Source organism: Gemmiger formicilis, from assembly GCF_900167555.1.
Lineage (GTDB): Bacteria > Bacillota > Clostridia > Oscillospirales > Ruminococcaceae > Gemmiger > Gemmiger formicilis.
In genome coordinates, this window is sequence record NZ_FUYF01000004.1 from 1 (window position 1) to 57,671 (window position 57,671).

Below are 57,671 nucleotides of genomic sequence, written 5' to 3' on the forward strand. Positions count from 1 at the left end.
ACTCTTAATCAGTGGGTCCTGGGTTCGAGTCCCCGATGGTGCACCATCTGTCCCATAGACGAACTTTCGAGATCGTCTATGGGAATTTCTTTTACTCCGTTTTGCGTTTTAAGCAGGACGGAGATTTTTTTGTTTTTGCCGTCTGGCGTATCATATAAATATATTGAGTCAACATAGATATTAACAAGGCTTTGGCGGTATAGGATATTATCTTCGCTGCCATTGCGGATGCGTGTCAGGTAGTTAATTACATCTTCTATGGTGACGCTTTTGCCACTTTGCAGCTTTTCGTGTGCAATACTGGCTTCAATCTGCTGTTCCTCTGCTTGGCGCTTGGCAAGCTGCGCGGTGAGCACCTCGATAGCTTGTCCTTGCTCTATGGCATGAAGCAAGTTTTCCTGCGCTTTTTTCACTTCTTTTAATCTTTTTTGTAGTGCAGCAAGATTGGAAGATGAATTCGATTTTTTATCCTGCGCAACAATTTCTTTGGCAATGTCAGCAATGGTGGTATCGTTCATCGTACTGCGAATTACTTTAACAACAGCGTTTTCAATCAAATCTTTTCGCACGTTACTTTTGTGGCAAACATTCCCTTTCTTTCGGGCGTTGACACAAGAATAATATTGATAGGGAACACCTGTGTGAGAGTACCCGCTAATACCCGTCATAGGGGCACGGCACTCGCCGCAATATAACTTGGTTGTTAGGATATACTGTTCGTCTGTAGCCTTGGCGCGAGCCGGGGCCTTTTTGTTTTTCTGCATCATTATTTGTGCCTGTTCAAAAAGCTCATCGTCTATGATTGCGGGAACAATGCCGCGATAATCTTGACCGTGGTAGTGGGCAATGCCGATATATTTGCGGTTGGTTAAGATGCGCCGGATGCTGTTTTTGTTGTATTCGTTTCCCTTTTGTGTCTTAATACCCTGTTGGTTAAGATAACGGATGATATCGGCCATTGTAGCATTTGCAGCGTACATCGCGTAGATTCTGCGCACAATGGGGGCAGTATCCTCATTGATAACATATTTTTTGTCTACGATTTTATAACCGAGTGGAGTTTGACCGCCGAGCGTTGTACCGTTTTCGATACAGATTTTTTGACCGCGACGGATTTTTTGAGCTAATTCTCGGCTGTAATATTCTGCCATACCTTCTAGTACGGCTTCCATCAACACGCCGCTGGCATCGTCCGATATTGGCTCCATAGCGGAGATGACTTTCACACCGTTACGCTTTAAGCGCTCCTTGTATATTGCACTGTCATACCGATCACGAGCAAAACGGTCAAGCTGGTACACAAGAACGCCGGAAAAGGTTCGCTTAGCGCTGTCGGCAATCATCCGCTGGAACGACGGCCGTTGATCGGTGCGGCCGCTGATAGCACGGTCAATGTATTCGTTAATAATTTGCAGATTGTTTTGTTCGGCATAACGACGGCAAACTTCTAATTGCCCCTCAATGGATGTTTCTCGTTGGCCTTGATAGGAGTAGCGTGCATATATAACGACATTCATTTTTTGGGCAATCCTTTCGTTTGATTTTCCCAGAGCTCGTTTAATTTTTGGTCAAGGACAGCTGGCTTCCAAGTGGCTGTTTTGGCGGTTGCATAAATTGCTCTTGCGTTGCTATACCAGTTATCATAAGCAGTTGGCCAATCGTATTCATTGGCCATTTTATTGTTGCGTTTTCGGGCACGTGTCCATACTCTTAATAAGGTGTCTTTGTCGCCTAATAGAATGGTATCACGTAATTTTTTGAACTGCGTTGCGTGTTCGCTGCAGCAGCAGATGGCATCTTTTCTGCTTCTTGTTGTGAATTTTCCGCAAACCGGGCAAATCAAAAGATTGCTTTTGTCTGCATTTTTTAAGTACAGTACAAGGAGTAGATAGATAAAATCGTCAAAATAGTTTATTTCGTATTGAAAAGAAAGATCAATTGGTGAAAAGCTAAATGCGAACTGTCTTGTGCCAAAATCAGAAAGGTTAGTAATAAGCAGATTTTTGAATTTTGCAACACCTTGATTGCTTTTGGGGCTACCATGCAGATAAGGAATTTCTTCATATTTGACCGGAATCTCAAAGGCTCTATGAAGTTGTAATACCCAGTAGGTGTAAAAAATATCGTCTACAAAAGATAGAAAGTATTGGTAATCGTCTTCTGAGAGTTCTTTCAGTTCCGGGAAAAACTTTATAAAAGAAAGGCTGCCCAAAATTTTTTTAAAATTTTCTTGACAGGAAGAGTGACGCATTGTCAGGTCTGACTTGTAGCAAGATGCAAGATATCTGATTTTGTCACCTAAATCCGAAAAGGTGTCAAGTACATTGATAGAATCCGCAACGAGTAGTTCGCCAGTTACAGTACCCGGGAGGGATGCAGATACCGTATTGGCTACAGGATTTTTTTTCAGTACCTGCTTAATCGTAGCTGCAAGTATAGGCATCTGGTCTTGGTATGCCGTACAGATTTCCGTAAAAATCGCATCAATAGTGGTATCCAGTGGGTGCATATCGTCTGCAATTAAGGTAATGTGCAGGCCGTTAGATTGCAAAATCATATTTATATCACTCCCAGCATAGTTGGCACATAATCGCTCTATATACATTATATAATAGAGGCTTTTTATAATCAATAGGTGGACACAAAATAAAACATAAAAATAGCGCTAAAATGTGGGCGCTGCAATATTGCTCCTTTCTTGGTATAATATAAGTGTAGACAAAAAATAAATAACAAAAACAAGTCTACAAGAAGGGCGGCGAGCGAATGGATGATGCAGTGGTGTACTCGCATGAGCAAAACAGATTGTTTGCGGCATGCATCTACTCCAGCGTAATGGAAGCACTGCGGGCAGAGTCCACAGAGAGCGCCGCCGAAAACGAAACAGCGGCAAAAACCGCATAATGAAAAGGAGAACAACTATGAAACTGATTGGTTATCGCGAGGCTAATTTTCGCCCGGACAATGGCAAGGGTGAGGAAATCAAGGGTTACATGATTTATCTCGGCAATGAGATTGATCCTCGCCGTGGCGGCGGTATGGAAGCTGAACGCCAGTATCTGACGCAGAGCAAGATTGACCGCGAGGGCATCTCTCTGCCGGAGCTGTGCGGCAAGGATGTCAATGTCTATTACAACCGCTATGGTAAGATTGCCAGCATCCGTCCCATGGACGATTGAGGCAACACCACACCGATTGTGGTAGCACTCACAAATCAATCGCATAGGCTGGAAAAAGCCCTAACCAATGGGATTTTACCCCATCAGGAGGGCTTGTCCTGATGGGGTGTCAACAGGCTATATTGTGGTAGGTTTGTGGTAAGGCTATCGAGAGAGGGGATGTGAAATATAAATCTCCGCAAATGTGAAATTGTGCAGCAGATACAGTATCTGCCGGGCTATCCAGACAACTGGCGCCAAGAGATGGAACATAAGCTGGACAATCACCCCAACGTGGAAAAATGGGCGTACATTCCTCATGACAGTGATGTGGATGAGGATGGTAAGCCAGTTGCACCACATATCCATCTTGTGCTCGGACTCAATGAGTCATTGAACACCAGCACCATCGGCAATATTATTGGTGTGCCGCAGCAATATGTATCACCAATCAAGCAGAAAATCAAAGCAGGGCGCTCCTATCGTGCAGATATAGGCGGCGCTCTGCTATATCTGACGCACCGCAATGCTCCGGAAAAGCACCAGTACAGCGATGATCAAGTTGTCGCAAAAGCTGGCTACGACTGGATAGCAGAGCGGGCCAAAAGCGAAAAGGCACAAGAGGCCAATAAATCATTTCAGAAAGCGATTGAGGGTATCAAGGCAGGAAAAATTCGCCGCTACAATTTGACGGATTATGTGTCGATGGATAACTACATCGATAACAAAACTGAGTACGAAAGGGCTTTTGAGTATCGCGAAAACTCGTTGAAAAATAAGACCAACCGCAAGATAAGCGTCATCTACATTGAGGGTGATGCGGGCTCTGGCAAAACAACGCTTGCGAAAAAGCTATGCGAGGATAAAGGGTTAAGCTATTGCCTATCCGGCAGTAGCCGCGACCCGGTGCAGGACTATAACGGGCAGGATGCATTGATACTGGACGATTTTCGTCCCGGGATTATGCCACTGTCCGATGTACTCAAAATGCTGGACAACAACTCGGCGTCCTCTGTATCGGCAAGGTATCATGACCGTTGGCTGGAGGTATCGCTTATTATCATAACAAGCGTGCTTACCATCGACGATTTTTACGCTGCCGTTGCTGATAACAAAGAGCCAATAGCACAGCTTAAGCGACGCTGTAAAAAGTTGATACATCTGACTCGCCATACGATGGATATCTATGCATACCGTGCCGCAACACAGGAGTATGCACTGATTGGCTCCGGGCCTAATCCAGTGGCAGCAATGTATGCGGATGTGACCGATGACAGCGAGGACGATTTGAAGGATTTTTGCCGCTCATTGGGCATAGAGTACAAGCCGGAGGGACTACCCTCGGATTATGTAATCCAAGATGAGCAGAAATCTTTGTTTAAATGACGAAAGGGAAATTCTATGAAAGCAACACTGAATGGTATTGTATATGATACCGATACCGCAGAGCGGCTGGCAGATGTCACACACATACTTGACCTGTTTGCAGATGGCGCACGTCAGTATGTGCAATCTGTATACAAAAACTGCGATGGCAGATATTTCCTGCGGGTGGAAACATCGGACGATGACTATGTTGTGCCGCTGACGGGAGCAGAAGCGGATGCTTACTTGTATAAATACGGGAGAAAAAGAATATGAACGCAACTAAAAACGAACTGCAGCACAACACGATGCTGCATTATTACATTGGTACGACCGTCAATGGGGCAAAAGGCATTGCGCATACGGTCAAGGCCAATCCGCTGTGGATTGTTGCAATGCTTGTTATGGCTTGGCTGGCATACAGTGTGCAGGATATGCGGGCAACCGAGTCAATGGGCAGCATCGGCCATCTGATGACTGTGCTGCAAAGCGTTGAGATGCTTGCTGTGGCAGCAATCGCATTGGTCGTTGTATGCTACCGCATAGGCAGTGTGACCGGGGCAAAACAGATGTACCAAGATCTTTTACGCGGCGGCATTGTCAATTCGGCCGGTGAAGCGCCACTGCTTGTTGAGAGAAAACGCATTGACGGAGAGCAGGAAAATTGTCTGTTAACGTTCAAAATCAAGGGATTGCCGCTGGAACGATGGAAAGACCTATCGCCAACGATTGCGGCATCGCTTGGTGTCTATGTTGTAGAAATCAAAGAGGGCGCAGAGCCATACACCTACACGGTGCATACCGTTGCCAACGATGCATTACCTACGCGGATTGACTGGTCGCCCAGCATTATCCCGGATAGGTCGACCAAATTTGCGCTGGGCGAGGCCGTGACCGGCACAGTGTATGCGGATATCCAAAATGACCCCGGCATCCTGACGGCAAGTGCAACAGGCGGCGGTAAAACGATGGAAACCAAAGGCATTGCAGCACAGGCATTATATCGTGACTACATCCTGATTGTGGCCGACTATAAGTATGTGGAGTACGGCGGCATCTGGGGCAGCAAGGGCACATATATCGTGCACGACGACGAAAATCTGCTGTGGGTTATGCAGCGCCTGATCGAGCGCTTACATGATCGCCGCGATTGGCTGGCAGAACACGATTGCCGCAACATCGATGACTACAACGAGCGTTACCCGGATAATAAGCTGCGCCGGGTGATGCTGTTGATTGATGAGGCTGCGATTGCACTGGACACAAGGACGCAAAATAAGGCTAAAAAGGCAGCAAGGCAGGAAATTGTCGAAGCAATCAATGAGCTGGCCTGTACAGGACGTTTTGTCGGATTCTCTTTTCTTATCAGTTTGCAGCGCCCGTCTGCAGAGGTGCTTTCTGGCGAACTGCGCAACAATCTGACGATTCGGCTGGTTGGCAAATCTGACGCAAATCTATCTATGTTGGCGCTGGATAACGCTGATGCTGCAAAGCTGATTCCCAGTGATACGCCGGGACGCTTTTTGACGAGTAACGGCGAGATTTTGCAGGGGTATTACTTCGAGGACACCATGCTGCGCAATCTGCCCGATAAAAAATCTCCGGCGTGGGAATTTTTGATGAACGGTGAAAATTTGTATCATCAAATGACTATGCAGGAACTTGAAGAAAAGAACAAAACAAAAGGAGAAGACAAAAATGAGCAGTAAATCCAAAACTCTTTCGGCGGTGGGGTATGCATCTGCAGATATATTTCTGCAGGTCATCCGCGAGAATATGACCCCCAAAATGGTTGCAGAGGCGCAGGAACTGAGTAAGAATACGGATGGCTTGGCGCTTGTTTACACTATCTCTCGTGAGGACATTGATGGTGCCGGTGTATGGCGAGAGGAAAAGGTCTATCAGTACCGCAATAGTGATGGGGGCAAATGCATTCTTATGATCGGCAGCGGCGGAGAGCACACAGTGTGGCATATTGCTACAGCGGATGGCTACCAGCCGGGCTCTGGCTGTTTGCTCATGACTGTGCAAGAGAGCCTTTTTTACAAAACAACAGTTTTCAAACTGCGTACAGATGATCCGTTTATATGGGGGTGATAAAATGATAACGAATAACAAAGGCTCGCCCGTGCCGCCTTTGCGCGACTACCAGCAAGAAGCGCTTGCTCGTATGCAACACTATGAGGGGCGTGCTGCGCTTCTGGTGCTGGCAACAGGGCTGGGTAAGACACGGATTTTCACGGAGTTTCTCCGCTGGGAAGTCAACGAAAACGACCATCATTGCCTGATTCTTTCCCACCGGGAGGAACTGGTACACCAACCATTAACCTACTTACAAGACCTTACTTGCGGTGTCGAGCTTGCCGATAAGCGTGCAAACCATGAGCCGATTATTAGTGCCTCGGTGCAGTCGCTTGTAAGCCGCCTTGACAAATACAATCCGCGCGAGATTGATACAATCATCGTGGATGAAGCACACCATGCAGCAGCACCTACATATCGCCGGATACTGGATTATTTTCAAAACGCGCAGATTTTTGGCTTTTCTGCAACCCCGCATAGGGGAGATGGCGTTGGTCTTGGCTGCGTTTTTGAGGATATCATCTATGATAAGGATGTGCTGTGGGCAATAAAAAACAACTACCTTGCGCCGATTAAGTGCCGTCAGGTTAACCTGAAATACGACATGGGCAAGGTTAAAATCCGTGAGGACACCAACGACTACGACCAGACAGCAGTTGCCCGTGTAATGTCCGGTACGGCGGCAGGCGTTGTGGAAGCATACAACAAATACGCAAAAGGCCCGACGATTATTTTTGCGGCGAGTCTTGATGAAGTGCGCGACATAACGCATCTTATTAACAAACAAAGCAACAGCAAGATTGCAGCTGCGGTAACGGCTGCCACACCAGACCGGGACAGACTGCTTGAGGCATATACGCTTGGTCTTATCAAGGTGCTTGTTAACTACTCCATTTTTACTGAGGGCACAGATTTGCCCGCAACGGAAACAATTATCATAGCACGGCCAATTGCACCGACCAATGTAGGCTTATACGCACAGATTGTAGGGCGCGGGCTTCGGCCTTATCCGGGCAAACCGTGCTGCAATGTGATAGACTGCGTGGGAATCAGCGACTATCCAATCTGCACGGCAGCAACATTGATCGGGGATGAACCTAAAGAACCCCAACCGCAAAAAGCAAAGCAGGAACAAATGGCGGACAGTGAAGAACAGATTGAGGTATTGCCCGCTGAAAAAATCCCTGATACATGGATAAAAAAAGAACGCGAGGTGGATGTAATGGATGTTGGCATGGGAGCTGATATGCACGATGTTGCATGGATACCGCTTACAACTGGCGGCTATTTGCTGCCGATTCCGGGTGTGACCTACAAAATCAGCAAGCCATTGACAGATGGAACGGTTTTTCTGTACAAAAACAAGAAATCTGCCAAAAGCCCGATGCCTCTGCAGTTCATTTTTGACTGGGTGTATCAGGATCTCCGGCAGAAACACGCCAACGCAAAATATATCTGGTGCAAGTCAGAGCGCAAGCGCTGGGACAACCAGCCAATCACGCGCGAGCAGGTAACGCTTATCAAAAAACTTGCACCTGATTACAAAATCAACACCAAAAAGACAACACGCGGGGATGCTTCCGCTATCATTCAAAATCTGTTGTATATTCGGCAGGCAGGTGATAGCAATGCCTCGTAGACCACGCAGGATGTCGGCAAGCGGCATCTACCATGTGATGATTCGCGGCATCAATAAAATGCAGATATTCAATGATGACGCGGACAATATACAATTTCTTCATTTCCTTGAATTCACGCAAACCGATGAATTTCAAATCTTGGCGTATTGCCTGATGGGCAACCATGCACATCTGTTGATACGCACATCCAAAACCGGCATTGAGCCGCTGGAAGCCGGGATGAAAAGCCTGTGCATCCGTTATGCAGCATATTATAACCGCAAGTATGAGCGGATAGGTACACTGTTTCAGGATCGCTACAAGAGTCAACCGGTCACAACGGTAGGATATTTTTTGCGCGTACTGCGCTACATCCATAATAACCCGGTGGCCGCTGGCATTACCGATACAATGGCCGACTACCCTTGGAGCAGCTACCGCGACTACTTTGCAACACGCAGCACTTGCATCTGCAAGGTGCACACAGAATATGCCATGCAGATTAAAACACATGACGAACTCCTGCAGTGGCATACAAAAACAGAAATCAACACCCGCGGCATACTTGATGTTGACAATTCAAAAAGTAAAGTCAGTGACGCGGAGATTAACCATATCATCACGATACTTACCGGGATGCCCGCTGCGCAGCTGCAGCGGTTGCCGGAAGAAAAGCAAGCACAAGTGTTCCAACGCCTGATTGATGAGGAAAGCATTGGATTTAGTCAGCTTGCCCGCCTGACAGGGATAGAAAAGGGCAGAATCAAGAGGCTTATATTATAATGTAAAGGAGTACACACAACATGGACAATGTAACGGTTACAGCGGCAAGAAATTATGACCACTACCGTATTGGAGTAGTTTCCGTTTATGGTGATGACTGGTACTTTTGTCTGACCGAGGATAGACGGCTGCTGTTGAGCAAGACCGAGGCCGGGGAGTATGGCAATGCCGAGAGCATGGGGCTGTCCGCCGATGTTGAGGCCGGAATCTATGATGCGATTAAAATGGATATGGCCGAGGAGGATTATTTGAATCCTCGCTCTCGCTATTGATAAGTTAACATCAAAAAAAGAGCGGTAAGGTTAATCCCTGCCGCTCTCTTACTCTGTTTCTTCTGGTTCGTTTGTTCTGAAATCATCACAATCGAAGAAATCATATAAGGAAATCCCCAATCCATCGCATAGGCGTTTAATGGTAACGATACCGGGGTTCCGACTGGTACCGTGAACAATGTTTTTGACTGTTGTCGGTGGCACTCCTGCAGCACGCGCAAGGCTGTTGATGTTGTAGCCATGCTCAGCGCATAGTTGTTGGATGCGCTTTGCCGTAGCTTTTTGCGTGTACAAGTTCATCACCGTCCATATATAGTCTTATATTAGAGTACCATTATTGACACTCCAATGCAGACTATATATGGACTTTCGTCGGCGGCTGTGCTATACTCTGCTTATGAGGCATTATCGGGGACGGGGGAACCCTTGGCTTGCCCCGTCCACATAATGCGGAAAAATCAAAAGCCGTCGATCCTCAATAGATCGACGGCGAAAGGAGAAGAAGCCTTATGAAATTTTCAAAAATCCAATCACCCGGGACATTTACCCGTATCGCGTGCCTGATTATGGCAGTCGCGATGGCCGTCAGTCTGGTTGGCTGCGGCGTCGATATCACCTCAGTGGGGCTGCCCACCGACATTGTGCTGGAAAAGGGTGAGACCCAGCAGCTCAATATCGAGTATGGCACCGACGACAAGGCCGAGCAGGAAAAGATTGCCGAGGCAGCATCCAAACTGAATCTCACCTGGTCCTCCTCCGACGAAGAGGTTGCCACGGTTGATGAAACTGGTCTGGTCACTGCAGTCGGTGCCGGTGAGGCTGATATCACAGTATCTGTTGCAGATGCCAATATTTCTTCCACGACCCATATCAAGGTCGTGATTCTCCCCACCGGAGTAGAAGCCCCCGAAACTCTGAGTCTGGAACTCAACGGTGAGGCTACCAAGGCGCTGGGTGCTAAGATGACTCCCGAGGACGCCACCGATGTCAAGCTTGCTTACTTGAGCAGCGATGAGTCGGTAGCGACCGTGGATGAGTCCGGTAATGTCACCGCAGTAGGCGTTGGTGAATGCACCATCACCACTACCATCGTGGCAGACACCACTGCTACGGCAGAGGACGCCGGTGTGGACAGCGAGATGCTGGTCGTTCCCGAAAACGCTAAGGCCGAGACCAAGGTCACCGTCGGTAAGGCAATCGAGTCCATTACGCTGGATTCCAATGAAGGCGTTCTGACCGTTGGCAACACGCACACCATCAAAGCAACCGTGTTCCCGGAGGATGCTACGGACAAGGCCGTTACTTGGAAGAGCAGCGATGAGTCCATTGCTACTGTAGATGCGGAAGGCAATGTGACCGCCAAGGACACTGGGAATGCCACGATTACGGCAACCAGCGAGTCTGATGGGGATGTGAGTGCTGATTATGCGCTCACGGTAAATAAGGCTGCAGCTAAGCCTGCAACCAACTATAGCGGAACTACCAGTTCCGCAGGTGCAGCAACCACGCCGAGTTACACTGCACCGTCCGCTCCTTCCGCTTCCACGCCCACTTATGTGCCTGCACCGGCACCGGCTCCGGCTCCGGCACCGGCACCGGCTCCCGACCCTGCACCTGCTCCGGCTGAACCTTCTCAGCCGAGCGGTGGTAGCTCCGGTGGGGGAATGGGAGTCGGAAGTTACGGTGAGATTCCTCACGACCCGAACGGAACACAGGGTTCCGGTACTGACTGGACGCAGGGTGCGACTCGTTCGTAATTGAAAAGATTACGCACCGCAAGAAATTGCGGGAGAACTGACAATCCGATAGATAGGGATATCTACCATAAACTCCGACATGCGATATATGACGAAAGTCAAGTCGTGTGAAGCTCGGTGAAGTCGGCAGAAGGTTGACTCATGAAGCCAACTGATATGCCGGTGGTCCGTACCCATGGTGAGTATGACCGTTTCGGTCTGACGAACCTGCGAAATAAAGGGATACAGTCCATGCAGCGATGCATGTCGATGATGCAGCCAAGTAAGGACTTGCGTACGAAAGGCTGCCAAAAAGGTCATCGGTCCCATAGCAGGCACCTAAAGGTATATGTGACGGATAGGATTGTTGGAACGGGGAAATGTATCGAACATCAATAGATGTAAACTGACGAAGAACAATAAGCAGTTGAATCGGTGCAGAAAAGTAGAGGTCGAAGTTATGATGGCACTTGTAATGAGTGTCGGAGCAATGGCCTCAAGTCGGTGATAAGTCACCGAGGGAGCGCCGTGTGCGATGAAAGTCGCATGCACGGTGCGGAGTGGGGGAAAACAAAGAAAACCGCATAGCCGACAACGACCATGCGGTACGAATAACATCTGGCACAGAGAGATGTCAGACGATATTTATATTTTACCAGTTCTGGTGGCATTATCGGGGATGGGGTAACCCATGGCTTGCCCCGTCCACATAATGCCATGGTCAAGAATGAAAATACTAAATGTCGTTGCATCGCGCGTTATTCGTAGAATTGTTACCTATCACTATACAGTTCCAATGGTAGTTTGGATGGTGGTTGCGAAGGAAATTGCGACTAACCACTTGTGTGGTTAGTCGCAGCCTCGCTAGATAATGGGGACGGTTCTGTTTTGAACAGTTGACATCAAAAAGGCAAAGCAAGCAGAGAAAGGAATGATCGCTATAAAAAAGAAAACGATGCTGCATATCGGCTATGCAGCATGTATTCTCTTGATGACGATGGCATTGCTATGGCGTTCGTCAATCGGATATTGCTTTGCTTACGAATATGATTCACAAAACGGAACCACCGACAAAGACGGAAACATATATCTATCATTGGATATCAAAACAGACAACCCGTTTATCGTTCAGACGGATGAAGAAATTCTGTCAGATATTGAAAGCGGTTATACAGGCTATGTTTATTTTGGCTATCCAACCTGTCCATATTGCCGGAATACAGTGCCTGTGTTGATAGATGTTCTCAAAGAAAACGGAATCGAGAAAGTCCTTTATTGCAATCTCAAAAAATACAACTATCAATTCGGGTATTCGGCAGAATCCGACATCGTTGAAACGCAGCACGGAACAGCAGCCTATGACAGTCTGCTGCATGTTTTGTCGGAGTACACGGTTCCCAAAACAATCAAAGATGCGGGCGGTAACAGCTTGGATACAGGAGTAAAAACAATTTATGTTCCGGCTGTCATCAAGTTTGAGAATGGCGCTCCGGTATCTTGCTGGCAGTACAAGGACGCAGGACTGAAGCTGAATAACGGGCAGACCATCTACGACAAATGGACGGATGCGCAAGCAGAGCTTGTACACAAAAGCATGGTCGGAATTTTGATGTAAACAAATCAAAACAAACCACAGGCCGCTTGCGGCCCGAATTTTGGCACAAAAAACCGGGGGCATTTCGCTCCCGGTTTTCTTTATTGCTGTGCAACCATCAGTACATCACAATCCGCGCATTTGATATTGACCACCTTTGTAGCCCGCACACTGTTTTTGCAACAGGGGCACATATATTTTATGCTGTGGCTGTTGGGACTTGCTCCTGCAGGGCTGCCGGTTGAGCTTCCCGCGCCTTTGCCTTTGGTGGTGTAGCTCCATTCAATGCGGTTCATTCGTATATCTTCCCAGCCCTGTTCTAAAATAAATTCACACAGCGCTTCGGTAGGCTCTGTAATGCTCCAACCGATGCGCGAGTCGTAACTGATTTTCAGATCGCGGGCTTCGGCAGCATACTTGAACTTTTTATTGTGGTATTGCCCGCCTCGGCTGCAATCTTGTATGCCGTTTTGGATGTTCCAGAGATGGACGCACTCATGGAGGGTAGACGCCACCACGTTTTCTATTGGGCGTGCAAGCGTTCCTGCGCCGATGTTAAGCTCGTGGCGGGTTGTATCGCCTCTCTGCCATGCTTTGGCTACGGTGACGTGTCCGTAGGCTCTGGGCGTGCTTTGAATCGTGATGATGGGTTCTTCCAACTCGCCGTTGAAATACTTCGCGTTCAAAGCGCGGAAAATTTTCTCAAGGTATCCTGCGGTGCGGCTGGTTTTGATGGTTTCCTTCATGGTGTTTTCCTCGCTTTCGCATTATCAAAATAAAATTCTGTATCCCGACCGGGATAAGGAGTTGCGGGTTGTTCCGCGATCAGCGGAAAAAAGCAAGGAAAAGCCCCAGTCAAGAGGACTGTGGAATACCGCAAGCAAAGCGAGGATATGCCGCAAAAGTCTCTTTACTGGGACTTTGGATTGATTTTATAATTTATGCAGGAACAACAGAACCGTTGTTATAGTGTAGCAGTTATAATGACACGGTGCGCATATACCCATAAGTTCGTTTTTGGGTTATTTTGGTGCACCAAAAAAAGCCTTACGGAAACGTAAGGCTTTTTTCATAATGATTGCCGCTTTGTGTGAGTGCTTTCGTTTTGCCGCTGACTTCTGACCGAGTCAACGGCTCTTTTTGTTTTGTAGGAGAGTAGGAGAGAAATTCATCCATCCCGGAGATGCAACAACAGCCGCAAACGGCTCGGGAGGGTCATTCTTGTTGCCATGCACCGCGGCAATATGCTATACTAAAGAAAAAACAGAAGGGGAGGCACTGCGGATGACCCGCATTGCAATCGTAGAGGATGAGGCCGCCGTCCGGGAGCAGCTGGCGGGGTATGTGCAGCGCTACACGCGGCAGTATGGCACCCAGTTTGAGGTGACAATGTTCACCGACGGCGTCGAAATCCTTGAGGACTACCGCCCGGTCTACGACATAATTTTTCTTGACGTAGAGATGCAGCATCTGGACGGTATGGAGACTGCCCGCCGTATCCGCGAGCTGGATAGCGATGTGCTGCTGATTTTTATTACGAACATGGCGCAGTATGCCATCAAGGGGTACGCCGTCGGTGCGTTGGACTACGTGCTCAAGCCTGTGCCGTACTTTGCGTTCTCGCAGCAGCTGCAAAAGGCTGTGAACCAGCTGGCCAAGCGGACGCGGCATTATCTGGCTGTGCCGGTGGACGGCGGTATGCGCCGATTGGACGCTGCTACGATTTATTATATCGAGAGTGAGGGCCACCGCGTCCATTTTTACACCGAGGACGGCGACTTCTCCGCACCCGGCGCACTGAAGGCGCTGGAGGAAAAGCTGACGGGCCGTCTGTTTGCGCGGTGTAACAGCGGCTATCTTGTGAATCTCGCGCAGGTGTCGGGCGTGCAGCAGAACACGGTGCAGGTCGGCCCGCATGAGCTGCAGATCAGCCGCCCCAAGCGCAGGGCGTTTCTGGCTGCGCTGGCGGATTACATCGGGGGTGAGGGCGCATGATGACGCTGCCGGACATCCCGCGGCTGTACACGGCGCTGGCAGAGGTTCTTGCCGTGCTGGTCTACGCGCAGGCCGCGCCGCCCCGCGCTGCAAAGCCTGTGACCTATGCTGCCACGGCGGGGTGGGCCGCGGTGCTGGGCGTGTTTTTGCAGCTTACCGGCAGTGTGCCGCTGGCGTGGTGGCTGCCCTGCATGGTCGCGGCCATCGCGTGGCTGTACCTGTATCTGTGGGGCACGCGGGAGATGAATTTACTGGAAGCCGGTTACAGCTGCGCCCGCGCGTTCATTTTGGCGGAGCTGGCCGCCAGCGTGGAGTGGCAGCTCCACTGCGTACTCTGGCCGCAGCAGCGGGCGACAGCACCGCTTTCGGTACTGCTGCTGGCGGCGGTCTACACGGCAGTCTACGGCTTTTTGTATTGGCTTGAGCGCCGCCACGCTGCGCCCACGCGGCTTACCATTACCGCGGCGGCGACGCTGATGGCTGTCGTCATGGCGGTCACGGCGTTTGCGGTCAGCAATCTGAGCTTTATCTCCGACAACGGTGTCACGATGAGCGTGATGAGCATTTTCTACATCCGCACGCTGGTGGATATGGCGGGCGTGCTGATCCTGACGGTCCAGCATGAGCAGCTGCGCGAGGCCGCACTGCACAGCGAGCTGACGGCCATGGACAATGTCCTGCGCCGCCAGTATGAGCAGTATAGGCAGAGCAAGGAGAACATCCGCCTTATTAACCGCCGCTATCATGAGCTGAAAATGCAGATCGCGGCCATCCGTGCCGAGCGCGACCAGGCCAAGCAGGACGCCGCGCTGGCCGAGATGGAGAGCGGCATCCGTCAGTACGAGGCCGAGAACAAGACCGGCAACCCTGTGCTGGACACGCTGCTGACGGCGAAAACGCTCTACTGCCAGCAGCACGGCATCAATCTGACCTGTGTGGCGGACGGTACGCTGCTGCATTTTCTGACGACAGGGGAGATCTGCACGATTGTGGGCACGGTGCTGGACAACGCCACCGAGAGTGTGCTGACCGAGCCGGACCCCGAGAAGCGGCTGATCCGGGCCGCCATCTACGCGCAGAACGGCTTTGTGATGCTGCGGTTTGAAAACTACTGCGCTGACCCCGTGGAGCTTGGCCCCGACGGCCTGCCCGCCCGCAGCAGCCACGGCGGCTACGATTTAAAGAGCGTCCGCGCTGCCGCCGAGGCCCACGGCGGCACGCTGACCCTGCACTGGGAGAATGAGTGGTTCACGGTGCGGATTTTGCTGCCGCAGAAGTAGCAAGGATCGCGGCAGCGGAAACTACCCGCGGGCGGATATGGAATCCGCCCCTACAATGTAGGAATCGATGCTCGTCATCGACCCGGGAGCCTTGCGGCGGCTGCCATGCTCACCCCTGTAGCGGCGTCAACCTTCCCCCACAGGGGAAGGTCTTTTTGCTATGCCGCAATTTGCACAAAGAAGGCGCGGTTGTACTTGTACAAAATCACAACAAAATTTGCCCGGTCAAGCGGCAAACCTGCAAAGTATGCTTCAAAAACGGCAGCTTGTGCGAAAAATACACCTATCGTGCCGCAATCTGCTACAATAGAATCAACGCAAAACATGGGCCCGCTTTTGACAGGTGTATACTGTTTAAAGAGGAGAAAAACAAATGACAAAGCAACCCAAAGTCCGCAAGCCGCACCCCGTACTGCACGGGACCGGTCTGGTGCTGTCCGTGATCCTGTTGGTCGCTGTACTGGTCGGCACCTACGTTCTGTCCACGATGGCCACCATCATTGACAGCTTCATCGGCGCACCCAGCGGCCACTATTCCGACGCTGAAATTGCCGACACCAAGGTCAAGGCGGAAGCGCTGGCCGCTGATGTCGAGGCCGAGGGAACTGTCCTTGTCCGGAACAACGACAACACCCTGCCGCTGGCCGCTGACAACAAGAAGGTCAACGCCTTTGGCTGGGCCTCCACTGCCTGGCTGGGCGGCGGTTCCGGCTCCGGCGGCGTGTCCGGCGTCAACACCGATTTGCTGGCCGCGCTGACCGCCTACGGCGTTGCGTACAACACCGAGCTGACCGACATGTACAAGGATTTCCAGGATGGCCGCGAGTACACCCGCACCCTGAGCGCCTGGCCCGAGCAGTCCGGCCGCCTGTATGAGCCTGACATCAACAACCGGACCTACTATACACAGTCGATGCTGGACAACGCCAAGAGCTTCTCCGATACGGCTGTTGTCGTGATCGGGCGTCTGGCGGGCGAGAGCAACGACGCCACCAAGCAGCAGTACAAGCGCACCGAGAAGGGCGGCGACATCGTTGTTGACGACACCCGCACGATGCTGGAGCTGACCACCGAGGAAGAAAATCTGCTGAACTACGTCGGCGCAAATTACGCCCATGTGGTTGTGCTCATCAACTCCACTAATGTCATGGAGCTGGGCCAGATCGAGACGATCCCCGGCATTGATGCCTGCCTGATCGCCGGCCTGTCCGGCTCCGAGGGCGCGACTGCCGTGCCCGAAGTGCTGTGGGGTGACCGCGAACCCAGCGGGCGCACCGCCGATACCTGGGCTTATGACCTGACCACCGCCGCCAGCTATGCGAACGCCGGTTTGGAGGGCGTCGGCAAGTACAGCGACGCCGACGGCCTCTACCCGGCAGACGGCACGACGAGCGGTAACCTTGACACGCCCTACGCCTATGAGCAGGTTTCCTATGTCGATTACGCCGAGGGCATCTACATCGGCTACAAGTGGTACGAGACCGCCAACGCCGAGGGCTACTGGGACGCCGAGAGCAACGAGCACGGCACCGGCTACGACGCCGTTGTGCAGTATCCCTTCGGCTACGGCCTGAGCTACACCAGCTTTGATTGGAAAGTCACGGACGCCACCGCCAACGGCAGCGCCCTGACGAAGGACGGTAATGTGACCGTCAAAGTCGCCGTCACGAACACCGGTGACCGCGCGGGCAAGGACGTTGTCCAGCTCTACTATACCGCCCCGTACACGGCAGGGGAAATTGAAAAATCCAGCGTTGAGCTGGGCGCGTTCGCCAAGACGAAGGAACTGGCCCCCGGCGAGAGCGAGGAAGTCACCCTGACGGTTCCTGTCTCCGACATGGCCAGCTACGATGCCTACGACGCCAACCACAACGGCTTCACCGGCTATGAGCTGGATGCGGGTGACTACATCTTCACCGTGCGCCATGATGCCCACGATGTGGATGACGACGCCAACGCGACCATCACCTGCAGCCTGCCCGCAGGCGTGCAGTATGCCGAGGACACCGTCACCGGCAATGCCGTTTCCAACAAGTTTACCGGCAGCGACGCCATCGACGGCGTGAGCCTCGACGGCAGCGACTCCGCACAGAACATCACCTACCTGACCCGCGCCGACTTTGCGGGCACCTTCCCCAAGACGAACACCTCGACCCGTGCCATGACCGACAACGTCAAGGCGCTGAACCTCTACACCGCCGACGATGCCAACGGCTGGATCAACGACGCTGATGAGACTATTACCACCGGCGCTAAGAACGGCCTGAAGATCGAGGACAACGGCGAGACCACCGACCTCGGTTTCCGGCTCGGCTCTGACTTCAACGACCCCCAGTGGGATGCCCTGCTGGATCAGCTGACCGTTGACGAGATGGAAAACCTCTACATCAACGCCTACGGCGGCCTGGCCGAACTCAAGAGCGTCGGCAAGTCCAAGAGCAAGGACGCCGACGGCCCCGCTCAGATCGGCGGCTTCACCGGCATGGGAGCCGGCACGGGCTTCCCCAGCTCCAGCACGCTGGCCCAGACCTGGAACGCAGACCTTGCCCAGGAGGAGGGCCGCACCATCGGCACGCAGGCCCTGCAGAACGGCTACACCGGCTGGTATGCCCCCGCCACCAACATGCACCGCAGCCCCTTCAATGGCCGCAACTATGAGTATTATTCCGAGGACAGCCTGCTGTCCGGCGTCATCTGCGGCAACACTGTGACCGGCGCAAACCAGACGGGCGTCTACACCTATGTCAAGCACTTTATCTGCAACGACGGCGAGAGCGGTATCTACCGCGATTCCGTCTATACCTGGATGACGGAGCAGACCCTGCGCGAAACCTACCTGCGCCCGTTCCGGATGCTCGTCGAGGATTACGACGCAGTCGGTCTCATGAGCAGCTACAACCGTATCGGCGCTGTCTGGGCAGGCGGCAGTGAGGCGCTGCTGACCGGCATCCTGCGCGACGAGTGGGGCTTTGACGGCGCGGTCATCACCGACTACTGCGACCACCACAGCTACATGAACGGCGACCAGGCCCTGCGCGCAGGCGGCAGCCTGTGGATGGCGGGCTTCACCGGCGGCGCTATGACCTTTGAAACCGGCTCTAACAGCTACCTGCAGGCCCTGCGCCGCGCCACCAAGGAAGCACTGTACATGTACCTGCATGTCCGCGTGACCAACCGCGACTATGCTGACAGCATCGGCGACACCACCGCTGTGCGCCATGCGTTCACGACCTCTGTATTCGGCTGGCGTCATCTGGTTGCCCTGATCGACATCGTGGCCGTTGTCCTGTTCGCCCTCGCCGTGCGCGGCGTCGTCATCGACGTCAAGCTCCGCAAGGCAGCCAAGACCGAGAAAAAGGACTCCTGATTCACCAAAGGAATGTGTGACCTATGAAACATGTAAACATTATTACCAAATTGACCCTTGAACAAAAATGCGCGCTGCTCTCCGGCGAGACGGTCTTTACGACCCGCGGCTACAAAAATGCGGGCATCCCGTCCATTACCCTGTCGGACGGCCCCAACGGCGTGCGCAAGCAGGCGGGTGCGGCGGACCATCTGGGCCTGAACCCCAGCGTCCCCGCGACCTGCTTCCCGACGGCGGCTACCGTGGCCTGCAGCTGGAATCCCGCCCTGGGCGAACAGCTCGGCAGAGCCATGGGGGAGGAGGCCGCCGCGCAGGAGGTATCTGTCCTGCTGGGGCCGGGCCTCAACACCAAGCGCAGCCCGCTGTGCGGGCGCAACTTCGAGTATTTCTCGGAGGACCCGTACCTCTCCGGCAAGCTGGCCGCGGCCTACGTGCGCGGCATCCAGTCCAACGGCATCGCCGCCTGCCCCAAGCACTTCGCCGTCAACAGCCAGGAGCTGCGCCGCATGGCGTCGGACTCCGTCGTCGACGAGCGAACCCTGCGAGAGCTCTACCTGACCGGCTTTGAAATCGTCGTCAAAGAGGCACACCCCAAGACCATCATGTCCAGCTACAACCTCGTCAACGGCACCTACGCCAACGAGAACGCCCACCTTTTGCAGGACATCCTGCGCAAAGACTGGGGCTTTGACGGCGCTGTCGTGACCGACTGGGGCGGCAGCAATGACCACGCGCTGGGCGTAAAGAACGGTTCTACGCTGGAAATGCCCGCCCCCGGCGGAGACGCCGTGCGCGAGCTGTTGAAGGCCGTTGAGACCGGTAAAATTTCCGAATCTGATGTGGACGCCCGCCTGGACGAGCTGCTGACGCTGGTACTGGACACCCACGCCGCCGTGGAAAACCACAGCCGCAGCTTTGACGCCGACGCCCACCACGCGCTGGCCCGCCGCGCCGCTGCCGAGAGCGCCGTCCTGCTGAAAAACGACGGCGATCTGCTGCCGCTGGCCGCAGGCGCAAGCGTGGCCGTCATCGGTGACTTTGCCGAGACGCCGCGTTACCAGGGCGCAGGCTCCAGCGCCGTCAACTCCATCAAGGTCGATACCTTCCTTGACTGCCTGAAAGACAGCGGCCTGCACAGCGTCGGCTTTGCCGCGGGCTTTGACCGCCAGGGCAAGCCGGACGATGCCAAAAAAGCCGAGGCCGTCGCGCTGGCGAAAAAGGCCGACACCGTGCTGCTCTGCTTAGGGCTGGACGAGATCAAGGAGAGCGAGGGTCTGGACCGCGCCGATATGAAGCTGGCCGACAACCAGATCGAGCTTTTGCAGGCCGTGCAGCAGGCCAACCCCAACACTGTCGTCATCGTCAGCGCGGGCGCGTCGCTGGAAACGCCGTGGCTGGCCCACTGCAGGGCACTCGTCTACGGCGCCCTCGGCGGCCAGGCCGGCGCGGGCGCAATGGTCGATGTGCTGACCGGCAAAATCAACCCGTCCGGCAAGTTGGCCGAGACCTGGGCCAACGCCCACGCTGACACCCCCGCCAAGGACAACTTTGCAGGTGCGGGACGCACCGTGCAGTACCGCGAGGGGCTGTACGTCGGCTACCGCTACTACCAGACCGCGGGTGTGCCCGTGGCGTTCCCGTTCGGCTACGGCCTGAGCTACACGAGTTTTGCCTACAGCGAGCTGAAAGCCGACGCCCGCAGCGTGACCCTGACCGTGACAAACACGGGCAGCCGCGCCGGTGCCGAGATCGTACAGGTCTACGCGGCCAAGCCCGACGCCCAGATCTTCCGCCCCGCGCAGGAGCTGAAGGCCTTTACAAAGGTCTGGCTGGAGGCAGGGGAGAGCAAGACCGTCACCCTGCCGCTGGACGACAAGGCGTTCCGCTACTGGAACACAAAGACCGACAGCTGGGAGGTCGAGGGCGGCACGTATGAGCTTCGCGTAGGGGCGAGCTCTGCGGACATCCGCCTGACCGCCGCCGTCGAGGTGAACGGTACGAGCGCACCGAACCCATACGCGGGCAAGGCGCTGCCGCACTACACCAGCGGCAAGGTGCAGCGCGTGCCCGATGCCGAGTGGGAGATTCTGCTGGGCCGCCCCATCCCGGCGGATACCGTCAAAATTGACCGCAACATGACCCTGGGTGAGCTGAACCACAGCCGCAGCCCGCTGTGCTGGCTGGTCTGGGCTGTGCTCACGATGATGCTGAACGCCAGTTACAAGCGCGGCAAGCCGAACCTGAACGTGATGTTCCAGTACAACATGCCGCTGCGCGCGCTGGCCAAGATGACAAGCGGTGCCATCAGCATGGGCATGGTGGACGGCATCGTGCTGGAGGCAAAGGGTTTCTGGGTCATCGGTCTGCTGAAGGTCATCGTCGAGGCTGTTAAAAACATCATCCTCAACGCACAGCTGGAAAGCCGCCTGCGCAACAGCTGACAGGAAGGGCTGTCATGCAGCTTTGGAATACCTTTGCGGAAAAGCATCCTGCCGCAGCCAAGTGGGTGCGCGAGGGTGGCTTGTTCGTCGTCTTCCCGGAAGGGGAGGCTAAGAAGGCATAAGAATAGCCGAGCAGCGTAAAAACTGCTCGGCTTTGTTGTTTGTTGGTTGCGTGGCTTCCCCCGCGGGGGAAGGCTTAGGGCAACACCGCATAATTCCCGCCTTACGGCTTAAGCACCGCTCCGGCGGCTGCGGCACGGCATCTGCGTTGCCAAAATGCTCGATAATACACAAAGTATTATCTGCGCTTTTGGCTTAGCAGCTGCCGTACCTCGCTCGCCGTATCGGCACTTAGAATTATGCGGTATTGCCCTAGAAATTACAAATAATTCACCGCCAGGATCGCCGCGCCCAGCACGACCAGCACAACGCCTGTCGCGCGGTTCAGCGTGGCGGGCTCGGCCTTGTTTGCGAACTTGGCGGCAATGCGCGCCCAGAGCAGCGTGCTCAGCACACAGCAGATCAGGCAGAACAAATCCGGTACACCGCCAATCGCAAAATGGCTGACAGAACCGGTGAAGGCCGTGAACGCCATGATAAAAACACTCGTTCCGACGGCAGTTTTCAGCTCATAGCCCAGCACGGAGGTCAAAAGCAGCAGCATCATCATGCCGCCGCCCGCACCGATGAACCCGCAGATAAAGCCCACGCCCGCGCCGCAGAGCAGCGACTGCGCGAACCGCTTCTGTACGCTGACGGCGTTCATCGCGCTCTTGGTCGTCATGACGGGCCGCACGATGAACTTGACGCCCAGCAGCAGCGTCATGAACGTTGAGAAACCGCCCATCGTTGTACCGGGCACGAGGCTGGCCACATAGCTGCCAACCAGCGTGAAGCAGAGCACCGACGCCATCATGACCGCGCCGTTTTTAATGTCCAGGTTGCCGCTTTTGCCGTAGGTGTAGGCAGAGATCGCACTCGCCAGCACGTCGCTGGCCAGCGCAATGCCCACGGCCATGTAGGGGTCCATCCCCAAAAAAGTAATGAGCATCGGGCTGATGACCGCCGCGGCGCTCATACCCGCAAAGCCTGTGCCCAGTCCCGCGCCGATGCCCGCAATAAAGCAGACGATGAATGCTACCAGATAGGTCATATTCTTACTCCTTGTTCAGCTCCCGCAGGAGGTTTGCATCCATGCGGCGCAGATAGTCCTGAAGCGTCTGCTGCTCCTGCGCCGTAAAGCCCGCAAACAGCGGCTCCAAGCTGCAGCGCTGGATGTCCGCCAGTACCGCGACCATCGGCAGGGCATCGGGCGCAAAGCCCAGCAGCCGCTGGCGGCGGTTGTCCGGCGCAGGGGAGACCGTCAGCACGCCGCGTGCGCGCAGCCGCTCCACCGCCGCCGATACATTGGATTTTGCCAGACCGCGGTAGCGGCAGATGTCGCTGGCCGTGCGGCAGTCTGGATTGTTGTGCAGAAACAGCAGGATGTCAATTTCCAGCTGGTTCAGCCCGTACTGTACGGAAGCAACCTCAAACCGCGCTGCATGGTACTTTTTGTAGTGCTGTACGTAGCTCAATATGGGCAGCAACTGCATCACTCCTTTGCAAGGCTCAAATAGAACAGTTCTAATTATAACCATTTGCACAGCGAATGTCAATACTGCCTGTTAAAAAGCAAACATCAGAGAGGTACAGCCGCGCCGCGCCAGGCTATACCGGATACACAGAAAAAAGAGGATGCGGACGGATCCGCACCCTCTAAAACAAAAACAAACCCGAAACAATGCTTCACGAAGAAGATTGAACTCGGATTTGCACAATATGGTGGACCTGGAGGGATTCGAACCCTTGACCTCTCGGATGCGAACCGAACGCTCTCCCAACAGTCTCACTTTTGTGCACACCTTATGCAATGTGAGAAAAGAAAAATAAACGTATATTCGTCCATATAAAATGTCCTGCCAGCCCAATGGACTTTCCTGACTGTAAGTACGACCACCAAGTCGCTGATTTTCAGGATGAAGCTGTTTGGGGCGTAATATGGTTGGCGGACAAGTGAGCTACAGGCCCTTGAGATATAGCTCACATGGGGTTCAGATGTATCACATCCTAATCCACAATAAAACACGATGTACCGTAAAAGCGCGGCTTTCACTCGGAAGAATGGAAGCTGCGTTTTTGTTCTAATTAGAGAATTGTCGTTACGAATTGACAATCTTACAGATAAAGGATAGACTAAAAGATAGGGACACGTCATTTTAGTCAACCAGATAGTACAAATGTCAGGAGAGTTAGTCATGCAGATGAATCTTTCAAAAATTTCAAGAAAACTTCTTTGGCGCAAAAAGATTCATCTGACAGATGGTGGCACATGGGAGAGAGATCTATACGTATTGCTTAATAGCAAGAGTACTGGAAACTATAAGTACTGCTATGTGGATCAGTTTGTCCTTTTAGATAGAAAAACCAGTATAGCATGGAACTATTTCACTCACGTTCATTTTTCAAAAAAGTATAAAGCTGAAGAAGATTCAACGCCATACCAAGATTGCCGGTTGAAAACAACCATCAACAAGAATCGAGGATTAATACTGTTTGCTTCACATTACATAATGACAAAAGAAAATTTTTGGCATTGTGTTCATGCTACAATAAATTCCAATGTTTGGGACTATAAAGATGCTTATATAAAAGAAGGCCAAAAAGTTGATGACCCATTTGTTTCTTCTATAAAATATGTTGCAGAAAACGGACCCGCTGGATGTATTTATCGGAGTTCAATTCCTGTTGAAGAATCTCTGTATGGATCAAATTTTATGGGTAGCTACTATATTTTTGAAATATATGCACGAAAGAAGAACCTGAAAGAGATTTTAACAGATAGTGATATACAGAAAATTCAGAAGGAAATAGACAAACGAGGTCTTACCTATCAATTGGTGGACTTAAATGATCGCATTGGAAATATTGTCTGTAAATTTGAAAATGAAACTCTTAAAGTTAAACCGATTCGTTTGAGAAAAAATGGTATAACTCACCAGTTCGAGTTAGCTAAAGATGTTAAATGCAGAGTTAAATTGCACTTTCATGTCGAACAAGAGCACGATCAATTAGTGTATACCTATTATGACAAAAATATTGTCCTAAAACCGGGCGTTCCACGTATAGTTGCAGAAGCAGACGACAGCCAATGTAGAACGACAATAACTGCAACAGACAGTCGAACGAATCTAATCATGTTTAGATATACAACAGATCAATCTGTTTTTTCAAATTATCGTGCACAAATTTCATATCCTCTTGTATGTATTCCAGCCCATCGTGATTGGCGTAGAATTGTCCTTAATGGTGAAGACATTTTGATTCCACTAAATGACATGCAATGGTTTGGATCAATCGATGTTTATGATGAGATGATGGAAGCTGGTAGACGTCAGCAAAGATGGGAAGATGTTTTCTTTCAAGCCCAAAAGTATCTTAATGTATACTATAAAAATCAGCACAATGAGGCACTTGTGGATATACGAGAGATCATTAATGACCCCCGTCTGATTTGGAATTTACAAGAAATTTGTATCATTGATCCATACTTGTCATCAAAAGATATTCTTGACACAGTTGTTTTTTGCGAAAAAAGAGACATTCATATTCATTGTTTGACAGATTTACATACAATCGTCAAAAACAAAGAGGCATCTGGAGAAATTTTAGAAAATGAAGCCTCAGAAAGTAGCAAGTTTGAAAGTGCAAAAATCAAATTCAGACAATTATTAGAAGCTGCACTTCCAACGGATTGCGATATTGACTTATCATTTAGGACGGTATATAGTGATTATGGAAGCAGATTTCACGATAGATACTTGATTCTAAAATATAAGATTAACAAAACACGCGTTTGGTCGCTCGGAACATCAGTTAACTCAATCGGAAAAAGCCACCATATTATTCAAATTGTTGAAGCTCCTACATTGATCGAAAGTTTCTTTGATAAAGTGTGGCATAAAACTGATTTTCAAGTATGCAAGATATATGAGAGTACGGACTATAAATAAGTAAAACTATCATTAACCAAGAAATCGATAAGGGGACACTTTTATGAATGGAAAGCACAATACTTCCGCTCAACACAAGAGCAACCTTCGCAATGTGTACGGCACCTTTGCTATTGAGGGCATGACCATCAGCAAAGATACGCGCAGCAACCTTGACCGCATCGGCAACGGTCAGGCCAGCTATCAGCAAGTCGTGAATGAACTGCGCGCAAAGTATGCAAAGAAGGGCTGATTATGTTCTCGAAGTACGATGTCTATACCACGGTGCAATCCATGTACTGCTACCCCGATACGGATATTCTGATTAACAAGCTGGACATCCGTGACAAAGCAGAACTTAAACGGGCCGAAGAAGAATTTACGGCGGTAAAACAGATGGCTCTGTTGCAGGAGCCAATCAAGGGACGTTTTACCAAAACTCATCTGTTTCGGATTCACCGTTTCCTTTTTGAAGATGTGTACCCCTTTGCAGGACATATCCGCAAGGAACAAATCAGCAAGGGCGACACGATGTTCTACCCGCCAGACCTGATTGACCGAGAATTGGAGCGTGTGTTCAAAAACATTCACTCCAAGAAGCTGCTTGCCGAACAAGATGAAGAAAAGCAGATTCAGAATTTGTCGCAGACGATGGCAGAGCTGAACATCATCCATCCCTTCCGCGAGGGAAATGGCCGCAGCACCCGTGAGTTGATTCGCTGCATGGCATTAGAATATGGACTGCACATCAACTGGGGCAATACTGACCGGGAGACCTTGATCAACGCTGCAATCGCTGCCGTAGATGATGATATGGCATTCTGTGATGTCCTACGGCAGTGCATCGAAGCAGAAAAATAAATAGTGATGGTTTGATACACAAACTAGCCGCAAAGCGCAACTTCTACTCTGAATGAATAGGAGCTGCGCTTTTATTTTTGCCCACAACACATTTCAAAAAGGAGGATGCCTATGGATAAAGACTTTATGCTGACCTACTATGACAAAATGGTACGTCCAATATGGACGGAACTGATGAAAGCACCTCGCTATCAGCGAGCAGCTTGCGAACATGACAAACTCGAACGTGAGTTCCGGCGGCTGTTGGATGAAAAGCTGGGGCGGAAGTATCTTGAACTGGACGATGCACTGTTCCGGGTGATGGATGACATCGCAGAAGCTACGCTGAACGCTAGCTTCAATCAAGTGGAGCAGCTCAAGGCTGTGTCAACCTACGATGGTGCGGAAATTTTTGAAGAAATTTCCGAAAAAGGGGCATAAAAGCGATGTGCTTGCCCGCAGCATCATGCAAAATTCAAAGAAAGAAGCGTGAAACCGATGGATTTTCAAAAAGTACATGGATGACCCCGCCCGGTTCGCATCCGACTTCAGGGTTCGGAGCCCGGCACGGTCTGCCAAAGTTTTTTAGGCATAAAAAACGCCGCATCGTACAAAACGATGCGGCAAATTGGTGGACCTGGAGGGATTCGAACCCTTGACCTCTCGGATGCGAACCGAACGCTCTCCCAACTGAGCTACAGGCCCATGTCATTTCGACTTGATAAGTGTACCTCTTTTCTGCCAAAAAGTCAAGGGGGTAATGCAGATTTTGTTTGCAACGCCGGACATATCCTGTAACATACGAATTTATATTGTAACAGGTGCAATTCCGCCTGCATCTTGCGCTTCTCTTTATATAGTGCTATAATGGTACAAATCTTGCAGTGCCCGTATAAAAACGTATAGGCAATGTGGATTGAATCCAGCGCGTGGGTTGAATTATAGTATTCTCATTAAAGGTACAAGAATTCAACCTATGTGGGGAGGAAACCTTATGCAAGGCAAGCTGATTGCAAGCTACCAGCGGGAGCTTTCTGCGCTGGATGACCTGCAATGCGCCGGAACCGTGACCTATACGCTGACACAGGAGGCGGATGCGTTTGTCATCACTGTCCAGCGCGACGGGGCACGGGCGGCAGCGTGTATGCTGTGTGAGATAGAGGAGGAGCGCGCGGGGATGCTGACCCGTTTCCTGTACGAAAACGCCGTGGAGCCTGCGCAGATCTCCGCGATACTGCATGACCTCTGTGGATCGAAGGTGGGCTGACATGGCGGTGTTGCTGCATGACCGTCCGGAAGCAGCCGGACAAAAGCAGAGAGAGGCGCTCAGGCTGCCCCGAACCTCCGCCGTGGTGGCACTGTTTGCATTCAGCTCCCGCATGGATCGCGATTCCATGCGGCTGTTCGCCCGGACCCATGGGGACGAGGTTCGCGCCGCGGCCATTGCATCGACGGGGCAGGAGGTACTGGAGCTGCTGCACGGCGGCCTTCGCCCGCAGGTGCTTGTGCTCGACGCCCTGCTGACCAAGCCGTCCGTGACGCAGGTCTTGCAGGAGATCAGCACGATGCAGCTGGACCCGGAGCCGGCAGTCCTTGTGCTGGTGCCCGTGCCGGAGGAAACCGCCGCGCGCAAGGCGCTGGGCCTGTTTGCCCAGTACCGGATCATGCTGCGCCCCTACGGGATGAAGAATCTTTTCGATGAGATCTACCACATGGGCACAACGGACGACGAGCATCGGCTCTACCACCTGCGCCGCTGCTGTGAGGATGTGCTGGATGACTTCGGTGCGCGGTCCACACTGAACGGCTACCGCTATGCCGAGCGGATGCTGCTCTACGCGCTGTACGCGGAGCGCCCGCAGAAGATCGGCGATTTGCAGCAGTATGTCGCGTCGGAGGAGAACATCGAGATCGGCACTGTGACCTCGGCGCTGAACCGGATGTCGGCGGGTATGTCCAAGCGCGGTGCGGAGCCGTACCGCGGACTTTGCCTGCACTGCGGCCGCCCGGAAAACGGCGTGCTCTCCAACGGGCAGCTGTTTGAGGGGCTGCTCAAGGAGCTGCGCCGCCGACTGGAACCGACTGTATAAATTAGGAAAGAAGGCGTTTTCCATGGACAGAAGGAACGAGGATACAGCACTGCTGGCCTTGCGCGGGGGATTGCGCGGGCGGTTCCGGCGCTCGTTTGACAGCATGGAGAACGCCTTTGAGGTATTGCAGGACCGCTTGCGGCACGCGGTAAACCCGGCAGAGCGCGCCGAGCTGATGCCGCTGCTCGAGGAATTGCAGACCCAGCTGATCTGCCTGCGGCGGCTGGGGGACCAGGCGTCGGATGCCGCCACGGCGGCGCTGCTGCACGGCACCTGTGTGCCGCAGCCCATCGACCTGCTGGGGCAGCTGCGGGAATTTTGCAGTATTTTGCAGGAGGAGGCCGCGCAGTACGCGCTGCCCTTTACCGTGACGCTGCAGGCCGACGGGCTGGACGTGCTGCCCACGACGGGGGATGTCTCGCTGCTCAACGGTCTGCTGACGAACCTTGTCTCCAACACACTGGCCGCGGACCGTGCGGCGCACATTATGCTGCTCTGCACGCCGGGTCGGCTCTGCTACAGGGACAACGGCCCGGGTCTGCCGCCCGATGCCGCCGCCCTGCTGACCGAGGGGCAATGGAGCGAACGCCTGCTCCACGCGGGCGGGCTGGGCCTGCCGCTGGTTGCCGCTTACACAAGCGCCATGGGCTGGGCGCTGACCGTAGGGGAGGGGCCGGGTATGAGCTTGCAGTTCACGCTGCCCGCCGCGCCGCCGCTCGACGGCATGGTGCTGACCTCGCCCACCGAGCGTCTCGCTGACCGGCAGAACCGCCGCAGACTGATACGCCGGGAGCTGGCGGTTCTGGTAGCGGATACTTCGATGCAGTAAGTAAAAGCGCTGTTCTTGGAAGGGGGCAGCGCTTTTTTGCTGCATGGCTTCCCCCTCGGGGGAAGCTGTCAGCGGCCCCGCCCGCTGACTGATGAGGGGAAACCTTGCCTCTGTTGCCCGTAAACGGATCGCTGTGGCAAACCTGCCCCTCATCCGGCCCTGCGGGGCCACCTTCCCCACAGGGGAAGGCTTTAAGGAGACGGGCAGCCTCATTTTTTTTCCACACCGCTTTACTTTAAGCCCAAATTATTGTAAAATGTTATACAAAGAGAATGGTTTACTATGCCTGCACGGCACAGCGGACCGCCAAAATAACTACAGGTGGTGTTTTTTATGGCAATTCAGTATAAACGTATTCTTCTGAAGGTCAGCGGCGAGGCTCTGTCCGGCCCCAAGGGCACGGGCTTTGATGAGGAGACCATCGCCTCCATCTGCGCGGGCATCAAGGCTGCGCACGACCTCGGTGCCCAGATCGGCATCGTCGTGGGCGGCGGCAACTTCTGGCGCGGACGCTCCAGCGGCAAAATGGACCGCATGGACGCCGACAAGATCGGTATGCTGGCCACCGTTATGAACGCGCTGGCTGTCAAGGACGCGCTGCGCCAGCAGGGTGTGGATGCCGTCGTCATGACCAGCTCCTTCATGCCGCAGGTCGCCGAGTGCTTCACGAGCGACAAGGCCATTGCCGCGCTGGAAAGCGGTAAGATCGTCGTGTTCGGCGGCGGCACCGGCAACCCGATCTTCTCCACCGACACGGCCTCCGCCCTGCGCGCGCTGGAAATCGGCGCGGACGCTATGTTCAAGGCCACGATGGTCGACGGCGTCTATGACAAGGACCCCCACAAGTACGCCGACGCCGTGCGCTACGACACGCTGACCTTCACCCGCGTGCTGGATGAGCGCCTGGCCGTCATGGACTCTACCGCCGCGACCCTCTGCCGCGACAACGGTCTGCCCATCCTCGTGTTCGATCTGGGCCAGCCCGCCAACATTGCCAAGGCTGTCAAGGGCGAAAGCGTCGGTACCCTGGTCAGGGAATAAGACGCAAAAGCACAAATTGAAAAATTCATATTTTCCCCCTATACTATCTTAAAATAAGGAGAATTTCATTATGAGCAGCACGACGAAACCCTTTGAAGAAAAAATGAATGCCAGTGTCAACCACCTCATCCATGAGCTGGCCTCCATCCGCGCAGGCCGCGCCAACCCCGCCATTCTGGACAAGATCACGGTCGATTACTACGGCAGCCCCACGCCCATCCAGCAGATCGCGGCTGTCGCTGTCGCCGAGGCCCGCATCCTGACCATCTCCCCGTGGGACCGCTCGATGCTCAAGCCCATCTCCAAGGCCATCCAGACCAGCGACATCGGCATCAACCCCATTGATGACGGCCAGGTCATCCGCCTGGTGTTCCCGGCCCCCACCGAGGAGCGCCGCAAGCAGCTGACCAAGGATGTCAAGAAGCAGGGCGAGGACGCCAAGACTGCCGTGCGCAACATCCGCCGCGACGCCATGGACAAGTTCAAGGCCATGAAGAAGGCCGGCGAGCTCACCGAGGACGACCAGAAGAAGCTGGAGGAAGAGACCCAGAAGCTGACCGACAAATATGTCAAGCTGATCGACGACACCTGCGCCGACAAGAACAAGGAAATCATGGAGGTCTGATCTCTCCATGAACGATAGCCTGTGCGGGCATGTCATGCGACACGCCCGCATAGGCTGTTATTGCATCATTGAATAAAACGATTCCGCGAAAGGAAACCACCGTTTATGAAGACCCGCATCATCACCGCCGCTGTCGGCCTGGGCGTTTTGGCCGTTGTGCTGGCGTTTTTTGACACCTTCCTGTTTGACTTGGTATTAAGTGCCGTCTGCCTGATTGCCATCCATGAGGTTTTTTCCGCTATGGGCTTTGGCAAAAAGCAGTGGTATCTCTATGCCGCCGCTGTGCCGCTGACGCTGCTGGTCATGCTGAGCACATCGCAGATGGTGCGCGGCCTGCTGCTGCCCGCGGCCTTTTTGACGGTGCTGTTCTACAACGTCTGTCAGATCGCCCACGTCAAAACACTGGATTTCGGTAAGCTGACGGGGTTTGTCTACTTCTCGGGCGTCATCACGTTCTGCTTCTACTCGCTCATCCACTTAAAGCGGATGCTGCCCTTCGCAGAATATCGCTATGACGCGATTTATTTCATTCTGCTGATCCTCTGCTTTGCCTGGGGCGGCGACACCGCGGCCTACTTTGCGGGCCGTGCGTTCGGCAGGCACAAGCTGGCTCCTATCGTCAGCCCCCACAAGACCGTGGAGGGCGCTGTGGGCGGCGTGCTGGGCAGCATGGCTGCGGGCTGTGTGCTGACGCTCGCCTACTCGCTGCTGTCGGCCAAATACAACGTCATCAGCATTCAGGTGCAGCCGAAGCATTATCTGGTGCTGCTGGGCATGGGTGCCGTGGCGTCAGTGCTGGGCATTCTGGGTGACCTGTTCGCGTCGTCCGTCAAGCGCCAGGTCGGCATCAAGGATTACGGCACGATCTTCCCGGGGCACGGCGGCATTCTGGACCGCTTTGACAGCGTCATGTTCATCGCGCCCTTTGTTTCCATCGCGGTACGCTACTTCTTCTATCTGCTGTGAGGAATCGTAAAAATGAGTAAAGTCATCACACTTTTGGGCTCCACGGGTTCCATCGGCACCCAGAGCCTGGACGTCTGCCGTATGCACGGCTATGAGGTGTTCGGCCTGTCCGCCAATTCCAGCGTCGATAAGCTGCTGGCGCAGATCGCGGAGTTCCACCCGAAGTACGTCGCCGTCACCGACCCCGCCGCGTTTGACAAGCTCTCCGCCGCGCTGGCCGGGCAGGCCGACGCGCCGAAGCTGCTCAAGGGCGCGGAGGGACTGCGCGCGCTGGCCTGTATGGACGGCGCGGGCACGGTGCTGAACGCCGTTGTCGGCATTGCGGGCCTCGATGCCTCGCTGGCCGCGATTGAGAGCGGCCACGACCTGGCGCTGGCCAACAAAGAAAGCCTCGTCACGGGCGGCCATCTTGTGACCGATGCTGTCAAAAAGCACGGCGTCCACCTGCTGCCCGTGGACAGCGAGCACAGCGCTATTTTCCAGTGCTTGCAGGATCAGCACAGCGCCAAAACGCTGGAGAAGATCCTGCTGACGGCCTCCGGCGGCCCGTTTTTCGGCATGACCACCGAGCAGCTGCGCACCAAGACGAAGGCCGACGCGCTCAAGCACCCGAACTGGAATATGGGCGCCAAAATCACGATTGATTCTGCGACCCTGATGAACAAGGGTCTGGAGCTGATCGAGGCCGCGTGGCTGTTCGGTCTGCCCGAGGATAAGATTCAGATCGTCGTCCAGCGTGAGAGCATCATCCACTCCGCCGTGCAGTTTGCGGATCATTCGATCATTGCGCAGCTCGGTGTGCCCGACATGCGCATTCCCATCCAGTATGCGCTGACCTGGCCCGAGCGCCTGCCCAGCCCCGTGCCGGAGCTGGACTTCACCGCGCTGACCAAGCTGAGCATTGCAACGGCGGACGACGAGACCTTCCGCTGCCTCAAAGCCTGCAAAAAGGCTATCCGCAAAGGCGGTCTGGCTCCCTGCGCCGCCAACGGTGCGAACGAGGCCGCCGTCGCGCACTTCCTGCGCGACGAGATCGGCTTCCTGGACATTGGCCGCCTGGTCGAGGGCATCGTCGACAGTGATTCCTTCGGCGGCGACTACACGCTTGCCGACGTCCACGAGTGTGACCGCATGGCGCGAGCCTATGTGGAGGCACATATCTGATTGGAACTGCCCGGTAGGGGCCGCACATGTGCGGCCCTCAGCTTTCCGGCAGACTCCTGTCTGCCATACACGCGCGGGCCGGGCATGCCCGGCCCCTACAGCTCTACGTCCAATACTTTACTTGTGAGGTGCCTATGACTGCATTGCTGACCGGGCTGGCATCGCTGCTCGTGTTTAGCAGCGTCATTCTGGTGCATGAGCTGGGCCACTTTATGGCGGCGCGCCATTGCGGTATCCATGTCGAGGAATTTTCCATCGGCTTTGGCCCGCGCCTGTGGTCCACGACCCGTGACGGAACGACCTATTCTGTCCGCCTGCTGCCGCTGGGCGGCTATAATCTGTTCAGCCCCCTGCCTGACGAGGAGGACGAGAGCGGGGAGAGCGCACCGCCGCCAGCCCCGAAGCCGCGCAAAACCACGCTTTTCCCACTGGTCGTCAGCGGCCAGAAATTTGAGGATGCCACCGCCTGGCAGCGCTTTTTTGTCACGCTCTGCGGTGCGCTGATGAACTTTATCCTCGGCGTCGCGGTGCTGTTGGTGCTCGTCCTTACCATGGGCAAGGTCGGCAGCACGACGATTGCGGATTTCAGCGAGAACGCCACAAGCTCCGCAGCCCTGCAGGAGGGCGACACGATTTTGCAGATTTGCAGCAACCCCTGCTGGACGCTCTACGACATAACCGATATGTTTTACACCGGTGAGGAGGAAACCTACAACGTGGTGGTCCTGCGCGGCAGCGAGGTCCTGGAGCTGCAGGATGTGACCTTCACCCCGACGCGCGACGCGGACGGCAATGTGCTGTACGGCATGGATTTCCGCGTTGAGCCGATGAAAAAGGACCTGCGGCACGTCATTGTCATGACCTGCGATATGTATATTTACTACAGCAGGGCTATTCTGGGCAGCTTTTTTGACCTGCTCGCCGGCAAGGTGGGCGTGGAGGAACTGTCCGGCCCCCTCGGCACGGTGTCGGCGGTCAACCAGGCCGTGCACTACGGCTGGCGGGAGGTACTGTCCCTGCTGGCTCTGCTGACCATCAACGTCGGCATCTTTAACCTGCTGCCCATCCCGGCGCTGGACGGCTGCAAGCTGCTGTTCCTTGCGTGGGAGGGTCTGACCGGCCATCCTGTGCCGCCCCGCGTGCAGGGCGTGATCAACACGGCGGGTACGGTGGCGCTGGTGTGGCTGATGATTCTGGTCACGATGCACGATATTTCACGATTCTTATAAGGAGAACTACGATGCAGCGTCAATTAAAAAAAGAAGTCAAGATCGGCAACATTAAAATCGGCGGCACGAACCCCATTGCCGTCCAGACGATGCTGAATGTGCCCGTCAAGGATATTGCGGGCAACGTGGCCCAGGCAGAGCGCGTCGCCAAGGCGGGCTGCCAGATCGTCCGCGTGACCGTGCCCACCCCGGCGGACGCCGCCGTCGTGGCTGCCATTAAAGAGAAGGTGGACATCCCCGTTGTGGCGGACATCCACTTTGACTACCGCGCCGCGCTTGCAGCGCTGGATGCCGGTGCGGACAAAATTCGCATCAACCCCGGCAACATCGGGGATGATGACCGCGTTAAGGCCGTGGCCGACGCCTGCAACGCCAGAAATGTGCCCATCCGCATCGGCGTCAACGGCGGCAGCCTCGAAAAGCACATCCTGGCCAAGTACGGCGCTCCCGTGCCCGAGGCCATGGTGGAGAGCGCCATGTACCATGTGCGGCTGCTGCAAAAATACGACTTTGATAATATCGTTATTTCGATCAAATCCAGCAACGTGCCCCGCATGATGGCGGCGTACCGTCTGCTGGCCAGCCAGACGGACTACCCCCTGCACGTCGGCGTGACCGAGGCCGGCGGCAACCGCATGGGCCTCATCAAGTCCGGTATGGGCATCGGCGGTCTGCTGATGGAGGGCATCGGTGACACGCTGCGCGTCAGTCTGACCGATGAACCCGAGAACGAGGTCTACGCCGGGTATGACATCCTGCGCGCGGCGGGCTACGCCGTCGCCGGTCCCGAGATCATCAGCTGCCCGACCTGTGGGCGCACCCAGTACCCGATGATCGAGATCGCCAACGAGGTCGAGGCGCGTCTGCGGGATGAGGGCTTTAAGAAGCCGCTCAAGATCGCTATTATGGGCTGTGTTGTCAACGGCCCCGGCGAGGCATCCGACGCCGACATCGGCATTGCCGGCGGTAAGGACGAGGCCCTGCTTTTCATCCGCGGTGAGAAGATCCGTATGCTCAAGGGCGATATTGTCGGCCAGCTGCTGGACGAGATCCATAAGATGTGACCCCTTAAAGCCTTCCCCCCTTGGGGGAAGGTGGCCCCGCAGGGCCGGATGAGGGGCAAGCTGTCCTCGGCAATCCGTTTGCGGGTAATGCCCGGCAACTTCGCCCTCATCAGTCCGCTTCGCGGACAGCTTCAGTCTCCGTGCCAAGAGCCGCCTACGGCGGTTGCACTCCGACACGCGCCTGCGGGCGCAGCCCCTCGGAGGAAGCCTTGTCTCTACACCCACTTGTGAGGTACCCCCATTTGAAACCATTTGTCACCCAGGTCTGGCCGCAGTTTACGGCGGACCAGCAGTTCTGCGCGGCGTTCGGCAGTGTGCTTGTGGACCGTGTGGAGCTTTACCGCACACAAAGACAGGTCGTCATCTGCCTGCGCAGTGCTGAACCTCTGGATCAGGCGCTGTGCGGGCGTCTTTGTGCGTCCCTTGCCGAGGTGTTCGCCGGGTATGAGCTGCAAGTCCGCAGCTACTTTGCCTACCCGAACATCACCCCCGAGGCCGTGCGCCTGATGATCGAGGAATTGAAAGAAAAGGGAATGCCGGTCAACGGCTTCCTCGATAAGTCAGAGCCCGTCACCTTTGGCGAGGACGGCATCACGGTCCACGTCAGCGCGGGCCGCCAGATCCTTGAGAGCGTCGAGCTGCCCCGCGTGCTGGCCGAGATGATCCAGGAACGCACAGGAAGTCTGCCTGTTGTCCGCCTGGCCGATTCCGGTAAGGCGCGCACCGAGGAGGAGTTTGAGCAGTACCTGCAGGAAAAGGCCCCCGTTGTCAAGTTCGAGGCCAAGGAGACACCGCCCGACTTTACGATTGAAGGTCTCGCCCTCACGAACAAGCCGGTCAAGCTGTTCTACGGCAAGCAGTTCAAGCCCACCGACACCCGCCGCCTCAACGATCTGGGCGACGGCGGCAAGGTCACGGTCTGGGGCGACGTCTTTGCTACCGAGGTCAAGGGCAGCCGCCGCAAGATTTATTTTACCTCCATCACCGACTACTCCGGCTCCGTCAACCTTAAGGTCATGGGGGAAGAAGGCGCGGATATGTCCAAGTGGGAGGGCCTCAAGCCCGGCACGACCCTCATCGTCCGCGGCAACTATATGTACGACAAGTACGAGCATGACTTTGTCATCATGCCCTACGACGTTTTGCAGGTCGAGCGTGAGCAGCGCCAGGATACCGCGCCCGACGGCGAAAAGCGCGTCGAGCTGCACCTGCACACCAAGTCCAGCTCGATGGACGGCTTCAACGACCCCGGCAAGATCGTGCGTCTGGCTCACCGCATGGGCCACCGCGCCATTGCCATCACCGACCACGGCGTCTGCCAGGGCTACCCCGAAGCGATGCTGGCCACCGATGCCATCCACGAAACAGACCCGAACTTTAAGCTGATTTACGGCTGTGAGGCCTACTTCGTCGATGACATGATCCCCGCAGTCTACGGCAGCGCCGAGATGCCGCTCTCCGGCTCGTTCGTCGTCTTTGACACCGAGACGACGGGTCTCGACTCCAACACCGAGCGCCTGACCGAGATCGGCGCGGTCTATGTCGAGAACGGCAAGATCAACGAGGAAAAGAAGTTCTGCACCTTCGTCAACCCCGGCAAGCCGATCCCGCAGAAGGTCGTTGACCTGACCGGCATCAACGATGCCATGGTCGCCGACGCCCCGACGCCCGAGGAGGCCATCCGCGCTTTTAAAGAATTTTGCGGGGACAACATCCTTGTGGCCCATAACGCCCACAGCTTTGATATGCTGTTCATCCGCAAAGCAGGGGAGAAGGCGGGCGTCAGCTGGGACGAGAACACCTATATCGACACACTGCCGATGGGGCAGGCGCTCTTTCCGGGGCTGCGCAACTACAAGCTGGACACCATCAACAAGCACCTCGAGATTCCGCCCTTCAACCATCACCGCGCCGTCGATGATGCCATGGCGCTGGCCCGCATCTATGAGGTCATGCTGACCGACCTCGAGGAAAAGGACATCCATACGGTGGAGTCTATCAACACCGGCCTCGGCGGCAACAAAGAGGTGCTGAAGAAAAAATACTACCACCTTATTATATTGGTGCAGAATCAGGTGGGCTTAAAGAACCTCTACCGCATTGTCAGCGCCGCCCACACGCAGTATTTCTTTAAGAAACCGCGCGTGCCGCGCAGCCTGCTGAACCAGTACCGCGAGGGCCTGCTGCTCTCCCCAGCCTGTGAAGCAGGTGAGCTTTACAGGGCAATCGTGGCCGGTCAGCCCTACGAACAGCTGCTCCGCATTGCCGATTATTACGATTATCTTGAGGTGCAGCCGCTCGGCAACAATGAATTCATGGTGCGCAACGGGCAGGTGGACTCGATCGAGGCCATCAAAAACTTCAACCGCACCGTCATAAAGCTGGGCGAGGACCTGCATAAGCCGGTTGTCGCCACGGGCGACTCCCACTTTCAGGAGCCGGAGGACTGGATCTACCGCGCTGTTCTGCAGGCCGGCAACGGCTTCAAGGACGCGGACAACCAGGCCCCGCTCTACTTCCGCACCACGCCCGATATGCTGGAGGATTTCAGCTATCTGCCGCAGGAAAAGGCGTATGAAATTGTGGTGACGAACCCCAACAAGATCGCCGCGACCATCGACAACAACCTGCGCGCCATCCCCAAGGGCACATACCCGCCCAGCATCCCGGGCGCGGAACAGGAGCTGCGCGACGACACGTGGAAGCATGCGGCGCGCGACTACGGCAGCCCGTTGCCCGATGTGCTGCAAAAGCGGCTGAAAAAGGAGTTGGACTCCATCTGCGGCCACGGTTACGCCGTTTTGTACGTCATTGCCGTGCGTCTGGTGGCCTACTCCAATGCGGGCGGCTATCAGGTCGGCAGCCGCGGCTCCGTCGGCTCATCCGCCGTCGCACACTTTTCCGGCATTTCCGAGGTCAACTCGATGCCGCCGCACTATCTGTGCCCCAACTGCAAGCACAGCGAGTGGATCAACGATGGCGTACACTTTGACGGCTTCGACCTGCCCGACAAGACCTGCCCGGTCTGCGGCAAGCCGATGATCGTCGAGGGCCACGACATCCCGTTTGAGACCTTCCTCGGCTTCTACGGCGACAAGGAGCCTGATATTGACCTGAACTTCTCGGGCATGTATCAGTCCCACGTCCACCGCTACACCGAGGAGCTGTTCGGCAAGGAAAACGTGTTCAAGGCGGGCACGGTCTCCGGTCTGCAGGATAAGACCGCCTACGGCTATGTCAAAAAATACCTCGAGGAGCGCGGCAAGACCGTCAACCGCGCCGAGGAAAACCGCCTTGTTATGGGCTGCACCGGCGTCAAGCGCACGACGGGTCAGCACCCCGGCGGCATGGTCGTTGTGCCGGATACCTTCGACATTTACGACTTCTGCGCCATCCAGCACCCGGCGGACGACGTCAAGGGCGGTCTGCTGACGACCCACTTTGAATTTAAATACCTGCACGATACGCTGCTCAAGCTGGATGAGCTGGGCCATGATGTGCCGACCTTCTACAAGTTCTTTGAGGAATACTCCGGCATTCCGATTGATTCCGTCCCGATGAACGACGAGAAGGTCTACAGTCTGCTGACCAGCCCCGAGGCCCTCGGCGTGACGGAGGAGCAGATCGGCTCCAAGACCGGCACGTTCGGCATCCCCGAGATGGGCACGAACTTCGTGCGCCAGATGCTTCTGGACGCCCAGCCGAAGAATTTCTCCGAGCTGATCCAAATCTCCGGCCTGTCCCACGGCACCGACGTCTGGACCGGCAACGCCGACGAGCTGATCCGCTCGGGCACCTGCACGATTGCGGAGGTCATCGGCTGCCGTGACAGCATCATGCTGTACCTGCTGCGCAAGGGACTGGAGCCGAAGATGTCGTTCGACATCATGGAGGCCGTGCGTAAGGGCAAGGTCGCCAAGGGCGGCTTCAAGCCCGGGTGGGAGGAAGCCATGCGCGAGCACGATGTGCCCGACTGGTATATTGAATCCTGCCGCAAGATCAAGTATATGTTCCCCAAGGCCCACGCCGTGGCCTACCTGATGGCGGCCATCCGCCTGATGTGGTTCAAGGTCTACCACCCGGCCATCTTCTACGCGGTGTACTTCACGGTGCGCGGCGCGGATATTGACTACGAGGCCGCCGTGGGCGGCGTCCGTGTGGCGAAGCAGCACCTGCGCGACAACGAAAAGATCCCCAAGGACGAGCGCACCGCCAAGGACGATGACGCGCTGGTTAGTCTGCAGCTGGAAAACGAAATGCTGCAGCGCGGCTGCGAGTTTTTGCCCATCGAGCTGGGCAGGAGCTACGCCAGCAAGTACGTGGTTGAGGACGGCAAGGTGCGTCTGCCGTTCACAGCCATCCGCGGTCTGGGTGATGCCGCCGCCGTTGCGCTGGAACAGGCTACGATGCACGGGCAGGAGTATATCTCGGTGGAGGAATTGCAGCAGGCCAGCGGTGTGGCGCAGTCTGTTTTTGACAAGCTCCGCGCCGTCGGCGCTTTGGGCAGTCTGCCCGAAACGAGCCAGGTGGATTTGTTCAGTATGATATAAAGGTGAGGGGCCCAGCCGCTTTGCCGTTGCCGCCAACTTGCCCCCTTGACAACCTACCTGATTTGCGCTATAATAGCAGTCACTGATGCGGGATTAGCTCATCCGGTAGAGTGACTGCTTCCCAAGCAGTAGGTGGCGAGTTCGAGACTCGTATCCCGCTCCAAGATACCCCGAGGCGTTTCGCTTCGGGGTATTTTTATTTGTGCAAAAAGAGGTGCCGACCATGCTTGACGCATTCCCGATCTATCACTGGTTCCACAACGGCAACCCGTATTCCGGGGCAGAGGGCGGTATGCGCTATGTCATCACCCCCATCAAGGTGCCCGACCCGAGCGACGAGAGCGGCAAGAAAAAGCGCGAGGCCCTCTGCGCCGAGGTCTGGCCCGGCCCGTGGAGCATCGAGCATACCGCCGAGGAAAAGATCGAGACGCAGCTGTTTGACGGCGACCAGGCGGGCTTGGATAAGGCCGTCGCCTGGCTGCATGAGCGTTACACCGCCGAGGCAGACCGCTGGACGGACATCCCGTCGATCCTCGACTGTGAGCCGGACCGCTGACGACTGATGAACACCTGCTGCTGATAAGCTGCTGGCGGATGCCCGGCGCGAGACCGACGACATTGTGAGCCGGGCCAACAGGAAGGCCGACAGACAGTGGGAGCTTTTCCGTCGGCAGGTGCGCAGGGCCGTGCAGGTCAGCCCCGAGCTGGCAGCCCTGCTGCAAAAGCGCCGTTCCCGCGAAGATCAGGAATAAGGAGCCTATATGCCCAGACAGGTCCCGACGCCGCGCACGGTGGAGATCCCTTCCGCCGAGGCTGTCGCCAAGGAGCGCGAGCGTCTGCAATACAAAAAGAAATACAACCGCACGCTGCGCAGCACGATCTACGCGCTGCTGGTCGTGGCCGCACTGGCCGTGCTGGTCGCCACGATTTTTCTGCCGGTGCTGGCGCATGAATTGAGCGAATAAGTACGAAGCCGCACCCCGTGCAGAGACCGGGGTGCGGCTTTTGCGTAAAAACGCGATTTGTACAAAAGCAGGTTGCACAAGACTGGCAAAGCGCGTACAATAGTGCTGAATGAGGCGATTTGTATGTGGTTATTGTACGCAGTTGGCTCTGCGCTGTTCGCGGGTCTGACATCCATTCTGGCAAAATGCGGCATTCGCAAAACGGATTCCACCGTGGCCACGGCCATCCGCACGATCATTGTGCTGATTTTTGCGTGGGTCATGGTGTTTGTGGTCGGCTCGCAGGGGACGATTGCCAGCATCCCGGCCAGAAGTCTGGTATTCCTGGGGCTGTCGGGTCTGGCTACGGGTGCCAGCTGGCTGTGCTATTTTTATGCCTTGCAGCGCGGGCCGATCGATAAGGTCGTGCCCATCGACAAGAGCAGCACGGTCATGACGATCTTGCTGGCTGCACTGCTGCTGGGCGAGAGTGTGACCTTGACCAGGGGCATCGGCGTTGTGCTGATCGCCGCCGGCACGTTCCTGATGATCGAGAAAAGGGGCGGCGTCCAGAAAGAGGAAAACGGCTGGATGTTGGCGGCGTTCGGTTCGGCCATTTTTGCGGCGCTGACCTCGATCCTGGGCAAGGTCGGCATCACCGGGGTCGAGTCCAATCTCGGTACGGCGCTGCGCACCGGCGTGGTGCTCATCATGGCGTGGGTCATGGTGTTTGTGCAGGGCAAGCAGGGCCAGGTGAAGGCGGTGCCCAAAAATGAGCTTGGCTTCATCTGTCTGTCGGGTCTGGCGACGGGTGCCAGCTGGCTGTGCTATTACAAAGCGCTGCAGCTCGGCCCGGCCAGCCTCGTTGCGCCCATCGATAAGCTGAGCATTCTGGTCACGGTGCTGTTCTCCTACATCGTGTTCCATGAGCGCCTGAGCAGAAAGGCTCTGACAGGTCTGGCCGTGCTTGTCGCGGGCACGCTCGTCATGCTGGTATAAAATTTATCATAACGGCAGCACCTTTTCCTGCAAAGGTGTTGCTTTTTTTGCTGTCTTTTGCCATAATAAATATATATGCAATAGGCAGGCTTATGCAGGAAAGGAGGCACAGCAGATGGCGAAAATCGCCGTGGTCGAGGACAACGACGCCATGCGGGCGCAGCTCTGCGGGTTCATCGCGCAGTATGCGCAGGAGAGCGGACACCAGCTGGACGTGACCGCCTTCTCGGACGGAGCACAGCTTGTGGAGCCGTACCGCCCCGGTTTTGACATCATCTTTCTGGATATTGAGATGCCAAAGCTCGGCGGTATGCCGACGGCGGAGCGCATCCGCAGGCAGGACCCGGATGTGGTGCTCGTGTTCGTCACCAACATGGCACAGTATGCCATCCGCGGGTATGAGGTCGACGCGCTCGACTTTGTGCTCAAGCCCGTCAGCTACTACCAGTTCAGCACCAAGCTGGAGCGCGCCTTGCAGCGCATCCAGCGCCGCCGCGGCGGGCAGGTGGCCTTGCAGGTCAGCGGCGGGGTGCAGCTGCTGGATACCGACGACATCCTTTATCTGGAAACGCGGGACCGCCTTTTGCACTACCACACGGCCACGGATACCTGGTCGGTGCGCGGCAGTCTGCTGAAGGCCGAAAAGGATCTGGCTGCCTACCACTTTGCGCGCTGCAACCAGTGCTATCTGGTCAACCTGCGCCACGTCAGGGGCGTGCAGGATGATCTGGTGCAGGTGGGGGAGGAGCGGCTGGAGATCAGCCGCCGTCAGCGCACAGCCTTTCTGGCCGCGCTGGCGGCCTATGTCGGGGGTGCGCTGTAGGTGGATACACTTCTGACATGGGTGGTTTGTGCTGTCGGCCTGTGCGGTGCGGAGCTGGCCTACTGGCTGCCGCTGAAAAAACGCAGGAATTTTACCATGCGCACCGCCCTGAATTTTATCGCGGCAGTGCTGTTTGCGCAGGTCATCATCTGGGCCAACAGCGGCCACGCCAAGCCGGCGATGCTGCTGGTGATTTACGGCGGTTATTTCATCTGGGCTGCGGTGTCAACCCATCTCTGCACGCTGCTGGACTGGTCGGCCAGCGCATATTGCAGCATTTGGATCGTCCTGACGACGGAGTCGGCCTATGAGCTGTGGCGCGTTCTGATCTGGACGGCGCAGACGCTTGGAATGCGCCATCTGCCGCTGCACAGCACGCCGATGCTGCTGGGGCAGCTGGGCTTTACCATTGCCTGCTGTGTGACGGTCCGGTATACCATGGCGCGCACGATGCCGGAGGACGGCATCTACCACATCGGCCCTCGCCAGTTGGGCAGTGCCGGACTTCTGGGCGCGATATTCGTCTTTCAGTTTTTTGCACTGCAAACCAGTCTGCGCGTCGGGCTGCAGCCATCGGCGGTAGTCGCACCGTCGATGCTGACCCAGTTTTACTGTGTGACGCTGCTCTATTTACAGACCGAGCTTTTCAAAAAAGCGGCCATGCAGAAGGAGATGGACGCACTGAACCTTCTGTATGACCGCCAGCGCAAGCAGTACCAGATCGCACGGCAGAACGTGCAGATCATCAACCGCAAGTGCCATGAGCTCAAGGTTCAAATCGCCGACCTGCGCCGCCTGCAGCCCGACGAGGCCACAACGCAGAGCCTTGACGAGGCCGAGCAGGCGGCCCGGATGTACGACGCCAACGCTGCCACCGGTAATGAGGTGCTGGACGTCGTCCTGACCGAAAAGAGCCTGCTGTGTGAGGCCCAGCGCATCCGCCTGAACTGCGTGGCCGATGGCACCTGCCTTGCAGCCATCGAGCCTGGTGACCTGTACGCGCTGTTCTCGAACCTGCTCGACCAGGCCATCGACGCTGCAGCCCAGCAGCAGAATGACCGCCGCATGATCGACCTGCTTGTATGCAGGCGGCAGGGCTTCGCGGTCATCAACGTCATCGGCCCGGCGCTGTCCGGCAGCCAGTCCGACCACGGACGCCGCCACAGCTATGAGCTGAAGGTTGCCCGCCGTGTAGTGCAGAAATACAGCGGCACCATGTCGACAGAGCCCCGCGGAGAGCTGTTCGCCGTCAAGATCGTGATGCCGCTCACCAGGGGATGAAAGAAAAAATACCGCCTGTTTTTTGTGCAAGATGTACAAAGAACGGGCGGCCTTTTTTGTACCCCAAAAACCGAATATCCCGCCAGAAATACCACTTTTCGCAAACCTATTGCCAGAAATTTAACAGTTCTGTACAATACAGGTACAGTAAAAAACAACACAGGAGGGCGCAATGCGAAGCACGACCAAGCTGATGAAGAACTGGCAGTTCACCGGCCCCGACGGTAAGACCACTGCCGTGGACCTGCCGCACACATGGAACAACATCGACGGCCAGGACGGCGGCAACGATTACTGGCGCGGCACCTGCATCTACAAGACGCAGTTCACGGCGCCCGCTTTTGACAAGGATACCCAGCAGGTCTGGCTGCAGTTTGAGGGCGTGAATGCCAGCGCCAAGGTCACGCTGAACGGGGTGGAGGTCGCCCGCCACAACGGCGGCTACTCCACCTTCCGCGCGGATGTCACGGCGCTGCTGGCCGACAGCAATGAGCTGATCGTGGAGGCAGACAACAGCAAAAATGACCGCGTCTACCCCCAGAAGGCTGACTTCACCTTCTACGGCGGCATCTACCGCGACGTCAGCCTGCTGGTCGTCAACCGGAACCACATCGCGCTGGATTACCTCGGCGGCCCGGGCGTGCAGATCACGCCCACTGTCAACGGCGCAAACGCTGACATCGAGGTCAAGACCTGGATGGAGGGCGACGGCGAGGTCGAGTTCTCGATTTACGACGCCGCCGGTGCCGAGGTGCTGACCGGCAAGGGCCGGGACACGACGGTCACGCTGGAGCACCCGCACCTGTGGGACGGCGTCCGCGACCCGTATCTCTACACCTGCGCGGTGCGTCTGGTGCTGAACGGCGAGGTGCAGGACGAGGTACGCCAGCGCTTCGGCGTGCGCAGCTTCTCGGTTGACCCCAAGCGGGGCTTCTTCCTCAATGGCCGCCCGTATCCGCTGCACGGCGTCTCCCGCCATCAGGACCGCAAGGGTCTGGGCAATGCCATCACGCGCGAGATGCACGACGAGGATATGCAGCTCATCAAGGAGCTGGGCGCGAACACGATCCGTCTGGCGCACTACCAGCACGACCAGTACTTTTACGACCTCTGCGATGAAGCCGGCATGGTCGTCTGGGCCGAGATCCCCTACATTTCCGAGCACATGCCCAACGGGCGTGAAAACACGATCAGCCAGATGAAGGAGCTGATCGTCCAGAACTACAACCACGCCTGCATCGTCTGCTGGGGCGTCTCGAACGAGATCACGATCTCGACGAAGGACAACCGCGACATGCGCGACAACCATCATGTGCTGAACGATCTCTGCCATGAGATGGACAAGACCCGCCTGACGACGCTGGCCTGCTACGCGATGTGCGGCCCCTTCAACCCGGTAGCGCATATCACGGATCTCGTCAGCTGGAACCTGTATCTGGGCTGGTACGTGCCGGGCCTCTTTTTAAACGACCTCTGGATGGACTTCTTCCACCTCTGCTACCCGAACCGCGCGCTGGGCTTCAGCGAGTACGGTGCCGAGGGTATGCCGAACCTGCACAGCAGCCATCCCCGCCGCGGTGACCACACCGAGGAATACCAGGCCATCTACCACGAGTACATGCTCCGCTGCTTTGACCGCCACAAATGGCTGTGGGCGACCCACGTCTGGAACATGTACGACTTTGCCGCCGACGCCCGCGACCAGGGCGGCGAGCCGGGTATGAACCATAAGGGCCTGGTCACGTTTGACCGCAAGACCAAGAAGGACAGCTTCTACATCTATAAAGCGTGGTGGAGCGACGAGCCGTTCGTGCATATCTGCTCGAAGCGCTATGCGGACCGCACCGAGAATGAGATCGAGGTCAAGGTCTACTCCAACCAGAAGCAGGTAAGCCTTTATGTCAACGGCGAAAAGCTGGCCGAGCAGGAGGGCGAGCACATCTTCAAGTTCCGTGTCAAGCTGAACGGCAAGACGAAGGTCCAGGCCGTGGCAGGGGACAGCATCGACGATGCGGTATTCCGCAAGGTCGATGCCCCGAACCCGGACTACAAGCTGACTAAGAAAAAGTCCACCAGCGCAAACTGGGTGTAAATTTCGCCAAGCTGTAGGGGCCGCACATGTGCGGCCCGCAGCCGAATGGCAGACGAGCATTTGCGGGAAAGCCGCGGGCCGGGCATGCCCGGCCCCTACAAACCTCCCGGAAATCGCATCGTATTCTTTTGAAACACGCCGCACCGTGCGGCTGTTTTATATAAAACAAGGAGAAAAAGGTAATGGATGATCTGAAAATGCAAAAGCAGACCTTGAAAAAGGCCTACAAAAAGACCAAGCGTAAGCACATTACGCCGTGGAAGATTCTGGCAATCATCTGCGCCGTGGTGATGATCGTTTCGATCCCGCTTAGCATCCTTCTGCAAAAGTTCGACAACACCATGGCGGCTCGTTTCGGCGGCAGCTTCTGGAAGCTGCAGAACGAGGACGCCAACGCCCAGTATTACACCAGCGACTTCAACTCCGCCGAGGAGATGGTCAACTACGGTCTGGCTTTGACCCAGCAGGTCGAGGCCGAGGGCGCTGCCCTGCTGATGAACAACAACAACGCGCTGCCTCTGGCTGCCGACGCGAAGGTCAGCACCTTCTCCAACAGCAGCGTCAACCTCGTGTACGGCGGCACCGGTTCCGGCAACATTGATGCCTCCACCGCCGACACCCTGCGCACCGCCCTGGAAAAGGTCGGTGTGACCGTCAACCCCACTCTGTGGGACTTCTACACCGTCGGCGCCGGCAAGGACTACGCCCGCTCCAAGAGCGGCACCGTCGCCAAATCCAGTGAGGTCACCGCCGAGGTGCCTTGGGACGTCTACACCGACGAGGTCAAGGACAGCGTTGCCCAGTACGGCGATGCCGCCATCGTGACCCTGTCCCGCGTCGGCGGCGAGGGTGCTGACCTTTCCTATGGCGAGGTCAACTATCTGGCGCTCGACGAGAACGAGAAGGCTATGCTGCAGAACGTTGCCGAGATGAAGAAAAACGGCACCGTCAAAAAGACCATCTTGCTGATCAACTCCGCCAACGCCCTGCAGGTCGATTTCCTCAAGAACAACGAGTACGACATCGACGCCGCACTGTGGATCGGTGACGTGGGCATCTCCGGCATCAATGCCGTGGCCGAGATCCTGACCGGCAAGGTCAACCCCTCCGGCAGCCTGGTCGATACCTACTGCTACGACAACTTCAGCGCCCCCGCCATGTGGAACTTCACCCCCACCACCTACGAAGGCTATGTCGAGGGCGGCGATGTGTCCGCCAAGGCTAAGTCCTACATGATCTACCAGGAAGGCATCTATGTGGGCTACAAGTACTACGAGACCCGCTACGAGGACTTCGTCACCGGCAACGGCAACGCAGGCGACTACGCCTACGGCGACATCGTGGCTTACCCCTTCGGCTACGGCATGAGCTACACCAACTTCGACATCAGCGACATGAACGTCAGCTACAATGCCGCCGATGACACCTACACCGTCACCGTCAAGGTCACCAACACCGGCGACATGGCCGGCAAAAAGACCGTGCAGGTCTATGTCCAGAGCCCCTACACCGACTACGACAAGCAGAACGGTGTGGAAAAGTCCGCTGTCTCCCTCGTCGGCTTCGGCAAGACCGGCATGATCGAGCCGGGCGCTTCCGAGACGCTGTCCATGACCGTCAACAAGCGCGATATCGCTTCCTACGATACCTACGGCGCAGGCACCTACATCCTCGACGCCGGTGACTACTACTTCACCGCCGCCACCGATGCCCACAACGCTGTTAACAACATTCTGGCTGCCAAGGGCTACACCGTCGAGTCCACCAACGGCAAGATGACCGCCGACGGCAACGCCGACCTGACCTACACCTGGACCGAGGATGCCCTCGATACCACCACCTACGCCACCAGCGAGAACGGCACCGCCATCACCAACCAGCTGTCCTGCGCCGACCCCAACCTGTACGAGGGCATTGAGGAGACCGTGACCTGGCTGAGCCGCTCTGACTGGAACGGCACCCTGCCCACCGAAACCGTCAAGCTGGCCCTGACCGAGCTGCTCAAGAAGGACCTGAAGGACATCCGCTACGATCCTGCCGACTACGAGAGCGTTGATATGCCCACCCTCGGCGCCAAGAACGGCGTCAAGCTGTACGACATGATCGGTCTGGACTACAACGATCCCAAGTGGGACGAGCTGCTGGATCAGATGACCTTCGACGAGATGAACTCCCTGATCGGCGACGCCTTCCACTGGACCATGCCCGTCAAGAGCGTGGAAGCCCCCGGCACCCGTGACGAGAACGGCCCCCAGGGTCTGACCGCCAGCCTGCTGGGCAACGACAAGAGCCAGCTGACCGCCACCGCCTTCACCTCTGAGGACGTTATGGCTGCCACCTTCAACACCGAGATCATGACCGAGATCGGCAAGGTCATCGGCAACAACTGCCTGGAAGCCGACATCGCCTGCCTGTACGGCCCCGGCAACAACATTCACCGCACCCCCTACGGCGGCCGTAACTTCGAGTACTACTCCGAGGACGGCTTCCTCTCCGGCATGATGTCCGCTTACGAAGTCAAGGCAATTCAGGACAAGGGCGTCCACGTTGTTATGAAGCACTTTGCCCTGAACGACTGCGAGCAGGATCGTATCGGTCTGGGCGTCTGGCTGAACGAGCAGGCTGCCCGTGAAGTCTACCTGAAAGCCTTCCAGGCTCCCGTCGAGGTCGGCAACGCCAACGGCGTTATGATCGCCTACACCCGCTGGGGCGCTGTCTGGTCCGGCGGCAACTACGGTCTGGTCACCGGCATCCTGCGCAACGAGTGGGGCTGCGACGGCATGGTCATCACCGATAACGTTCTGACCCAGTATGTCAACGGTCCCGACGGCGTTCTGGCCGGTGTGTCCATCTACGACGCCATGATGTCCTTCGTCACCGACACCCTGCCCAAGTACAAGAACGACCCCGTCATCGTCACCGCCATGCGCGAGGCCTGCCACCACAACCTGTATGCCATCGCCAACTCCTGCGGCATGAACGGCGTGGGTGCCGACACCACCATCAAGGTCACCCGCCCGACGGTTGTCACCATGAGCATCATCATTGCCTGTGCTTCCACCTTCTTCTGCCTGCTGGGCATCGTGATGTGGATCATTGGCGGCATCAAGTTCCGCAAGACCGAAGAATACAAGGCCTACAAGGATTTCAAAAAATCCCTGAAAGCCGCTAAGAAAGCCTGATTTCTACAGAATTTCCGTAAGCTCCCCGCCGGCCCCGGCGGGGACTTTTGAGTAAGATTTCTTTTTCCACAACAAGGAGCAGCCCATGAGCGAAAATGCAAAAGCGTCCAGCGTCAATCGCGCCAAACTTTACCAGCTGGTACTGTTTCCGCTGAACAACGGTGCCACGAATGTTTATTACGTCCTTGTGCTTTCCTACATTGCTACCTTCGGCAGCAATGTACTGGCGCTGGGCACTCTGTTTGCCTCGGTCATGGTCACGGCCATGCGCCTGTGCGACGCCATCACCGACCCGATCATCGGTGCGCTGATGGACCGCACGAACGGTAAGTTCGGCAAATTCCGCCCGTTCATGGCCATCGGCAACCTTATCATGGCCGCCAGCATTCTGGTGCTGTACGGCATCACCCCGATGATCCCCGATACGATGATGTGGGCACGCTATGCCGCGTTTGTGGGCCTGTACTTTGTCTGGGTCATTGGCTACACCTTCCAGACCAGCTGCACCCGTTCCGGTCAGACGGTTCTGACCAACGACCCCAAGCAGCGCCCGCTGTTCACGATCTTCAACACCGTCGGCAGTCTGCTGGGCATGGGCGTTATGCAGTTCCTGGCTCCCATCCTTGCCAAAAACTATGAGGGCGGCTATTCCTCCGCGGGCTTCTTCCGCACGCTGGCCCCCGTGGGCATTGTGATGTCCATTGCGCTGACCATCCTGGCCATCATCGGCATCTGGGAGAAGGATCAGCCCAAGTACTTCGGCATCGGCGGCGAAAAGACCGAGAAGGTCAAGGTCAGCGAGTATCTGCAGATCATCCGGGAAAACAAACCCATGCAGCGTCTGATGATCGCGGGCGCTGGCACGAAGCTGGCGCTCTCCATCGCCAACAACACCACGGTTCTGTGCATGCTCTACGGCTGCATGATGGGTGCTTACGATGGGCTGTACCTGCCCATGATGGTGCTGGGCTACGCCTGCAGTGTGCCGTTCTTCATTCTCTCTGTGCGCACCAGCCAGAAGAAGGGCCAGAAGGCCAGCCTGACGAAGTATGTCAGCGTCGCGCTGGCCTGCTATGTCGGCGTGCTGGTCCTGCTGCTGCTGTGGGGTCACGGTGATGCATTCCATCTGAGCCTGCTGGGCGAGAATGGTCTGTCCATCAACCTGTACACGATTCTGTTCATCCTGTTCTTCGGCATCGGCTACGGCGCATACTACGCTACTGCCGACATGCCCATTCCGATGGTTGCCGACTGCTCCGACTATGAGACCTACCGCTCCGGCAAGTATATTCCGGGCATCATGGGTACGCTGTTCAGCCTGGTGGATAAGCTCGTTTCCAGCCTGTCCGCCACCGTCGTCGGCATTGCCGTGACCTTTATCGGTCTGAACAACCTGCCCACCCAGTATGACCCGTACACGCCGGGCATGAATGTGGTCGTTATCGTCCTGTTCTGCGCCATCCCGATGGTCGCCTGGGCGGCCACTCTCATCGCCATGAAGGGCTACAGCCTGACCGGCGAGAAGATGAAGGAGATCCAGGCCGTCAACGCCTGCCGCCGCGACGCGGTTGCGAACGGCATGAAACTGGAAGATGCCATGGAAAAGTGGCAAACCGTCGACCAGCTGCCCGCGGAGTACCGCGCCTAAGCTTTAACCCTGCGATTCTCTTTGTCCTTCCATAAACGCAAAGCCCCCCCGGCATCGTGAGGATGCCGGGGGGCTTTGTTTAGTCTGCGTGGCAGGAAAAAAGAGAACCCCCATGGCGGGATACGCCATGGGGGTTCTCTTTTGGTGCGGAAGATGGGACTTGAACCCACACGTCATAGACACACGCACCTCAAACGTGCCTGTCTGCCGATTCCAGCACTTCCGCTTGTTGCATTGACTGCAAGAGATATTCTAGCACAAACACCCCGGAAAAGTCAAGGCTTTTGCCGAAAAAAGATTTTGCAAAATCCCTGCCTTGTAAAGACTTGTTGGGAATGGTAGAATAAAGGCAGCAAAAAAAGGGGAGAACTGCCATGCAAAATTTAATTTTCAGCCTGAACGCGACCCTGCCGGTGTTCCTTGTCATGGTGGTGGGGTACGCGCTGGGGCAGCTCGGCTTTCTGCCGCCCGCGTTCTGCAAGGCGTCGGACAGGCTGACCTTTAAGGTGACTTTGCCGCTCATGCTGTTTCTGGACATGGGCAGCGTGGACATCCTGCACGACTTCCGGCCCAGGTTTGTGCTGTTCTGCTTTGCCGCCACCCTCGTCGGCATCCTGACCGTCTGGGCGGGGGCTAAACGTTTTTTGAAGGACAAGACGCTGGTGGGCGAGTTTGTGCAGGCGGGCTACCGCAGCAGCGCCGCCGTGCTGGGCGTGGCGTTCATCCAGAACATTTACGGCAGCGCAGGCATGGCCCCGCTCATGATTTTGGGCAGTGTGCCGCTTTTCAACATCTTTGCGGTGCTGATCTTGATGCTGGAATCGCCCGAGCAGCGCGGCGTGCCTGACCCGAAGCAGCTCTTGCGCGGCGTGGCCACAAACCTGATCCTGCTGGGCATTGTGTTCGGCACGGTCTATGCGCTGCTGCCGTTCACGCTGCCGCAGATCGCGACCAAAACCATCAGCAGCATTGCGTCGTTGACCACGCCGCTGTCGCTCCTGTCCATCGGCGCGTCGTTTGAAGGAACAAAGGCCATCAAAAAGCTCGGCCCCACGCTGGCGGCGGCGTTCATCAAGACCGTGGGCCTTGCGGCGGTGTTCCTGCCCTGCGCGGTAGCGCTGGGCTTTCGGAATGAGGAACTCGTCGCACTGCTTATCATGCTGGGCAGTCCCACGACGCCGAGCGCCTATGTCATGAGCAGGAACATGGGCCATGAGGGCGTGCTGACCTCGAGCTGCATTGCCCTGACGACCCTTCTCTCCGCCCTGACGCTGACAGGCTGGATCTTTGTTCTGCGGAGCGGGGGATACTTATAACGGAAAAAGGCTTCCCCATCGGGGAAAGCTCAGCCTGTCGAAAAAGGTGTGCTCACCCCTTGGCCCCCTCTGCGAGGGGGCTCCGCCCGCAGGCGGTGGGGGAGAGAACCGTACGGCTACCCGAAACATTTCGGGCTATGGCAAGGTTCTCTCCCTCCGCCCCTTCGGGGCACCTCCCTCGCAGAGGGAGGTTTTTCGACACGCTGGGCTTCCCCATCGGGGGAAAGCTGTCCGCGAAGCGGACGGATGAGGGCCGCGTTGCCGACAATATCCCGTTTACGGGAAACAGCGCAAGCTTCGCCCTCATCCGACCTCGCTTCGCTCGGCCACCTTCCCCCGATGGGGAAGGCTTTTTGTTTTTTATTGCTTCTCCTCCGGCTCGGCTACGGGCACGCCGCGGTGCTCCACGGGCGTCGAAAAGACGATCTGCGTCCGGGTGCGGCCGAACTGCTGCAGGTGGTTGATGAACTGATCCAGCTCCTGCGTCGTACCGAACAGCACCTCTATCAGCATACTGTAATCGCCGGTGACGCAGTTGCATTCCACCACATGGGGGCAGCTCTGGATATAGGGGTAAAACTCCGGCTTGCGCTGGGGGTCCATGTCCAGATTGATGAACGCCTTGACCATGTAGCCCAGCTTCGGCGCGTCGACCTGTGCCTGGTAGCCGGTGATGGTGCCGGAGCTTTCCAGCCGGGCCATGCGGGCCGACACGGCGGGGCTGGACAAAAACACATGGTCGGCAATTTCTTTTAACGGTGCGCGGGCGTTGTTTTGCAGAAGGTCGATGATTTTACGGTCAATGTGATCCATGGTAACACCTCGTTTTAGGCAAAAAGCTCCCGTTCGTGTGCGCCATTGCACCTGAACGAGAGCTTAGTCAGCTTTACTATGCAAAGAATTTTACCATACGGAAAGCAAAAAGTAAAGCGATTTGCAAAATAAATTAAGTCGACAACTCGGCAGGGGCCGGGTATGCCCGGCCCGCAGCCTTCCCGCAGCAGCCCGTCTGCCTTGTGACTCACATATCCGGGAACACATTCCGCGCACTGATAAGTGCATTGTTATAGTACATCTCAAAATGGCAGTGGGGACCCGTGGCAGCGCCGGTGGCTCCCACATAGCCGATCAGCTGCCCCTTTTCCACGGTCTGCCCGGCCTGCACGACAAAGGACGACATGTGGGCGTACAGCGTTTTGTACCCGTTGCCGTGGTCGATCTCCACATAGTAGCCCCAGCTCATGGTGGGGTGGTTGTGCCACTGGGCGGCAATGACCGTGCCCGCGTCGGCGGCATAGATCGGCGTGCCGTAGGGGGCCGTGATGTCCACGCCGCGGTGTCCATAGGGCAGACTGGCCCACCGGCTGATGCCCGAATACCCCGGCACCGGCCAGAGAAAGCTGCCTGTGCCCAGCCTGCCGATCATGCCGCTTTTCAGCCGCGTGCCGCGGTGGATGACCTCCGGCACGGAGGCCTGCACAAGCTGCACATCCACTACGCGGGTGCTGACGACCTCGCCCGCCACAGTTGTGATCTCGCTGGTGACAAGCTCGCTGCCGTTCTGCCCGGCCTGTACGGTCTCGGTTTTGCCAAAATCCAGCCCTGCGTCCTCGATGGTCTGGGTCTCAAACGGCAGTTCCCGGGTCACGGTCTCGTACCGCACGGCCTTGACCTGCAAAAGGTCGTCCGCCCGCAGTGCGGCGGTCAGGTCGCGGTACGGTGTGATGGCCGCGGCAGGGTAGATGCCGTCCACCAGCCGCAGGGCGTGGACAAAGTCGGTCTGCACACCGTCGGTCTGCCACGGCGCACGCACAGCGTACAAAAACTGCCGCAGGTGGTCGCCCTCGTCGGTGACGAACCGCAGCGCGCCGTCCAGATAGACGGCGGTACCCTCGGTGATCTCGCCGCCTGCGGCGCGCAGGATGGCATCTGCGGTCTCGCGCTCGGTCATGGGGCGGGTGTCGGCGTCGGCCATGACAAGGGTGTACGCGGGCTGGACGTTCCAGCCGACCACGCCGGTCAGGCGGGCCTGTACGTCGGCGCGGGCTGCGTCGAACGCCTGCTCGTCTGTGACATAGCCCACGACCTGCCCGCCGACTTCGACTCGCAGCACAAAGGGCCGCGCCAGCGCGGTGCGCACGAACCATGCCAGCACCCCGGCGGCCAGCAGCGGCACGGCGTACCCCGCTAGCTGCCGCGGATGGGTGAGCGCTGCTTTAAAGCTGTCCGCCGCCCGCACTGCGGGCCGCAGCACCACAGCCAGCAGTGTAAGCAACGCCCGCGCCGCGCACAACGCCGCCGCCCGCACACCGCGCCCGATGCGCACAAGGGTGTATTCGACTTGGAAGCCGATGAAGTATAATAAATCTCCGAAGGTCAATGTATCACACTTTCCTGTTTCAACTGCCTGTAGGGGCCGGGCATGCCCGGCCCGCGGCCTTCCCGCAAGCGCCCGTCTGCCGGAAACTTGCGGGCCGCACATGTGCGGCCCCTACAATGCGCCCCTTACCGGCTCGGCACAAACCCCAGCGGGTCCACTCTGCTGCCGTCCACGCGCAGCTCCAGGTGCAGATGATACCCGCCGCCCGCGCCGTAGACATTGCCGGTGTTGCCCACATACCCGAGCAGGTCGCCCTTCTGCACGGCGGCCCCCTGCGCCACGGCAATGCTGCTCATGTGGGCGTACAGACTGTCGTACCGGTGGCCGTCGTCCGCGGTGCCGTGGCTGACCTGCACGCAGTTTCCGTAGCTGTTCATCGTCCGCGCGGCGCTGACGACACCGTCCGCAATCGCATAGATGGGCGTGCCGCCCGGAGCGGCAAAATCGGTGCCGCGGTGGGGAATACCCCAGGGGTCCGGCTCGGCAAACTGCGTCGTGATGCGCCCGTAGCTGTCCAGCGGGCAGCGGAAGTCAAGGCTCGTCAGGTGCAGGTCCGCCGTTGTGTAGCGTCGGCTCTGTTCCCGCACATAGGCGTCCAGTGCGGCGGTGGCGTCCTCATAGGCCTTTTTCGCGGCGTCGGTCACGGCGGCCTGTGCCTGGGCCGCGGCCTGCTGGGCGGTCAGTGTGCTGTTCGCGTCGAGCAGTGCGGCCTCCAGCGCGGTCTGCGTGTCGGCCAGCGCTGCCTGCTGCTGCTCAAGTGCCGCCTTGGCATCGGCAGCCTGCCGGGCGGCCTCGTCCGCTGCGGCGCGGGCCTGCTCCAGTGCGGCGGCCTCGGCGTCCAGCTCGGCCAGAACCGTGCTGTTCCGCGCGCTCATCTGCTGCAAAACCGCGTCGAACGTCAGCAGCTGGTACAGGCTTTTGGCCTGCGCCAGCAGCCAGACGGCCCCGCCGCCGTCCAGCCGCTGCATCGCGCGCAGCTGCTCACGGCAGACAGCCAGCCGCGCGTCGTACTCGGCCTGCTTGGCGTCCAGTGCGGCGCGGGCGGCGTCCGCCGCGGCCTGCCGCTCGTCCAAAACGGTCTGTGCATTTTGCACGGCGTCGGTCACGGCGGTAATTTGCCCGGCCAGCTCGGCGGCCTGCCCGGTCAGGGCGGCAACCTCGCGCTCGGTCTGCGCCTGTTCGTTTTGCAATTCTTCCAGAGCCGACTGTGCGGCTTCATACTCCTGCCGTGTCTCGGTCTGCTTTTGCGTTAATTCGCCCTTTTTATCATCCGCGTAAGCGGTCAGGCCCGAAAAAAGGGTACAAAAAAGCAGCCCCGCCGCCAGAGCAGCGGCGGGGAAGTGCCTGTATTTCATCTTGTTACTCCGCTAATAGGGCAGTCCCGGTCAGGTCTGCGGGCGCGCTGTCCTGCCGTGCCTCAAAGTGCAGGTGCGGCCCGGTGGAATTGCCGGTGCTGCCCACATATCCCAAGACCTGGCATTGAACCACGGACTGCCCGGCAGAGACGAGTGACGACTTCAAGTGCTGATACTCCGTTTCCAGCCCGCCGCCGTGGTCAAGCACGACATAGTTGCCCTTTTCAGCATCGTAGTCGGCGGTGGTCACGATGCCATCGGCAACGGCGTAAACCTCCGCGCCCTCCTCAGCGGCAAAGTCAATGCCGGGGTGGCCGTTTTCGGGGTCATAGCCGCTGACCTGCGGCGGGGGCGCGACCGGCAGGGTAAAGAGCTCCACGCCGGAAAGGGCTGCGGCTCCATCGGCGGCAGTCACCTGGTCGGAACTCGCATTGCGCACAGCTTCGGCCAGGATTTCATCTGCCTTTTCCTGCGTCAGTTCGGCGGCATCGCTGCCGTCGTAGGCGGTAAAATAGCGCGGCTCCACCAGCGTGCCGTTGACATGCATCTCAAAATGGCAGGCGTTGCCGGTTGTGTAGCCGGTATGCCCCACGTACCCGATGACCTGACCGGCGGTCACGGTCTGCCCGACCTGCACGGCGCAGGACTTCATGTGGGCGTACAGCGTGACCCAGCGCAGGCCGTCGGCGTCGGTACCGTGGTCGATCTCCACAAAATTGCCCCAGCTGTAATGCTCCTGCGCCGTCAGCACGACGCCGTCTGCGGCGGCGTAAATCTCGGTGCCCTCGGCGGCATGCAGGTCGTCGCCCCGGTGGCCGCTGTCCTTGCTCATGAAGCGGGAAATGTATTTGTACTGCACCGGGCAGGCAAACCGCGGACTGTTGGCGGCGTCGTTCAATGTCGGCAGTGCGGCGGCGGGCATGGCTGCGGGCGTCTCCGTGGGCGCAGGTGTCGGTGTAGGCTCTGCGGTCTCGGCAGTAGCGGCGGGCGGCTCCGGCCCGGCGTGGGACGCTTCCACCTGCGGGCGCACCATACAGGCTGTCACGCTGACGCCCACGGCCACGGCGCAGAGCGCCAGCGCCCCCGCACCCAGACGGCGGTAGTGCAGCAGGTGCACAATGCGCTCCTTCACGCTGCCCTGCCCGAAGGCAAGACTTCCGGGTGTTCGGATGGGGCGTCCCTGCATGGCAAACTGCAGCAGGCTCTCACAGTAGGTGCTGCGCTCGGCCAGCGTGCAGCCCTGCACGGCTGCCTCGTCGCAGGCGGCCTCCATGTCGTGCTCAAAGGCGCACAAGGCCAGCCACGCCAGCGGATTGAACCAGTGCAGGCAGACGACGGCATAAAACAGCGGTTTCACCAGCGGGTCGCGGCGGCGGATGTGGGTCCGCTCATGCAGCAGCACAGCCTGCCGCGCCGGGCCTTGCAGGCTGTCCGGCAGGTAGACGCGCGGGCGCACAAAGCCCAGTGTGAACGGCGTGGGCACGCACGCCCCGCCGTAGCAGCCGTCGGGCGTTTTGCAGGCCAGCGCCA

The 57,671-nt window shown here is 56.6% G+C and carries 49 protein-coding genes and 3 tRNA genes (1 of these 52 running past the window's edge); 40 read left to right on the forward strand and 12 right to left on the reverse strand.

Annotated elements, in window-relative coordinates:
- Positions 1-8 precede the first annotated feature (8 nt).
- A complete protein-coding gene (locus B5D32_RS04630; RefSeq protein ID WP_078783937.1) occupies positions 9-1,517 on the reverse strand; it encodes a recombinase family protein in 1,509 nt (502 codons plus the stop codon).
- On the reverse strand, positions 1,514-2,557 hold the full coding sequence (locus B5D32_RS04635) for a hypothetical protein (RefSeq protein WP_078783938.1): 1,044 nt from the start codon (positions 2,555-2,557) through the stop codon (positions 1,514-1,516). Before B5D32_RS04635 ends, B5D32_RS04630 begins: the two co-directional genes overlap by 4 nt.
- 209 nt (positions 2,558-2,766) lie before the next feature.
- On the opposite strand from B5D32_RS04635, the gene B5D32_RS15180 reads away from it, so the two are divergent.
- The 9 genes from B5D32_RS15180 (at position 2,767) to B5D32_RS04675 (ending at position 9,279) form a co-directional block, all read left to right on the forward strand.
- A complete protein-coding gene (locus tag B5D32_RS15180; RefSeq protein WP_159446982.1) occupies positions 2,767-2,904 on the forward strand; it encodes a hypothetical protein in 138 nt (45 codons plus the stop codon).
- 17 nt (positions 2,905-2,921) lie between these two features.
- Positions 2,922-3,179 carry a hypothetical protein gene (locus B5D32_RS04640; RefSeq protein ID WP_078783939.1) on the forward strand — a complete coding sequence of 86 codons (258 nt, stop codon included), beginning with the start codon at positions 2,922-2,924 and terminating at the stop codon, positions 3,177-3,179.
- A 192-nt stretch (positions 3,180-3,371) separates the two neighbouring features.
- On the forward strand, positions 3,372-4,544 hold the full coding sequence (locus B5D32_RS04645; RefSeq protein ID WP_078783940.1) for a Rep family protein: 1,173 nt from the start codon (positions 3,372-3,374) through the stop codon (positions 4,542-4,544).
- A 15-nt stretch (positions 4,545-4,559) separates the two neighbouring features.
- Positions 4,560-4,799, forward strand: coding sequence for a hypothetical protein (locus tag B5D32_RS04650; RefSeq protein WP_078783941.1), 240 nt, complete (start codon positions 4,560-4,562; stop codon positions 4,797-4,799).
- Positions 4,796-6,232 (forward strand): hypothetical protein, encoded by a 1,437-nt coding sequence (locus B5D32_RS04655; RefSeq protein WP_078783942.1) that lies wholly within the window; start codon positions 4,796-4,798, stop codon positions 6,230-6,232. Before B5D32_RS04650 ends, B5D32_RS04655 begins: the two co-directional genes overlap by 4 nt.
- Positions 6,222-6,620: a hypothetical protein gene (locus B5D32_RS04660; protein WP_078783943.1), complete on the forward strand. Its 399-nt coding sequence runs from the start codon at positions 6,222-6,224 to the stop codon at positions 6,618-6,620. Before B5D32_RS04655 ends, B5D32_RS04660 begins: the two co-directional genes overlap by 11 nt.
- 4 nt (positions 6,621-6,624) lie before the next feature.
- Positions 6,625-8,244 carry a DEAD/DEAH box helicase gene (locus tag B5D32_RS04665; RefSeq protein ID WP_159446983.1) on the forward strand — a complete coding sequence of 540 codons (1,620 nt, stop codon included), beginning with the start codon at positions 6,625-6,627 and terminating at the stop codon, positions 8,242-8,244.
- Between the two features lie 37 nt (positions 8,245-8,281).
- Positions 8,282-9,007: a transposase gene (locus B5D32_RS04670; protein ID WP_159446984.1), complete on the forward strand. Its 726-nt coding sequence runs from the start codon at positions 8,282-8,284 to the stop codon at positions 9,005-9,007.
- Between the two features lie 20 nt (positions 9,008-9,027).
- The gene (locus B5D32_RS04675) at positions 9,028-9,279 is read left to right on the forward strand and encodes a hypothetical protein (protein ID WP_078783946.1); all 252 of its coding nucleotides are present in this window, start codon (positions 9,028-9,030) and stop codon (positions 9,277-9,279) included.
- Positions 9,280-9,327: 48 nt separating this feature from the next.
- Here the strand turns inward: B5D32_RS04675 and B5D32_RS04680 are convergent, their stop codons facing one another.
- Entirely contained in the window at positions 9,328-9,579 is a 252-nt protein-coding gene (locus tag B5D32_RS04680; protein ID WP_078783947.1) for a helix-turn-helix domain-containing protein, read from the reverse strand.
- A 209-nt stretch (positions 9,580-9,788) separates the two neighbouring features.
- On the opposite strand from B5D32_RS04680, the gene B5D32_RS04685 reads away from it, so the two are divergent.
- Together B5D32_RS04685 and B5D32_RS04690 are read left to right on the forward strand one after the other, a co-directional pair.
- Positions 9,789-11,036: an Ig-like domain-containing protein gene (locus B5D32_RS04685; protein ID WP_078783948.1), complete on the forward strand. Its 1,248-nt coding sequence runs from the start codon at positions 9,789-9,791 to the stop codon at positions 11,034-11,036.
- A gap of 910 nt (positions 11,037-11,946) precedes the next feature.
- The gene (locus tag B5D32_RS04690; RefSeq protein WP_078783949.1) at positions 11,947-12,630 is read left to right on the forward strand and encodes a DUF6568 family protein; all 684 of its coding nucleotides are present in this window, start codon (positions 11,947-11,949) and stop codon (positions 12,628-12,630) included.
- An 80-nt stretch (positions 12,631-12,710) separates the two neighbouring features.
- Here B5D32_RS04690 and B5D32_RS04695 read toward each other — a convergent pair whose 3' ends face one another.
- Positions 12,711-13,355, reverse strand: a complete 645-nt coding sequence (locus B5D32_RS04695) for a SprT-like family protein (protein WP_078783950.1) — start codon at positions 13,353-13,355, stop codon at positions 12,711-12,713.
- Positions 13,356-13,893: 538 nt separating this feature from the next.
- On the opposite strand from B5D32_RS04695, the gene B5D32_RS04700 reads away from it, so the two are divergent.
- From B5D32_RS04700 to B5D32_RS04715, 4 genes are all read left to right on the forward strand, one after another.
- The gene (locus tag B5D32_RS04700) at positions 13,894-14,604 is read left to right on the forward strand and encodes a LytR/AlgR family response regulator transcription factor (protein WP_078783951.1); all 711 of its coding nucleotides are present in this window, start codon (positions 13,894-13,896) and stop codon (positions 14,602-14,604) included.
- The gene (locus B5D32_RS04705; RefSeq protein ID WP_078783952.1) at positions 14,601-15,884 is read left to right on the forward strand and encodes an ATP-binding protein; all 1,284 of its coding nucleotides are present in this window, start codon (positions 14,601-14,603) and stop codon (positions 15,882-15,884) included. The genes B5D32_RS04700 and B5D32_RS04705 overlap by 4 nt, the downstream gene beginning before the upstream one ends.
- 373 nt (positions 15,885-16,257) lie before the next feature.
- The gene (locus B5D32_RS04710; protein ID WP_078783953.1) at positions 16,258-19,251 is read left to right on the forward strand and encodes a glycoside hydrolase family 3 N-terminal domain-containing protein; all 2,994 of its coding nucleotides are present in this window, start codon (positions 16,258-16,260) and stop codon (positions 19,249-19,251) included.
- 23 nt (positions 19,252-19,274) lie between these two features.
- Positions 19,275-21,692, forward strand: a complete 2,418-nt coding sequence (locus B5D32_RS04715) for a glycoside hydrolase family 3 C-terminal domain-containing protein (RefSeq protein WP_078783954.1) — start codon at positions 19,275-19,277, stop codon at positions 21,690-21,692.
- A gap of 379 nt (positions 21,693-22,071) precedes the next feature.
- Here B5D32_RS04715 and B5D32_RS04720 read toward each other — a convergent pair whose 3' ends face one another.
- Positions 22,072-22,845: a sulfite exporter TauE/SafE family protein gene (locus tag B5D32_RS04720; protein WP_078783955.1), complete on the reverse strand. Its 774-nt coding sequence runs from the start codon at positions 22,843-22,845 to the stop codon at positions 22,072-22,074.
- A gap of 4 nt (positions 22,846-22,849) precedes the next feature.
- Positions 22,850-23,281 (reverse strand): MarR family winged helix-turn-helix transcriptional regulator, encoded by a 432-nt coding sequence (locus B5D32_RS04725; protein WP_159446985.1) that lies wholly within the window; start codon positions 23,279-23,281, stop codon positions 22,850-22,852.
- Between the two features lie 708 nt (positions 23,282-23,989).
- Between B5D32_RS04725 and B5D32_RS04730 the strand changes: the two genes are divergently transcribed.
- From B5D32_RS04730 to B5D32_RS04745, 4 genes are all read left to right on the forward strand, one after another.
- Positions 23,990-25,744 (forward strand): VPA1262 family N-terminal domain-containing protein, encoded by a 1,755-nt coding sequence (locus B5D32_RS04730; RefSeq protein ID WP_143402678.1) that lies wholly within the window; start codon positions 23,990-23,992, stop codon positions 25,742-25,744.
- A 43-nt stretch (positions 25,745-25,787) separates the two neighbouring features.
- Entirely contained in the window at positions 25,788-25,976 is a 189-nt protein-coding gene (locus tag B5D32_RS04735; protein WP_078783958.1) for an antitoxin VbhA family protein, read from the forward strand.
- 2 nt (positions 25,977-25,978) lie between these two features.
- A complete protein-coding gene (locus tag B5D32_RS04740) occupies positions 25,979-26,584 on the forward strand; it encodes a Fic/DOC family protein (protein ID WP_078783959.1) in 606 nt (201 codons plus the stop codon).
- Positions 26,585-26,695: 111 nt separating this feature from the next.
- Positions 26,696-27,004, forward strand: a complete 309-nt coding sequence (locus B5D32_RS04745; RefSeq protein WP_078783960.1) for a hypothetical protein — start codon at positions 26,696-26,698, stop codon at positions 27,002-27,004.
- A gap of 188 nt (positions 27,005-27,192) precedes the next feature.
- On the opposite strand, the gene B5D32_RS04750 is transcribed toward B5D32_RS04745, so the two are convergent.
- Positions 27,193-27,268: transfer RNA gene (locus B5D32_RS04750), tRNA-Ala, on the reverse strand.
- 289 nt (positions 27,269-27,557) lie between these two features.
- On the opposite strand from B5D32_RS04750, the gene B5D32_RS04755 reads away from it, so the two are divergent.
- The 20 genes from B5D32_RS04755 to B5D32_RS04845 all read left to right on the forward strand — a co-directional run bounded on the left by B5D32_RS04755 (position 27,558) and on the right by B5D32_RS04845 (position 51,090).
- A complete protein-coding gene (locus B5D32_RS04755; RefSeq protein WP_078783961.1) occupies positions 27,558-27,830 on the forward strand; it encodes a hypothetical protein in 273 nt (90 codons plus the stop codon).
- 1 nt (position 27,831) lies between these two features.
- A complete protein-coding gene (locus tag B5D32_RS04760; RefSeq protein WP_078783962.1) occupies positions 27,832-28,653 on the forward strand; it encodes a response regulator in 822 nt (273 codons plus the stop codon).
- A 22-nt stretch (positions 28,654-28,675) separates the two neighbouring features.
- Complete coding sequence (locus B5D32_RS04765) at positions 28,676-29,482, forward strand: sensor histidine kinase (protein WP_078783963.1); 807 nt, start codon at positions 28,676-28,678, stop codon at positions 29,480-29,482.
- Between the two features lie 333 nt (positions 29,483-29,815).
- Positions 29,816-30,523, forward strand: coding sequence for a UMP kinase (gene pyrH / locus B5D32_RS04770; protein ID WP_078783964.1), 708 nt, complete (start codon positions 29,816-29,818; stop codon positions 30,521-30,523).
- A gap of 70 nt (positions 30,524-30,593) precedes the next feature.
- A complete protein-coding gene (gene frr, locus B5D32_RS04775) occupies positions 30,594-31,148 on the forward strand; it encodes a ribosome recycling factor (RefSeq protein WP_078783965.1) in 555 nt (184 codons plus the stop codon).
- Positions 31,149-31,253: 105 nt separating this feature from the next.
- Entirely contained in the window at positions 31,254-32,114 is an 861-nt protein-coding gene (locus B5D32_RS04780) for a phosphatidate cytidylyltransferase (protein WP_078783966.1), read from the forward strand.
- A 12-nt stretch (positions 32,115-32,126) separates the two neighbouring features.
- Entirely contained in the window at positions 32,127-33,278 is a 1,152-nt protein-coding gene (gene dxr / locus B5D32_RS04785) for a 1-deoxy-D-xylulose-5-phosphate reductoisomerase (RefSeq protein WP_078783967.1), read from the forward strand.
- A 134-nt stretch (positions 33,279-33,412) separates the two neighbouring features.
- Positions 33,413-34,507, forward strand: a complete 1,095-nt coding sequence (locus B5D32_RS04790; protein WP_159446986.1) for a M50 family metallopeptidase — start codon at positions 33,413-33,415, stop codon at positions 34,505-34,507.
- Positions 34,508-34,518: 11 nt separating this feature from the next.
- Positions 34,519-35,571: a flavodoxin-dependent (E)-4-hydroxy-3-methylbut-2-enyl-diphosphate synthase gene (ispG, locus tag B5D32_RS04795; protein WP_078783969.1), complete on the forward strand. Its 1,053-nt coding sequence runs from the start codon at positions 34,519-34,521 to the stop codon at positions 35,569-35,571.
- 506 nt (positions 35,572-36,077) lie between these two features.
- Positions 36,078-40,121 (forward strand): PolC-type DNA polymerase III, encoded by a 4,044-nt coding sequence (locus B5D32_RS04800; RefSeq protein WP_412379502.1) that lies wholly within the window; start codon positions 36,078-36,080, stop codon positions 40,119-40,121.
- An 87-nt stretch (positions 40,122-40,208) separates the two neighbouring features.
- Positions 40,209-40,284 (forward strand) — tRNA-Gly (locus B5D32_RS04805).
- Between the two features lie 60 nt (positions 40,285-40,344).
- Positions 40,345-40,677: a hypothetical protein gene (locus B5D32_RS04810; RefSeq protein ID WP_078783971.1), complete on the forward strand. Its 333-nt coding sequence runs from the start codon at positions 40,345-40,347 to the stop codon at positions 40,675-40,677.
- Positions 40,678-40,741: 64 nt separating this feature from the next.
- Positions 40,742-40,873 (forward strand): hypothetical protein, encoded by a 132-nt coding sequence (locus B5D32_RS15660; protein ID WP_276327514.1) that lies wholly within the window; start codon positions 40,742-40,744, stop codon positions 40,871-40,873.
- Positions 40,874-40,882: 9 nt separating this feature from the next.
- On the forward strand, positions 40,883-41,086 hold the full coding sequence (locus B5D32_RS04815) for a hypothetical protein (RefSeq protein ID WP_242943402.1): 204 nt from the start codon (positions 40,883-40,885) through the stop codon (positions 41,084-41,086).
- A 123-nt stretch (positions 41,087-41,209) separates the two neighbouring features.
- The gene (locus B5D32_RS04820) at positions 41,210-42,064 is read left to right on the forward strand and encodes an EamA family transporter (protein WP_078783972.1); all 855 of its coding nucleotides are present in this window, start codon (positions 41,210-41,212) and stop codon (positions 42,062-42,064) included.
- A gap of 115 nt (positions 42,065-42,179) precedes the next feature.
- Positions 42,180-42,887 (forward strand): LytR/AlgR family response regulator transcription factor, encoded by a 708-nt coding sequence (locus tag B5D32_RS04825; RefSeq protein WP_078783973.1) that lies wholly within the window; start codon positions 42,180-42,182, stop codon positions 42,885-42,887.
- Positions 42,888-44,168, forward strand: coding sequence for a GHKL domain-containing protein (locus B5D32_RS04830; protein ID WP_078783974.1), 1,281 nt, complete (start codon positions 42,888-42,890; stop codon positions 44,166-44,168).
- 172 nt (positions 44,169-44,340) lie between these two features.
- Positions 44,341-46,260 carry a glycoside hydrolase family 2 protein gene (locus B5D32_RS04835; RefSeq protein ID WP_078783975.1) on the forward strand — a complete coding sequence of 640 codons (1,920 nt, stop codon included), beginning with the start codon at positions 44,341-44,343 and terminating at the stop codon, positions 46,258-46,260.
- A 182-nt stretch (positions 46,261-46,442) separates the two neighbouring features.
- Positions 46,443-49,442, forward strand: coding sequence for a beta-glucosidase (locus tag B5D32_RS04840; protein ID WP_078783976.1), 3,000 nt, complete (start codon positions 46,443-46,445; stop codon positions 49,440-49,442).
- Between the two features lie 85 nt (positions 49,443-49,527).
- Entirely contained in the window at positions 49,528-51,090 is a 1,563-nt protein-coding gene (locus B5D32_RS04845) for an MFS transporter (RefSeq protein ID WP_078783977.1), read from the forward strand.
- A 142-nt stretch (positions 51,091-51,232) separates the two neighbouring features.
- Here the strand turns inward: B5D32_RS04845 and B5D32_RS04850 are convergent.
- Positions 51,233-51,316, reverse strand: a tRNA-Leu gene (locus B5D32_RS04850).
- A gap of 148 nt (positions 51,317-51,464) precedes the next feature.
- Here B5D32_RS04850 and B5D32_RS04855 point away from each other — a divergent pair.
- The gene (locus B5D32_RS04855) at positions 51,465-52,406 is read left to right on the forward strand and encodes an AEC family transporter (RefSeq protein WP_078783978.1); all 942 of its coding nucleotides are present in this window, start codon (positions 51,465-51,467) and stop codon (positions 52,404-52,406) included.
- 360 nt (positions 52,407-52,766) lie between these two features.
- On the opposite strand, the gene B5D32_RS04860 is transcribed toward B5D32_RS04855, so the two are convergent.
- The 4 genes from B5D32_RS04860 to B5D32_RS04875 all read right to left on the reverse strand — a co-directional run.
- Positions 52,767-53,219 (reverse strand): Lrp/AsnC family transcriptional regulator, encoded by a 453-nt coding sequence (locus B5D32_RS04860; protein WP_078783979.1) that lies wholly within the window; start codon positions 53,217-53,219, stop codon positions 52,767-52,769.
- A gap of 208 nt (positions 53,220-53,427) precedes the next feature.
- Complete coding sequence (locus B5D32_RS04865; protein ID WP_159446987.1) at positions 53,428-54,786, reverse strand: M23 family metallopeptidase; 1,359 nt, start codon at positions 54,784-54,786, stop codon at positions 53,428-53,430.
- Positions 54,787-54,911: 125 nt separating this feature from the next.
- Positions 54,912-56,141 (reverse strand): murein hydrolase activator EnvC family protein, encoded by a 1,230-nt coding sequence (locus tag B5D32_RS04870; RefSeq protein ID WP_078783981.1) that lies wholly within the window; start codon positions 56,139-56,141, stop codon positions 54,912-54,914.
- A gap of 4 nt (positions 56,142-56,145) precedes the next feature.
- Positions 56,146-57,671: the 3' portion of a peptidoglycan DD-metalloendopeptidase family protein gene (locus B5D32_RS04875; RefSeq protein WP_078783982.1), read on the reverse strand. Its footprint extends 403 nt past the window's final position; only the last 1,526 of its 1,929 coding nucleotides appear in the window; its start codon lies off the right edge, out of view; the stop codon is at positions 56,146-56,148.

Bases quoted from the DNA above. Each gene is read 5' to 3' on its own strand.
- B5D32_RS04690 (WP_078783949.1), top strand. From the start codon at position 11,947: ATGATCGCTATAAAAAAGAAAACGATGCTGCATATCGGCTATGCAGCA.
- B5D32_RS04800 (WP_412379502.1), top strand. From the start codon at position 36,078: ATGATCGAGGAATTGAAAGAAAAGGGAATGCCGGTCAACGGCTTCCTC.
- B5D32_RS04680 (WP_078783947.1), bottom strand. From the start codon at position 9,579: ATGAACTTGTACACGCAAAAAGCTACGGCAAAGCGCATCCAACAACTA.
- B5D32_RS04810 (WP_078783971.1), top strand. From the start codon at position 40,345: ATGCTTGACGCATTCCCGATCTATCACTGGTTCCACAACGGCAACCCG.
- B5D32_RS04730 (WP_143402678.1), top strand. From the start codon at position 23,990: ATGCAGATGAATCTTTCAAAAATTTCAAGAAAACTTCTTTGGCGCAAA.
- B5D32_RS04650 (WP_078783941.1), top strand. From the start codon at position 4,560: ATGAAAGCAACACTGAATGGTATTGTATATGATACCGATACCGCAGAG.
- B5D32_RS04780 (WP_078783966.1), top strand. From the start codon at position 31,254: ATGAAGACCCGCATCATCACCGCCGCTGTCGGCCTGGGCGTTTTGGCC.
- B5D32_RS04655 (WP_078783942.1), top strand. From the start codon at position 4,796: ATGAACGCAACTAAAAACGAACTGCAGCACAACACGATGCTGCATTAT.
- B5D32_RS04790 (WP_159446986.1), top strand. From the start codon at position 33,413: ATGACTGCATTGCTGACCGGGCTGGCATCGCTGCTCGTGTTTAGCAGC.
- B5D32_RS04710 (WP_078783953.1), top strand. From the start codon at position 16,258: ATGACAAAGCAACCCAAAGTCCGCAAGCCGCACCCCGTACTGCACGGG.
- B5D32_RS04660 (WP_078783943.1), top strand. From the start codon at position 6,222: ATGAGCAGTAAATCCAAAACTCTTTCGGCGGTGGGGTATGCATCTGCA.
- B5D32_RS04855 (WP_078783978.1), top strand. From the start codon at position 51,465: ATGCAAAATTTAATTTTCAGCCTGAACGCGACCCTGCCGGTGTTCCTT.
- B5D32_RS04685 (WP_078783948.1), top strand. From the start codon at position 9,789: ATGAAATTTTCAAAAATCCAATCACCCGGGACATTTACCCGTATCGCG.
- B5D32_RS04705 (WP_078783952.1), top strand. From the start codon at position 14,601: ATGATGACGCTGCCGGACATCCCGCGGCTGTACACGGCGCTGGCAGAG.
- B5D32_RS04630 (WP_078783937.1), bottom strand. From the start codon at position 1,517: ATGAATGTCGTTATATATGCACGCTACTCCTATCAAGGCCAACGAGAA.
- B5D32_RS15180 (WP_159446982.1), top strand. From the start codon at position 2,767: ATGGATGATGCAGTGGTGTACTCGCATGAGCAAAACAGATTGTTTGCG.
- B5D32_RS04760 (WP_078783962.1), top strand. From the start codon at position 27,832: ATGGCGGTGTTGCTGCATGACCGTCCGGAAGCAGCCGGACAAAAGCAG.
- B5D32_RS04715 (WP_078783954.1), top strand. From the start codon at position 19,275: ATGAAACATGTAAACATTATTACCAAATTGACCCTTGAACAAAAATGC.
- B5D32_RS04860 (WP_078783979.1), bottom strand. From the start codon at position 53,219: ATGGATCACATTGACCGTAAAATCATCGACCTTCTGCAAAACAACGCC.
- B5D32_RS04665 (WP_159446983.1), top strand. From the start codon at position 6,625: ATGATAACGAATAACAAAGGCTCGCCCGTGCCGCCTTTGCGCGACTAC.
- B5D32_RS04745 (WP_078783960.1), top strand. From the start codon at position 26,696: ATGGATAAAGACTTTATGCTGACCTACTATGACAAAATGGTACGTCCA.
- B5D32_RS04675 (WP_078783946.1), top strand. From the start codon at position 9,028: ATGGACAATGTAACGGTTACAGCGGCAAGAAATTATGACCACTACCGT.
- B5D32_RS04840 (WP_078783976.1), top strand. From the start codon at position 46,443: ATGGATGATCTGAAAATGCAAAAGCAGACCTTGAAAAAGGCCTACAAA.
- ispG (WP_078783969.1), top strand. From the start codon at position 34,519: ATGCAGCGTCAATTAAAAAAAGAAGTCAAGATCGGCAACATTAAAATC.
- B5D32_RS04635 (WP_078783938.1), bottom strand. From the start codon at position 2,557: ATGATTTTGCAATCTAACGGCCTGCACATTACCTTAATTGCAGACGAT.
- B5D32_RS04870 (WP_078783981.1), bottom strand. From the start codon at position 56,141: ATGAAATACAGGCACTTCCCCGCCGCTGCTCTGGCGGCGGGGCTGCTT.
- B5D32_RS04765 (WP_078783963.1), top strand. From the start codon at position 28,676: ATGGACAGAAGGAACGAGGATACAGCACTGCTGGCCTTGCGCGGGGGA.
- B5D32_RS04740 (WP_078783959.1), top strand. From the start codon at position 25,979: ATGTTCTCGAAGTACGATGTCTATACCACGGTGCAATCCATGTACTGC.
- B5D32_RS04735 (WP_078783958.1), top strand. From the start codon at position 25,788: ATGAATGGAAAGCACAATACTTCCGCTCAACACAAGAGCAACCTTCGC.
- B5D32_RS04695 (WP_078783950.1), bottom strand. From the start codon at position 13,355: ATGAAGGAAACCATCAAAACCAGCCGCACCGCAGGATACCTTGAGAAA.
- B5D32_RS04640 (WP_078783939.1), top strand. From the start codon at position 2,922: ATGAAACTGATTGGTTATCGCGAGGCTAATTTTCGCCCGGACAATGGC.
- dxr (WP_078783967.1), top strand. From the start codon at position 32,127: ATGAGTAAAGTCATCACACTTTTGGGCTCCACGGGTTCCATCGGCACC.
- B5D32_RS04815 (WP_242943402.1), top strand. From the start codon at position 40,883: ATGCCCAGACAGGTCCCGACGCCGCGCACGGTGGAGATCCCTTCCGCC.
- B5D32_RS04670 (WP_159446984.1), top strand. From the start codon at position 8,282: ATGATTCGCGGCATCAATAAAATGCAGATATTCAATGATGACGCGGAC.
- pyrH (WP_078783964.1), top strand. From the start codon at position 29,816: ATGGCAATTCAGTATAAACGTATTCTTCTGAAGGTCAGCGGCGAGGCT.
- B5D32_RS04755 (WP_078783961.1), top strand. From the start codon at position 27,558: ATGCAAGGCAAGCTGATTGCAAGCTACCAGCGGGAGCTTTCTGCGCTG.
- B5D32_RS04820 (WP_078783972.1), top strand. From the start codon at position 41,210: ATGTGGTTATTGTACGCAGTTGGCTCTGCGCTGTTCGCGGGTCTGACA.
- B5D32_RS04700 (WP_078783951.1), top strand. From the start codon at position 13,894: ATGACCCGCATTGCAATCGTAGAGGATGAGGCCGCCGTCCGGGAGCAG.
- B5D32_RS04825 (WP_078783973.1), top strand. From the start codon at position 42,180: ATGGCGAAAATCGCCGTGGTCGAGGACAACGACGCCATGCGGGCGCAG.
- frr (WP_078783965.1), top strand. From the start codon at position 30,594: ATGAGCAGCACGACGAAACCCTTTGAAGAAAAAATGAATGCCAGTGTC.
- B5D32_RS04720 (WP_078783955.1), bottom strand. From the start codon at position 22,845: ATGACCTATCTGGTAGCATTCATCGTCTGCTTTATTGCGGGCATCGGC.
- B5D32_RS04845 (WP_078783977.1), top strand. From the start codon at position 49,528: ATGAGCGAAAATGCAAAAGCGTCCAGCGTCAATCGCGCCAAACTTTAC.
- B5D32_RS04835 (WP_078783975.1), top strand. From the start codon at position 44,341: ATGCGAAGCACGACCAAGCTGATGAAGAACTGGCAGTTCACCGGCCCC.